The organism is Sphingobium sp. (assembly GCF_032153725.1).
GTDB lineage: Bacteria > Pseudomonadota > Alphaproteobacteria > Sphingomonadales > Sphingomonadaceae > Sphingobium.
This window is the reverse complement of record NZ_JALDYQ010000005.1, coordinates 1-55797: the sequence shown is the minus strand read 5'-3', so window position 1 is coordinate 55797 and position 55797 is coordinate 1. Positions and strand designations below refer to the sequence as shown.

Sequence of the window (55797 nt, the reverse complement as noted above, 5' to 3'; positions counted from 1 at the left end):
TGCGTCCGCGTGGCAGCGCCGATCATCATGCACTGTTCATGATCGAAACGCCCGAGCACATGAAGGGGTTGGAGCATTTCGCCTTCCACGTGCAGGGGCCAACGGCGCTGATGCTTGCCGGATCGCGGTTCCGGCAGAAGGGCTATGAATCCTTCTGGGGGCCGGGGCGGCACAATTTCGGTTCAAACTGGTTCTGGTACTTCAAGTCGCCGCTGGGCGCCGCCATCGAATATGATGCGGACATGGATCGGCTCGACGAGGCCTGGGAACCGCGCATCTCGCCACCGCATCCGGATAATTCGCAGATCTTCCTGCTGCGCAATATCGATAAATGGGCGCCCGGCGGCGGTCCGCCGCCGAGCAGGGACTGAGCGAGGGCAGCCAGCGCTTCGCCGGTGTCATGCCGAGCATCGGCAGGCGCAGCCGGACAGGGTTGCGGCAATCAATCACGAATCAAGCAAAAGGAAATCCGCATGTTCGAACCGTTTCCCGGTAATTACATCTGGAATCTCGCCACCAACCTTGCCCTGTGCTGCGGCGGCAATCACGGCGAAATCGATGAGGCGAACCGACCGATCCGGGAAGCCGCAAAGGCCGGTTCCGACGCCGGCTCCGCGCAGATGTTCGATAGCTGGGTGCGCGTCGCCAATCAGGTCGCCGCCAACGGGGCAGTGGACGAGGCGGCCGGACGGCTACTGTCCGCGGGGACCAAATATCTGCGCGCGGCAGGCTATTTCCTGGCGGCAGAGCGCATGCAGAGCCGTGACCATCCGCTGCGCAAGGCGGCCTATGACCGTGGTTTGGAACTTTACCACAAGGGCGCGAAATTGCGCGGTCACTTCGCGGACTATGTGGAAATTCCCTATGGCGACACATCCTTTCCCGGCATTTTCATCCACGACGGGTCCGGTACGCCGCGCCCCACGCTCGTCGCGGTCAATGGCCTCGATTCGATGAAGGAGCAGGCCGCCCTGTCCGGCATGGGACTCGTCCATCTGGAGCGGGGCATGAATACGTTCATCATCGATCAACCCGGAACCGGTGAAGCGATCAGGCGGCGCGGCATGCCCGCAATCTTCGATTCCGAACAATGGGGCAGCGCCGCCTATGATTATCTGCTGACCCGCAGCGACGTGGTGCATTCCAAGGTCGGGGTCTACGGCCCCTCCTTCGGTGGCTATCACGCCCCACGCGTCGTGGCCAACGACCCGCGTTACGCCCTGTGCGCCGTGCTGGGGGCCAATCATGTCTGGGGCGAACGCCAGCGTCAGCGCGTTGCCAACGAGGGTGAAAATCCCGTGCCCCATTATTGGGACCATGTCATGTGGGTGTTCGGTTTCGACGACCGGGATGCCTTTCTCGCATATGCCGATCAGATCACGCTGGATGGACAAGTGGAAAAGATCACCGCGCCCTTCCTGATCACGCATGGCGAGAATGACCGCCAGATACCGGTGGCCAATGCCCACCGCAGCTATGAACAGGCCACGGCCAGCGCCAAGCGGACCCTTCGCATTTTCACGCAGGCCGATTTCGAGGTCGAGCATTGCGGCGCCGACAATGGAACGGTGATGCGGGACTATGTCGCTGACTGGTGCGCGGAAACCTTCGCCGAATTGGGCTGAAAGATCCATCCTTGCCGATCCGGGGGCGCCTTCCACGACGCAGGATGTCTGATGCATATTGAACTGAACGCGACGCATGATCCCCATCGCAAAAGCTGGGTGGACAGCGCCAATGTCGCCAATGGCGACTTCCCCATCCAGAATCTGCCCTTCGGCCTGTTTCATGAAGCAGGACGAACGCGGTGCGGCGTGGCGCTCGGCGATCAGATCATCGATCTGGCGTCGATGCATCAGGCAGGCATTCTCTCCGGCGGCGGCAGAGATGCGGTCGCCGCCGCATCTGGCGAAACGCTCGCTCCATTACTTGCCATGTCGCCCTACGCAGTGAGTGCGCTGCGCATGGCGCTGTCGAACCTGTTTCGCGCGGATGGCGCACAGGACCGGGACCGCCTGGCGTCCTGCCTGGTGCCGATGCGCTCGGCGCAAATGCTGCTGCCGCTGCGCCCCACCGCCTTCACCGACTTCTGCACCTCCATCGATCATATCCGGCGTCTGGTCGGCACCGCGCCGCTGGCGGCAATGTCCCTGCCGATCGGCTATAACGGCCGGGTCAGTTCCGTGCGGGCGAGCGGCACGGCGGTGGTCCGTCCCTGCGGCCAGTTCCAGACCTCTCCAGGAAGCGACGATATCCACTTCGGGCCGGAACCGTCGCTCGATTTCGAAGCTGAGCTGGGCGTCTGGCTTCGCACGGGAAACAGATTGGGCGAGCCATGGCCGGTCGCGCGCGCCGGCGAGGCGATGTTCGGATGTTGTCTGGTCAATGACTGGTCGGCCCGCGCCATCCAGCAATTCGAATCGATGCTCGGACCTTATCTGAGCAAGAGCTTCCTCACCTCCGTCAGTCCGTGGATCGTGACCATGGAAGCGCTCGCCCCCTTCCGCGTCGCGGCCAGAGGACGCGACAAGGGCGAGCCAGCGATCATGCCTCATCTGCTCGATCTGAGCGACCGTGCCGGCGGCGCGCTGAACATAGAGGTGACGGCTGATCTGAGTACCGCCCATGGCGGCCGGATTCAGATCACCCGGACGAACACGCGCCACCTCTTCTGGACCCTGGCCCAGATGATCGCGCATCAGGCGTCGAATGGCGCCCCGCTGGAATCGGGCGATCTTGTCGCCTCAGGCACGCTTTCCGGACCTGCCGATGACTCTCGCGCCTGCCTTGCGGAATTTCCGTTGCAGGCCGGGCGCCGCATCATCTTGTCCGACGGTTCCGGCAGATCGATGCTGGAGGATGGCGACACCGTGATTCTGCGCGGTCGCGCAATCGCCGAGGGATTTGTTTCCATCGGTTTTGGCCATTGCGAGGGCACGATTCATCCTGCGCCCGCGTGCGGCGATGCCCGCTCCGCGCCCGCATCATGAAGGATTAGGGTTGCGTTAGCGTCACAATATAGTACGGTACGTATCGTATCATTTATATCGCACTATTCAGATTGGAGGCGGATGTGGAAGGCAAATGGAGCAGCGTGTCCTGGATCTGCTGGCTATCCGCCGTGGCAACGCTGGGCTTTTCGACGATGGGCACATATTTGTTCGGCTGGAACGCCCTCTTCATGTTCCTCGCGTCTTTTCCTCTCGCGCTGACCCTCGCCATTCGGCGATACGGGTGGCGGAGCGCGCTTATATTCTGGGTGATTTCAATCACGATTTCCAATGTGATCGAGAATTTGAGCATCCACACGGGCGTTCCCTTCGGTCACTACCATTATACCGGGCCGGGCAAGGTCTTCGAGGTGCCCTTCATGATCGGCCCCATCTATGCGAGTCTGGGCTATATCAGCTGGACTGTGGCGAACCATCTGCTGGGTGAGGTGGATCGCAGGCTGCGGCGATCCACCAACCTTTTCATCCTTCCCCTGATCGCCGGCGCGATCATGACCATGTGGGATCTGGTGACGGACCCACAGGCCTCGACGATCGGCAAATTCTGGATCTGGGAAGAAGGTGGAAATCTTTTCGGCGTGCCGGAGAGCAATTTTCTGGGCTGGTGGTTCACCACCTATTTGTTCTTCCAAATCTTCGCTCTTTATCTTGCAAGATCAGACAAGCCTGTCGCCAGCGACGTGTCCTACACTGGCGCGGTCGCGCCCATATTGGCCTATTTCAGCATGGGGCTTTCCGTAATCATCGATTGGCTGGCATTTTCCGACCGACTGGCGACAGACGCCACGGGTATTGTGTGGCATGAGAAGAACATCGTCGGCTCGATGGCGACAGTCACCGTCTTTACCATGTTCTTCGTCGCGATCCTCACGCTTCATCGCGTTCTTGAGGAAAGAAGGCGGCGCTTTTCCGCAGGGCAATGAAGACGGCGAGAAAGCCGTCTTGCCGCCGATCATTTCCATTCGACGCCGAGATTGATGAAGCCACGCACCATGACGTGCTTCACCCTCTCGGCATTGGCGGTGTCGAGATCAAAGTCGCCCATCACCGGCAAAAGGACCTGCAACATCTCGCGCAGCATCGCTCGCGCAACCTGCGTACCCGCGCATACATGCGGACCAAGGCCGAAACCGAAATGACGGACCCGCTTGCGTTCGATGTCGAAACGGTCCGGTTCGGGAATGCTCCGTTCGTCCCGGTTGGCTGACGCGAAAAGGACCAGTGCGCGCGAACCGGCGGGAATGCGTTGGCCGGCGATTTCCACATCCTGCATGACGTGCCGGGCAAAAGACTGGGTCGAGGTGTCCCAGCGCACCGATTCCTCGATTGCCGCGAGGATGCGCGAAGGGTCCTCCCTGACCAGCCGTCGCTGATCCGGGTGAAGCCAGAGCGCGTGCATCAAATTGGGAAAGAAATGTCCGATGGATGCGTTGCCCGCCATGAGCACGGTCGAAAGATTGGCGACGATTTCCTGATCGTTGAGCGGCGCGCCATTCGCCTGGGCTTCCAGAAGCACGGAAATAAGATCGTCGCCTTTCTCCACCGTGCGTTTCGACATCTCTTCGCCCAGAAAGGCGAAGATCGCCTGAAAGTCTTCCGGTTGCAGGACGCTGCCGAGCAAGCCGTCATCCTGATGAAAAAGGCCCGCCGTCAATTCCGTCGCCTTGCTTGCCCCAACAGCATCAAGCCCGAGCATGCGGCCCAGCGCGCCGAACAATATGGGGCGCCCGATATCGGCCACCAGATCGCAACGGCGATTGTCGGCGAATGCGGCGAGCCGCGCCCTTGTTTCTTCGCGCACGAACGGCAGGATCGCCTCTATCCGCGCAGGCGCCAGGCTGCGCTGGATGATCCGGCGCAGTTCGTCGTGGCGTGGCGGGTCCATCGAACCCAGGGTCTTGCCGACCCGGGTTGGTGAATCGATGACCACATTCCCCCGCGATGACGAAAAGGTTGCATGGTCCGTCGCGGCCCGCTCCACGTCAGTGAAGCGGGAGATGAACCACAGACCGCTTTCCTCGTGATGATAGGCAGGCGCCTCGTCCCGCAGACGGCGGTAGAATGGGTAGGGATTCTGGACGAAATCCATGTCTCTCGCGTCAAAACCGATGCTCGACATATATTCTCTTTCAATCCTGACGTGGCGTCTGGAGCGCGTGATAATTGACCGCTCGGCGCGCCTCATCGAGACGTACGCCGTCCCGAACCGCTGCGCGGATTCGATCTTCCGCCGCCTCGATTTCCAGCGCGATGCCAAGGACCTCGCCAACGCGGTCGGCGGGTATGGAAACCACGCCGTCGGCATCGCCAACCAGCCAGTCGCCCGGCGCAATACGCACGCCGGCAATCTGTATCGGCACGTTATAGGCGTCGGCGGTCGTGCGGTCCTTGCCGGTGCGCATCGTGTTGGCCCGTGCAAAAACGGGGTAAGACAGTTCGACACAGCGATCGCTGTCGCGACACACGCCGTCGATCACCGTGCCCGCAAGCCCTTTGGAATGGGCCACAAAGGTCAGGATATCACCCCAAACGGTCTGGTTGAGAATGCCGTCATTATCGATGACCACGACAGCGCCCGGCGGCACCTCATCGATATAGTCGCCGACCACTCCGCCGGTGAGCCCGACGGGAAGCATCCGGATCGTGAAGGCGGGGCCGGCAAAGCGCATCGTCCGCACCACCGGCATGATCCCCACGGCCTGGCCATCGATGCCCAGCCGATCGAGCGCATCCGACAATGCAGTCACGCCGACCTGCTTGAGTTCCTCGACCAGATTTTCGTCAGTCATTCTTATTCTCCGCTCGTTCGAGCATATCCTCGTAGCTCGCGCCCATGACGTCGCCGATCGCGACGCCTGCATCGATGTCCCGCGCCATCAGCATCTCGCGCGCGAGGATGTCGTTGGCCACGCCAATCACCTCTTCCAATCGCGCGGCGGGAATGAACACCACGCCGCTGCCGTCCGCGACGAGCCAATCGCCCGGCATCACGGCAAGGCCCGCTATCGTGATCGGGCAATTGAAATCATGCTCGGCAACGCGGCCGCGCGCGGTTACGGGAACCGGCGGACAGGCGAAGATCGGCAGGCCAAGCTCGCGCGCTTCGTCGATGTCCCGGAAGGAGCCATCGACGATCACCGCCGCAACCCCCTTCCTGATCGCGCCGCGGCTGAGCAACCCGCCCCATCCAGAGACATCCGTTCGCCCCCGATGCTCCACGACGATGATGTCGCCGCTTTGCGCCGCCATGATGGCTCCCGCCCCCAGGTGCCGTTTGGGCAATCCCTCCATCGGCGCGCCAAGCTTCACCGTCACGGCCCGGCCTGCGATCCGGCGACCCGGCAGGGTCTGCGGCGCAAGGCCGCAAACCGCGCCCCTGATCCCAAGCTTGTCCAGCGCATCGGAAATGATGCAGCTGTCGAAGCGAAGCAGTTGTTGGGTAATGGCGGCGTCAGCCATGGTCGGTCACCATCGCGATCGCATCGCACTGCACCAGCATATTGGCGGGCAGGTGCTCATAAGTCAGCGTGTGGCGAGCCGGGCGCGAGGCCGCGTCGGGAAAGATGCGCAGCCACTGCTCATTGACGAAGGGCCGAGCGGCCGGATCCTTCACATAGACCGTCATGCGCACGACATCGTCAAAGCCGCCACCGGCCTTTGCCAGTATCCGCTGGAGTTGCCCGAACATCAGACGGACCTGCTCGCCGACATCATCCGGAAGCGTTCCGGTTTCCGGGTCGAGCCCATATACGCCACCAGTCACGACCAGGGGACCCTTTCGGCTCGCCGCGGGGATTGGTTGCCCCGCATGGTCGAACCCCTCTATCTCGATGCTTCGTCTTGCATCCGGCACGATCATCTCCATCAATTGCTCCAGCAGGCGAAGGCGACACCAATGCCGGTGCCGGCCGGCGTCCGCCGGATGGGTTCATATTCGGTCCAGGCAAGCGGTAGATGGTCGACAGCGCCCGTTGCCATGATCCAGTTCAAAATCTCCGAAGACCCTGAATTCAGGGCGCCCGGGCCGATGGCCGTCAGCTTGTCCGATGCCCCGGGCCGCAACCCGGCAAGCACCTGGCGGTCCAGTTCCTCATCCACGATGAAATGACTGAGCCCCCCGGAGGCAATGACCGCCACCCGCGCACCGCTCGCGCTTTCTTCGATTGCGGCCCGAATGGCGGCTCCGATGTGGAACGCGCGGGCCGACGTCATGACATTGGGCGGGAAATAGGTATTGAGGAGCACCGGCAGCATCGGAATGGCCCTGTCGCGGAACAGCCGTTCGGCGATGAATCCGAAGGCGTGGCCAAAGCCTGCCTTGACCGGGTCCTCGACATGCGATGCGGCACCGACATCGACATGATGGCGGACCAGCCCTGCGATGAGGTCAAGGCCGAGTTCCGGCGCTCCTGGAAGCCGGTGCACCTGATCCATCAGATAGCCCCTGGCCATCTCGTTCATCCAGCCCGGCTTGTCGTCCCGCCCCCAGACATCGTTGGTCGCGATCTCATCGCCATAATAGACCGAGAGCATGGGCGTGTTCGAACGCGGGAACAATTCGCCCTGATCGTCTCCTATGACGAGGACGATATCCGGCGCCGCCTCGGCCAAGGCATCGGCCAGCCGGTCCAGACCGGCCTGGCAGCGCTGTTCGGCTTCCCGGAATTGCTCGGCGGTGGCAATGGTGGCGTAAGGCTCGCCCACTTCGCGCACCAGTTCCGCATAGCTCACGAAGCGGCCGTCCGACAGGTTGAGCCGCTCATTGGCATAGTCGGCTTCGGCCCGGCGTTGCCATTCCTGCCAGTCCAGTGTCAGCAGCGGACTGTGCGAGGCTGCCAGGCCCAGTACGATCTGCGCCATGATCAGACAGGCAGGCCATGGAAGAGCCGGCGGGCATTGCCCTCGAATATCTTGTGCCGGTCCCCATCGCTCAGGAACGGCATGGCCTCTATATCGGGCTTCATGTCGTCATAGGATCGGCCTGTCTGCGGATTGATCTGCGACCCGCTGCCGATCCGCTCCGTACCGAAGCACACGCAGTCCGGGCTGACCACCTTGATGAGAAGCTCCACCGATTCCGGCGCATGCAGGCAGGTGTCGAAGTGGAAGGCGCGAAGCGCATCGTCGAACGTCCCGCCGGCCTCGTTCATCTTGCCCGTGAGGCTGCCCTTGCCCAAATCCGGGAAGGCGCCGCGCTCGGCGCGCCAGCGGCCAACCTGATAGGGCACCGATCCGCCGCCATGGGCGACGATGATCTTGAGATCGGGATAGCGCTGCATCACCCCCGCCTTGATCATCGACAGGAGCGCGATCGAATGTTCGGTGATGAAATGATTGGCATAGGTTTCCCGGCCGTTGCAGCAGGATGCGGCATGGATCAGCGCCGGGACGTCATATTCGCACATTTTTTCATAGAGGGGATACCAATAGGGATCGCCCATGGCCGGCATGTTGCCGGTGCCCTCGGTCGGGTCCGGATTGATCAGGATCGAGTTGAAACCCAATTCCCCAAGGCATCGGTCCATTTCCGGGAAGACCCGTTCAATGGGCTCGCCCGGCACCTGCGGCAGGCCCGCCATGCCCTTGAAGCGATCGGGCGCCAGGCGGACCTGCTGGGCAATCGCGTTATTGGTCCAGCGCGTCCAGACATCGACCAGTCTGGCGCCGCGGGAATGGAGCATGGTGAAGGGGCGCGGCGACACCATCTGGAAACTGGTCCCCACAAGGTCGAGCGCACGAAACAGCGTCTGCAGATGATCAAGATATCGGTCATCGGAGATTTGCGGCTCCATGCCCGAATAATGCCCATCGCTGCCGACGAGGTTCAATCCCATGGCGTTGAGTTCGGGCGGTGCCCAGAGATGGGAGTGGACATCAATGATCATGGCAAAGCTCCGATTTTAGAGATTGTAGACGTCGAGGGTCAGCGCTCCGGCGCGGACCTGCTCAAGGATCGATGCTTCCCTGCTGTCCCGATCGCGCCCTGCGGGGATGACCCATTCGGCTTCCTCCGGCGTCAGGACCAGCACGCCGTCGGCGTCGCCGACGATAAGATCACCCTTGCGGATATGGGCGGCGCCGACGCGCACAGGCTCACCGACGGCGCCGTTGCCCGCGGGATCCTTGCCCGTGCCCTGGATGCAGATGCGGCCCGCGAAAGTCGGCAGGCCAAGGTCGATCAGCGCCAGGCTATCGCGAACACCGCCGGTGATGACAAGCCCCGCGACGCCACGGGCGACCGCGGCGGTCGCCATGATTTCACCCCAATAGCCGAACTCGTCGCCGGGTCCGCACGCGACCACCAGCACATCGCCCGGCGCCGCCTCCGCCAGCGCCCGGTGAATCCACAGATTGTCGCCGGGAGGACATCGCACGGGCAGCGCCGGCCCCACCACCCGCATGCCGCTGTCGATCGGCTTTATGGCTGAAGGCAGCGCTCCCCTGCGACCAACCGCTTCATGAAGGGTCGCTGTGGATGGAATGTCCCGAAAGGCAGCCTTCGCAACAGAAGTTTTGATCATGATGGCTGCACCCCTCCCCTCGTCGGCTCGACGATAAATTATAGGAGTGGAGTATCATGTCTATTTTAATTGTCCATATGGAATATTTTAATTGGACAGGGAGAGGCGATGCCCAGCCTATTGCGCCTTGCTACGCGGCGGACGTTTCATGGCCTTCCCAGCTTCGGGAGCCTTGAAAAACAGATCGAGACACGCCGCCACATGCCTGTCGATGAAGCCTGGATCGAAAGGCGATTCGCCCATCACGCGATTGACTTCCGGCGACTGCATGAAGATTCGCGTGGCGGCGCCAATGAAGAGATAGTGGAGGTGGTTCGGATCACCAGCGACGAAGGCGCCCTTCACCTGCGCGGCCTTGATGAGCCGGGCGATCATTTTGAAATAGGAGCCGAGATATTCGGCCATCATCCGCTCGAGTTGCGGACTTGCCTCGCTGGCGGCATGCGACATGAGTTTATGCAATCGGGGATCGCGCGCGCTATAACGGACGAATTCCTCGAGCAGCAGGCGTAGCTGGACGACTTCGTCAACGCCACGCAAGCCCTCCAGCCGTTCCTGCTGCTGCGTAGTGAACGACCGCACCACCCGATCCATGACCGCATACCACAGCCCTTCCTTGCCTTCGAAATGGTAGGTGACCAGCGTGTGACGAGTGCCCGCATTGATCGAGACAGATCGCGTGGAAACACCCTCGAAACCATGGCGCGCAAATTCCTCGATCGCCGCATCGATGATCCGTTCGCGTGTCTCGATGGCGCGCTGCTGCTCTTTCCGGACACGTTGCGCCCCTTTGCGGTCGGTGGCGGGTGCTTCCATGGACAATATTCCTTCGATCCCGATCGACGGCATGCTGCCGCCCTACATAAGCCTCACGATCAATAGCGTAGCACCATCCGGCCAACCGCTACATATATTTACGGGATGGATTATTTTAAAAGCGTTGCGCATCCAATTGGAAAATTATTTGACCAGGGGCGAACGGCAAAAGCCTGCCCCCGATCCGGCTCTGAACCCCCTGTTGCCGCCGTTCCAAATGTCATCGAGGAGCGGAAACCGGAACGCGGCGGGAATGGCGGAACGAGCTTCAGCGCCCGTCATTCAATTTTCTATCTGGACAACACAAGATAGAATAATTATCCACATTGACAAATTACAGGCCCTGCTTCGAAACCTGCCCCTCGCTTTTCCGTCCTTCGCCGCATGCGCTGCACGCGAGCGTCCGGGATCTGGGACCAGATCGATCGCAAAGAGGACAAGCTGCGGAATCACGCGGACCAAAATACAAAAGGGGAGGCTATGATGAGGAAATCATTCGCGACACTCATGACGGGTACGGCATTGTGCGTCGCCCATCCCGCGCTTGCCGGAGACGGCTTGCCTGGCGATGCGGCAACACCCTCCAACGACGATATCATCGTCACCGCGCGCAAGACGAGCGAAGCGATCAGCACGGTGCCCATGTCGATTTCGGCGGCGAGAGGCGAAACCCTGGAAAAGCGCGGCATTGCCAGTGTCGAAGATCTCGGCAAGATCGTGCCGACCCTTTCGACCCAGGTCGGCCTTTATGGCAACCAGAACTATAATATCCGCGGCATCGGCAATCTGTCGGATTCGATCGCGTCCTCGCCGACCGTCGCGATCTATGTCGATCAGGCCCCGCTTGCCTATTCGAACCAGGCGCAGGGCCTGACCTATGATCTTGAACGCGTCGAGGTTCTGAAGGGGCCGCAGGGCACGCTTTTTGGTCAGAACGCTACCGGCGGCCTTGTCAACTTCGTGCCGAACAGTCCCAAGCCGGCGTTTGGCGCCGGGCTGCGCGCCACCTATGCCAATTACAACACGCTCAATTTCGACGGTTTCGTCAATATTCCGCTGACCGACACCTTCGCCATCCGCGTTGCCGGCACTGTGGAATCGGGCGACGGCTGGCAAAAGAGCATCTCCCGCCCCGATGATCGCCTGGGCAAGCGCGACTTCTGGGCGGGACGCATCATGGCCAAATGGGACCCCTCGGATTCTCTGCACTTCCTGCTCAACGTGAACGGCTATTCGAACAAGAGTGAATCGCAGGCGCCGCAATATCTCGGCTTCTTTCCTGCGAGCGCAACCGGCGCGGCGCGCGTCAGGCCCAGTTTCGTTGCCGCCGACGCGCTTTATGCATCAGTCAACACGAAGAATGATCGCCTCGCCGATTGGGTTGCTGGCGTCGACTATGGCGGCAACACCCATCAATATCAGATATCGCTCAAGACCGAAGCCAATCTGAGTGACAGGATCACGCTGAACGCCATTACGAACTACGTCAAATATCATCAGTACATGATGATCGATACCCAGGGCGTTCCCTTCGTGTCCCAGCTTCAGCGGTTGCCCGGCGACATCAAGACCTTTTCCCAGGAACTTCGCCTGTCCGGCGAAGCCACCGATCGTCTGAAGTGGATGGTCGGCGCAAGTTACCAGAAGGACATTGTGACCAGCGGCAGCAACGCGACGGCCAACTTCTCCAATAACAGGGTGCCATTTTTCACGCCGCAGAGCTATTATGGGAACATCAATGCCGGACTGCCGCCGCAGCCGCTTGGCTTCTCCGATGTCTGGACGACCGATCCCGGTTACGTCACCTTCTCAACATATGAACATCACAATGTCAGGACCATGGGCCTTTTCGGCAGTCTGGACTATAAGGTCATGGACAGGCTGAGCTTTCAGGCCTCCGCCCGGTACACAGATTCGCGGAACAACTGGTCGGGATGTTTCAAGGATGCTGGCGACGGACGGCTGGCAAGGTTCGTCTCAGGCTTGCCGAACTTCCCGAACAATGCTGTGGTCGGAGGTTGCATCACCGCACTCGACAACGGTGTTTCGGGTATCGGCAATATTGCCAACTTCGTCCCCGCCACGGTTGGACTGGCGCAGATACAGCTGAAGGAAGACAATTTCTCCTGGCGTGCCGGCTTTGACTGGAAACCGGCGCCGGGCACGCTGGTCTATGCGAACGTCACCCGCGGCTACAAGGCGGGCACCTTCCCCCGCGTTCCCGCGCTCACCGTCGAACAATTGCAGCCAAGCCCGCAGGAGCAACTGACTGCTTATGAAGTGGGCGCGAAGAAAGAGTTCGGACGCACGCTGCAACTCGACGCCGCCGTCTTCTACTATGACTATAAAAACAAGCAGACGGTTGGAAACTTCCAGAGCGCTTTCGCCGGCAATCTCCCCGCGGCGGTGAGCGTGCCCAAGTCGCGCGCCATTGGCGTCGAAGGGAATGTCGTCCTGCGCCCGTTCCAGGGTTTCACCGCATCGGTCGGAGGCGCCTATGTCGACACCAAAATTCTCAGCCACGAGTTGAACAGCCCGAACGGCGGCACGCAGGCGGCGAGCGATCCATTGTCGGGCACGACTTTCGATCTGCGCGGCGTCGAATTCCCGACGACCTCGAAATGGTCATTGACCGGGGACTTCGAATATCGCTTCCCGATCAACGGCGCGACCCAGGCCTATATCGGCGCGAGCCCGCGCTATCGCAGCTCCTATATCACCGTCCTTTCCATCGATCCGCGTGTCCGGGTGCCGGGTTATGCGCTGCTCGATGTCCGGGCCGGCGTGGAATTCGCCAACGGCCGCTGGAAGGTGGAAGCCTGGGGCCGTAATGTCACCGACAAATTCTACATCGTGAACATCTCGCGCACCGGCGACGGTTTGAGCCGCATCACGGGACGGCCCGCCACTTATGGCGCGACCATTTCCTTCCGTTACTGATTGAGCCGCCACATGACCCATTCCCCGCCGCCGATCTGTTCGTCGTCGGTGGGGAATAATCCATGAACCAGGGAAGAATATTCGTGGCTACAACTGATGCCTTCATAGTCGGACTCTACGAACATCCGACCCGGCGCGCGGACGGATTGTCCCGCGCGCGCCTTCATGCCGACGTCGCGCATGGGGCGCTTGCCGATGCGGGCCTTACCATTCATGATGTCGACGGTTATTTTTGTGCCGCCGATGCCCCCGGCGTCGGCGCGCTCTCCATGGCCGAGCATCTCGGGCTCAGCAATGTCCGCTATGCCGACAGCACCGAAACCGGCGGCTCCTCCTATCTCTTCCATGTCCAGCATGCGATCGACGCGATCCGCGCCGGACGTTGCAATGTCGCCCTGATCACGATGGCCGACAACCAATTGGGGGACAAACGCGCCTTCGGACTGAGCGGGGTCGATATGCTGTCGGCCCCGGACATTCGCTTCGCCAGTTTCCCGCCGGCGCCGCTCTATGCGATGGTGGCCGCCCGCCATATGCACGAATATGGCACCACGAGCGAACAGCTTGCATGGATAAAGGTGGCGGCTTCGCATCACGCGCAGCACAATCCCCATGCGCTGCTGCGCGATATCGTCACGGTCGAGGAGGTGCTTGCCTCCCCCCTGGTCGCCGATCCCCTTCATCGCCTCGACTGCTGCGTGATGACGGACGGTGGTGGCGCGCTGGTGATCGCCCGCGAGGAAATCGCGCGGTCCACGGGCAAGCCGCTGGTCCGCATTGCCGGCTCGGGCTGTGCCATCGGCCACGCCAATGGCGGCCTGATCGATCTCACCCGCACTGCCGGCGTTCGTTCGGCAGCCGATGCTTTCGCGGAAGCCGGGATCGAACGCAGCGACATCAAATATGCGTCCCTCTATGACAGTTTCACGATCACCGTGCTCGTCCAGATCGAGGACATCGGCTTCTGCGAAAAGGGCACAGGCGGCGCTTTCGTCGCGGACGGCAATCTCATCTCCGGCGTCGGCAGGCTGCCGTTCAACACCGATGGCGGGGGGTTGTGCAGCAATCATCCGGGCAACCGCGGCGGTATGACCAAGCTGCTCGAAGCGGCGCGGCAGGCACGTGGCAGCGCGCACCCGGCAGTCCAGGTTCCCAATTGCGACCTGGCCCTGGCCCACGGCACGGGCGGCGTCATTGCCGGTCATCACGGCTCCTCCACCATCATTCTTGAACGGATCTGATCCATGGTTCCTGCGCCAGATGTCGAAGAACGCAAGGCTTATGACGAAGCGCTGATGGAAGGGCGCCTGCTCGTCCGCCACTGCAATGCCTGCGATGCGCATCACCATTATCCACGCAGTTACTGCCCGTTCTGCGGCAGCGGCGACACCGATTGGACGGTCGCGGCTGGAACCGGACATGTCTACACGCTCACCCGCTGGCGCCAGCGCGACAAGGTCGTCGTCGCCGCCTATGTCACTCTGCCCGAAGGACCCAGCGTCCTCTCCCTGATCGTCGGTGACGATGCGCAGGGGCTGACCATCGGTGACGAAGTCAGACTCGCAGCCACCCAAGGCAGTGGCTCGATGCCCAGCTTTGCCTGCACGAATGGGGAACAGGACCGCCTATCATGACCGACATGAGCGACAGCCTGCCTCCCGCGAGAGAATATGCCGGAGCGGCGGAGGCTCTGGCCTGGACCATCGATAACGTTGCGCCGGACGCATTGCCGGCCGATATCGGCCATGTCTGCGTGATCGGCGGCGGGCAGATGGGCTGCGGCATCGCAACCGCTCTGCTTGATGCCGGGCTTCAGGTCACGCTGATGGAAACCGAAACGGCGAACCTTGAGAGGGCCGCCGCCCGCATCCGCGCGAACTGGGCCAATCGCGTCAGGCGCGGACAGATGAGCGAAGCGGAGGTGGATGAACGAATGGAACGCCTGTCGGGCGTCACCGACCTTGCGTCAGCCCCACCGTCACAACTGTTCATCGAGGCGGTCTGGGAGAATATGGCGCTCAAGAAGCAGATATTCGCGCGCCTCGCGGAAATCGCACCGGCAGGGGCCGTGCTTGCGACCAACAGCTCGACGCTCGATATCGATGCAATCGCCGCCGTCACCAATCGCCCCGAAGATGTGATCGGCCTCCATTTCTTCAGCCCCGCTCATGTCATGCGCCTGCTGGAAGTGGTGCGCGGCGAAAAAACCTCTGGCCGCTGCCTTGCCACTGCGCTGGACCTTGCGCGGGCGCTGAACAAGGTGCCGGTCGTTGTCGGCGTCTGCTTCGGTTTCGTGGGCAATCGCATCTTTGCCGCGCGCGACCAACAGGCGTCGGTCATGCTGCTCGAAGGCGCCAGTCCCGCCCAGATCGACGATGCGATGACGCAATTCGGCTTTCCGATGGGACCGTTCGTGTTGCAGGACATGTCCGGCGGCATAGAACTGACCTGGCGACTGCGGCAGGAGACTGGCGAAACGGACGCGATCGGCGATGCGCTTTACGCGGCCGGTCGCCTCGGCCAGCGAGCGGGGAAAGGCTATTATTGCTATGAACCGGGCAATCGCGCACCCCTTTCCGATCCCGAAGTCGATGCGATCATTGCCCGCATCCGGGATCGGGCAGGCATTGAGCCGCGCGCGCTGACACAGCAGGAAATCATCGACCGGATGATCCTGCCGATGATCAATGAGGCGGCAAGAATATTGGACGAAGGCATCGCCCAGCGCGCCTCCGACATCGATGTGGTGTGGAATACCGGCTATGGCTGGCCACTCGACAAGGGCGGGATCACGTGGTTCGCAGACAGCATGGGCCTGCCGATGGTGGTCAGGCGTTTGCGCGACCTTGAGAGCAGGCATGGCGGCCATTTCACGCCAGCACCGCTGCTGGAACGACTGGCGGATCGGGGAGCCCGGCTCACCGAACTCCCGCAGGTTCGGCGCTGACCCGCCATGACCTCCGCAACCCGCTTTGACCGCTGGTGCGTCCAGCAACTCCTGGGCAGCCTGGTGGCAGGCGGCGCCATGAGCGCGCTCACTTTCCGCCTGACCTTCGGCGATATCGCAAGCGTTCCCGTCTGGGGCTGGCGAAATCTCGCCTTCGACGCCTTGCCCCAGAGCTTCATGGGCGCCGTCATGGGGGTTCTCGTGCCGGCGCTGGTCGCACGGCGCACCTTCGCGGGACGCCCTGCATCTTCAAGCGGCGCACCACCGATTCAGCTCCACCGCGTCAATCATATCATCGCGCGAGCGCTGCTTGCTGGCATCGCGGCCCTGCCGGTCGGCTATGGGATATGGGCGGGGGGCCTGTGGTTCGCAACGGTATCCGGCCTGCCCTTTGACCACGCGCTTTTGCTCAAGACCGCTTATGGCGGCGTGTTGAGCATGCTGTTCACCGGCTGTCTGTTGCGCGATCTGCGCCGCTCATTCCCCACCTAAGATCGCGGTGAAGCACCTCAGGAGAAGACATGGATTATCAAGTGACGAAAGCCGACCGCGCGCCCGTCCCTGCCGGTTATCACACCGAACCTCGCTATCTTGGGTATCGCGATGCCGATTATGCCAGGCCTTATGCGCATTATTTCAAGGAGCGGTTGATCCCGGTTCAGCCGCACATCAAAGAGGCGCTGACCAGCGGCCCCGTCTCCGGCGCCTATGGATCGCGCATTTCCACCGTCGCCGACGAGATGTCGAAACCGGGTTATCTGCACATGGAAACGGGCTATACCATTAACGACGATGGCCATCTGGTCATCGCCATTTTCACTGACATGCCGGGCGTGACCGCCGAAATGTGGGACTGGTGGATGTGGTGGCACGCGGTGGAGGCTGCGCGCTACAAGCTCTGGCATCCCGAGGCGCATCTCCTCGCCATGTATACCGAGGATCGCAGCCAGACCAAGGGGTTGACCGACCGTCAACGGTGGCAAGGCAATAGCTGCCACATTGACGAATATATCGGCGAGACGCGGTCATTCCTTCGCGCGGGCTTCCAGGATCCCGCAAAGATCGGCTTCGACCTCAGGCCCGGCGAAACCGTCATCACCGCTCGCGGCGGGCTGTCCACTGCGCCGCTTGGGGTTGCGTGGATGATCCATCATGTGCGGCCGACATCAAATGGTTGCGAAATGCGCAGCCGTTTCATTGCCAATGATTTGCGCATGCTGGCGCTGCCGATGCACTCGATGACATCGACCACCGGCAAGTTCCTGACATTGCCCGGCGTGCGTCAGCTGGCCGAATCCATCGTTCGAAACGTCAAGCCACCCCATAAACTGCATGAAATCTGCCCGTCGATGCTGTTCCACTGCGGAGCGGAGATGAACCATCTGGCGTCGTTCCTGCCACAACTCTACGCCGAATTTGCCGATCCCAACCGATAAATGGAGCGAATGCCTAGCCATCATGATGGCGGGCGGGTCTGCGCACCAGCCCGGCCAGCACACCGGATATCAGCAGCGGCACGGCATAGCAGAGGAAGACGAACAGCAGGCTGTGCCCCTGGCTGAGCAGATAGCCGCCAATCAATGGTCCAAAAACGGCCCCGAAGCGGCCCCACCCCGTCGCCCAGCCGATTCCCGAGCTGCGGATTGCAGTGGGGTACAGCATCGCCGAAAGTGAATAAAAGGCGCTGAACCCGCCTTGCAGGGCGAAGCCGATCAACATCGCGAGGACCAGCGCAAGCGGCAGTGACGTGCCCGGGAGGCTGAAGATGATCATGAACACCGTCGATGCCGTCAGGAAGGCGCAGATCAGCCAGCCGACCGGCAGGCGACGGGCCATCCAGCCGAGCGTCAGGCTGCCCGCGAAGCCGCCCAGATTGAGCAACGTGCCGGCGTAGAGCGCATCCTCCGGGGCCAGCCCGGCCTCGACGGCCAGCTTCGGTATCCAGCTGAGCACGAAATAGAGCACGCCGACGCCGAGGAAAGTCGAGGTCCAGAGTTGAAGCGTCGGTTTCCACATGCCGCGCTCGAAGAAGCGGCTGAACCGCACCTTGCGCGCCGCGGCTTCGATGGACGGCAGGCATTCGAACGGGGCCAGCCTCATCTGCGCCCTGATCCGGTTGAGCCGGGGCAGCGCGTTCGCCGGTTGCCGCCGCTCGAGATAGTCCGGTGATTCCGGCAACAGCGCGAAGACCACCGGCAATAACAGGCCGCTGATCACGCCCGCCGCTATCAGCGTAGCCTGCCATCCATAATGCGGGATTGCCCAGATCGCGGCGAAACCCGTCGCGACCGCGCCGAACGGATAGCCCCCCTGGAAAATGCCGATCGCGAAGGTCCGGTGGTCAGGCGGCGCGAACTCGCTCGTCATCGCGGCGACGCTCGCGAGCAGCGTTCCGATGCCGAGGCCCGCAATCACGCGCGTCAGCGCGAACGCCACAGGTGTCGCGACCAGCCCGGATGCAATCATCGCGACGGTGATGAGGATCAGTCCGACGAGGATCATCGGACGTCGTCCGAAGATATCGGCGAGGGGGGCAAGCAGCATGCTGCCCGCCATCATCCCCGCCAGCCCCGCGCTGAAGATGATTCCCAGCCCCTCCATGCTCACTGACCAGTCCCTGGCCAGCGAGGGCGCGATGAAGGAGACGATCAGCACGTCCATCCCGTCAAGCGCGTTGATGATCGAACAGATCAGCACGACCGACAGCTGCAAGCGGGTCCATTCGCTGCCGGGCGCCCGGGGTTCGCCCGCTACCGTTGAAACCATGCCGTCGCCTCCCCCCAAGCTCGCCTATTTCGGCGCCATGAGTTCCGGCACCATCGTTTTCGTCGCGTCGAAGACATAGCGCGGCTCGGTGACGCCGTGCAAATCGTCGAGCGTCGGCCACAGACCGGTCAGGTCCTCGTCGACCGGCTCGACGATCGCGCCTTCGACGATCATGGTCCGTCGCAGCCGTCCGGCGCCCGCGGCCAGGATCGCGCCGCCCCGTTTGCACGCCTCGCTACACAGATAACCCACGACCCACGCGATCCTGGCGGGCGACATCAGCTCGGCATGATCCGCCGGAATCGCCTTCTCCGACATCTGCGTGCGCGCATAGGGCGAAATGGCGTTGATCCGGATATCCGCCGGACGCGTCTCGCACTGGACGCCGCGCATCAGCCCGATCAGCGCCATCTTCGACGCGGCATAGATCGACAGGTTGGCCTGTCCGTAAAGGCCGGCCGCCGATGTGGTGACGACGATGCGGCCATAGCCGGCGTCGAGCATCGCGGGCAACGCGGCGCGGATGCCGTGGAACGTCCCCCAGAAATTGATGTCCATCATCCGCCGGGCTTCCTCCATTGGAATCTCCTGCACGGGCAAGCGCACCGTCGGGTTGATCGAGGCGTTGCACACCAGCGCGTCGACCCGATCGAAGGCGTCGAGCGCAGTCCGCACCATCGCGGCATTGCCCTCCGCCGTATCGATCGAATGCTCGTCCGGGATCGCACTGCCGCCATTCGCGCGGATTTCAGCCGCCACCGCTTCGGCGGCGGACGGCACGCCCGCATGGCGCCGGTTGTTCACCACGACGCTTGCGCCATGCGCGGCGAACCATAAGGCATAGGCACGCCCTATGCCACGCCCCGCTCCGGTGACGAGGACGACCCGGCCTCCAAAGTCCAGCCTCTCCGTTCTGCTCATGCATCGTTCCTGCTGCTATAGTTCATTTGCCCCGGTTTTCCAGCCGCGCCCAGGCATCGTCGGGCATCGCCGCGCGCCGGTCGACCAGATCGCGGACGAGATCGGCCTTGATCGCCTGCAGGCTCTCCACGTCCCATCCCGACGGTCGGGTGAAGGATCGCTCGACCTCGGGCGCGGACCAGAGGCCGATCTCCCCGCCGCCGGCTTGCAGGACCTGACCGTTCAGTGCGTCGAGCCCGTCGCCGCACAGAAAGGCGACCATCGCGGCGACTTCGTCGGGCTCGGGAAAGATCGTGTGCGCGAAGGGATGGGCGCCGAAGAAGGGCAGGCCGAAATCCGCCTCGAAGGCCTGGAACGCCGCATGGCTGTCCGGCCCGGTCATCCGCGTGCGGCAGGCGCGCGGCCGGATGGCGACGCAGCGTACGCCATAGCGACCGAGTTCGAAGGCTACCGCGCGGGTGAAGCCGACCACACCCTCCTTGGCGGCGGCATAGTTGGACAGTGCGAAGATGCCGAGCCCCGCATCGGAACTCGTGTTGACGATCACCCCGCTCCGCTGGGCGCGCAGGATCGGGGCGGCGTGGCGTACCGTGGTGAAACATCCTTTCAGGTTCACCGCGACGGTCAGGTCCCAGTCCTTCTCGCTCATCTCCGTGATCGGCGCGCGCCGCCCGGCGCCGGCGTTGTTCACGAGGATGTCGAGCCGGCCGAACCGGGCGATCGCAGTCTCGACGATCGCCTTGCCCCCTTCCATCGTCGCGACCGAATGGACGTCGGCGACCGCCTCCCCACCGAAATCACATATCTCGTCGGCCACCCGCTGCGCCCGATCGGGATCGCCAAGGCCCAGATCATTGACCACGACCCGCGCGCCGAGCCGCGCGAGCTGGATCGCTTCTGCCCGGCCAATGCCGCTGCCCGCCCCGGTGACGATGGCGACCTTGCCGTCGAGAGATATGCTGTCGTTCGTTTGCATCTGGTGTTCCGCCGCGGCCCGCCGTGATCGATAAGTCCATCGATGGTCGAGATCGCCCGCCAACGCCAAGACGCAGCAGACGCGGTTTTGATCCGCAACCATATGAAACAGGACGGAAGAATGGCTTATATTCGAGGGAGGATATTGCTTGGCCGATGATCGCGTCATGGCCGGCGTCGGGACATCGCGAGCCGCTGCCCGCCAAACCGGCACCGGATGCGGCATAAGGGAAGAACGTGGTTCATCTGTGAGCGGTGTGCTCGATAACAAGTCGACCCGGCTGCACGCTGCAATCCGGCTTCTCTTGGCCACCGGCTTATCGGCCGGACCAAGCTGAGCCCGCTACGGTTCAGCCGTGCGGGTTGGTTGGTCTTGGTGAAATTCGCCTATCATGGCGGGTAGGCGGATCGCCGTTTCGATCAGGATTTCCCGTGACTGATCGCCTTCAAGAAAGCCCACGCCTTGGCATCATGACACCGCCTACTGGCCATTTTCCGGACAACAGGTAATGTCCGTTTGGGTGCCTCTGGACCGAGCCACACCTGCGACGGGCGTTGTCACCTACGTCAAGGGATCCCATCAGTGGAATGCTTTCTATCCGATCGAGAATTGGTCGGACAATGAAAAGGACTGGTTGTCGAACGAGGGGCTGGGAGAAGAGAATCCCGGCGCTGGCGCCAGTTCAAGGCAGTTGCGTACAATAGCCGATATTCGCGACCATCCTGAAAATTATGAGTTTTGCACTTGGGACGTCGATCCAGGGGACGTCCTTATCCATCAAAAGGACACGATCCACGGAGCTCCGGGAAATCTTTCGCGGAACCAACGGCGACGAGCGATTGCCTTCCGCTTCCTCGGCGATGACGCCCGGTGGGATGAAAGCCGCGCGCAGATTTTTGGAGCTCTCAGGAACGTGCCGAACTTTCCGTATCCTGACCATAAGACCGGGGATCGGATCACGGCCCCCATATTCCCCCTACTCTGGCCGCGATAGGCCGTTGATTGCCCAGGCTATGGCTTTCAAATGGCCGGCAAAAGGGGCCGCCTGTCGGCATTGAACAGCGGCCTTATTTCGAGATTGTCCGAACTGACTTTGATGAGCGCTGTGCGTGCGGTGCAGGTCGGACCTGCCCGGCGGAAGGCGCGCAGCGCAAGTCTGTTCGAGCGACAGATGAGACTGGTCGCAGCGGTTCGCGCCAATTCGCTGCAAAAGTGCGGACCAAGGCCGGGACCGACCCAGTATCCGTCCATTAAGTTATTGAAAAATGTAAATAAATGGCGGAGCGGGAGGGATTCGAACCCTCGATACGCTTTTGACGTATACTCACTTTCCAGGCGAGCGCCTTCGACCACTCGGCCACCGCTCCGCATTGCACTGGAAGGCGGCTCCTATCGTGCGTTGCGGCGCTAGGCAAGGGGATGCTTTACATTCCTTTTGCTTCGGCGCTTGATCGGCCGATGCCGATCCGCTTGCCGACCCCGTTGACCGCTCTTTTGCTCGCATGCCGGCGCGGCGGGGGCCCTGAGGTTCTTTTTGGCGATCACGGGAAAAAGGCCGGAGCGATGATTATCTAGAGGTCGTTCCCGCAAGGATGGAGAAGATGGTCATGATCGTAGGCACCGTCAGGGAGATCAAGAACCATGAATATCGCGTCGGCCTGACTCCGGAGAGCGTGCATGAGTTGACCGCGCATGGCCATCGGGTGCTCGTGGAAAGCGGCGCGGGCGACGGAATCGGCGCTCATGACAGCCTCTATGCCCGCGCCGGAGCGGAGATAATGAACGATCCGGCCCAAATCTTCGCGGCGGCGGAGATGATCGTGAAGGTCAAGGAACCGCAGGCCGAAGAACGCGCCCTGTTGCGGCCTGACCAGATTCTATACACCTATCTGCATCTGGCGCCCGACCCCGACCAAGCGCGGGAGCTGATGGCGTCAGGCACGACCTGCATCGCCTATGAGACTGTGACGGATGCCAATGGCGGGCTGCCCCTGCTCAAGCCCATGAGCCAGGTGGCCGGACGCATGGCGATCCAGGCCGGCGCGACCGCGCTGGAGAAAGCGCATGGCGGGCGCGGCGTGCTGTTGGGCGGGGTGCCCGGCGTGCTGCCCGCCAAGGTCGCGGTGATCGGCGGCGGCGTCGTCGGCTTCAATGCGGCTCAGATGGCGGCGGGGCTGGGCGCGGACGTCACCATCCTCGACCGCAGCCCTGAAGTGCTGGAACGATTGGGCATTTATTTCGAGGCGCGGGCGAAGACGCGCTTTTCCAACCGCGCGAATGTGGCGGAATGCGTGGCGGAAGCGGATCTGGTGATCGGCGCGGTGCTGATCCCCGGCGCCGCCGCGCCCAAGCTGGTGTCCGCGGACATGCTCAGGACCATGAAGAAGGGCGCGGTGCTGGTCGATGTCGCGATCGACCAGGGCGGCTGTTTCGAAACCAGTCATCCGACCACCCATGACGACCCCACCTATATCGTCGACGGGATCGTTCATTATTGCGTCGCCAACATGCCGGGCGCCGTGGCGCGCACGAGTACCTATGCGCTCAATAATGTGACATTGCCCCACGCGTTGAAGATGGCCGATCTGGGATGGAAGGAAGCGCTGCGCGCGGACCCGCATTTGCTGGACGGCCTCAATGTCTGGAACGGGCAGATCACTTATCGGGCGGTGGCGGAGGAATTGGACCTGCCCTATGCCCCGGCGGAGCAGGCCCTGGGATAGGATGATTGCAGCATTCCGGCCATTCCAGGGCATTTCCCGTCCCGCCATCGTGATCACCACAATAATCATCCCCGCCTTTGCGGGTTCTCCATGCTCATTCGTCTGGCGGAATGTGGGGGCTGCTGATCCGCCCTGCCACGTACATTCCGCCGGAGAGAGGCATGGTTCCCGTCATGGTCGATCACACAGCTTCCGCCGCCTCGATCCGTAGAGGCATTTCCCGCAACAACGCCGCCGGGGCAGCATCGGCAGGGGGGCGGCGCTGATGCAGGGCGACATGATGAGTTGGCTGGTGCCGCTGGTCGCGATGCTGGCCGCGGGGCTGTTCGCCGGTTTTGCCGCCGGCATTTTCGGGATCGGCGGCGGCTTCGTGGTCGTGCCGGCGCTGTTCGTCGTGCTGCCGCTGCTGGGCGGCACGCATGATGCCGTCGCCCATGTCGCCATCGGCACGTCGGCGGCAACGATCATCGTGACGTCGATCCGCTCCCTCCTCGCCCACGCCAAGCGCGGCGCGGTCGAGTTCGAGGTGCTCAAGGCATGGGCGCCATGGATCATTCTGGGCGACGGCATCGGCGTCTTGCTGGCGGGTCATGTCGACGGCCGCATCCTGACCATGATCTTCGCGGTCGGCGTGTTCCTGATGTCGCTCAATTTCCTGCTGCCCAAAGTGGGCGGCAAGGTGATCAGCGACGAAATGCCCTCCGGCATCGCGCGTGTCGGCATTGCGGGGGGGCTTGGCACCTTTTCCGCGCTGCTGGGCATTGGCGGGGGCACCATCGCCATCATGGTGATGACGCTCTGCGGCCGCTCGATCCATCGCGCCATCGCCACCGCATCGGGCATCGGCACGCTGATCGCCATCCCCAGCGCCATCGGCTTCGCGCTGATCGGCCTGAAGGAAAGCGGTCTGCCCTGGGGGTCGCTGGGCTATGTCAACGTGCCCGCGACGCTCGCCATCGCCTCCATGTCGATCCTCACCGCGCCGCTGGGCGTGGCGGCGGCGCACAGCCTGCCCGCCGCGTTGCTGAAGCGCGTGTTCGGCGTCTATCTCGTCATCATCGCTTTCGTGATGCTCCGCAACGCTATCAAGATGCCTTAATCCGCATCGGGATCGCGGAAATTGAGTCGGCGGGTGACCGTGTAATCCAGCACGCCGACCAGAAAATAGCTGATCCATTGCTTGATCAGGGTGGGCAGGCTGCGCTGGGCGCGATGCGTTTCCAGCGTGACCTGTCGGCTTTCCCCCGCGCGCTGGTCGATGAAGGCGCGCATCGCCCGCGCAAAGCCCGCATTCTCCACCCGCAGCATGATCTCCAGATTGAGGAACAGGCTGCGCATGTCGAAATTGGCCGATCCAATATAGACGGCGTCATCCACTACGATCAGCTTCATGTGCAGCTTGCAGGGCTGATATTCCCAAATCTCCACCCCCCGCTTGAGCAGCGGGCCATAGAGCAGCCGCGCCGCCGCGACGGTCGCGCCATTATCGGATTTCGAAGGCAGGATCAGGCGCGACCCCTTGCGCCGCGCGGCATAGGCAAGACGCTTCAGCATGCCCCTCCCCGGCGAGAAATAGGCCTCCACCATGTCGAGCCGGCGCGCGCGCTCCAGATCGTGCTTCACCAGTTGCGCCCAGGGGCTGAGGCGGCGGGTCGGGCCCCCGATCACCCAGCGCATCGGCTGGCCCTCGTCATGGGAGCCGTGCCAGTGGCGGACCATGCGCCGCAGCGTGCGGAAGCGCTGCTTGCGGGTCGACACCCAGCGCCAGAGCTGGCTGTACCAGCTGGTCATCGCCTGCACCTGCGGCCCTTCGACCAACAGGCCAAGGTCATGCCAGCAATCCTCGGCCGGAATGCCGAAATAGCCATCCTCGACGTTGAAGCCACCCATCAGCAGCCGCCGATCATCGGCAATCGCCAGCTTCTGGTGGTTGCGGATGAGATAGCGCATGGAGCGCCGCGCGCCGAAGCGGCCGAAATGCCCGCCAGCAGCCACCAGCGGATCGAAAAAGGCCAGCGGCGTGGCGCCCGAACCGAAGGCGTCGATCATCAACGTGACCGCCACCCCCCGCGCCCGCGCCGCGATCAGCCGGTCGAGGATCAATCGCCCGCTGCCATCGGCGGCAAAGATATAATAATAAAGTTTCAGGCTTTCCTGCGCGCCGTCGATCAGGTTCACCAGCGCCTGCCGCAGCGCCGGTCCCGTCTCGATCACGCGCAGCCGGTTGGCGTGCAGCGACAGGCTGATCTGCCCCTCGCCCCGCCCCGGCTCTGCCTGCCTGATGCCCGCCATGTTCCGTTCATGCCTGCATTCGGGGCGGCTGACCATGACTTTCATGGGCTTTTCATTGACTCGCGGTGCCAGCGCTGTTAGGCGCCCATTTCACGATTTTTCACTGGTTGTTCAGGAGCGCCCGCTTGGCACGCGTTACCGTCGAAGATTGCGTCGACAAGGTTACCAACCGTTTTGACCTCGTTCTGCTTGCCGCGCAGCGCGCCCGTGAGATTTCGGGCGGCGCCGAGCTGACTCTGGACCGCGACCGCGATAAAAATCCGGTCGTCGCCCTGCGCGAGATCGCGGAAGAAACCGTCCTGCCGGTGGATCTGCATGATTCGCTCGTCGCTTCGCTGCAAAAGGTGCAGATCGACGACGACGACACGCCGGACGAAATCGGTTCGATCGCCCAGTCGGCGGAGGCCCTGCGCCTGACCGCCGCCGCGCCGCCGCGCAACCAGAATATCGGCGGCGACTACGACGGCTGATCCGTTCACCGGTTTGGAGAGGGAATGAGGCCCGGGCTGCACAAGCGGTACCGGGCCTCGATCTGTTCGGGCGATTGGAATTCAGCCCAGGATTGTGGTTGGCCAAAACCGGCCACTCCTTCGACCCACTTCCCACCCCGGCGAAATCCCGTTAAGCCCCGGCAATGGCTTGCAGTCCCGTGCCGATAGCGCGTTCGCTTTTCGTCTTTTCAATCTTTTACGGCGGCATGGTCTGCATTGCGGGCGTGCTGGGGAACAAGCAGATCCCGCTGGGGCCGCTGTCCGCGATCGGCCCGGCTTTCGGCCTTGGACCGTTGGCGGTGGAGGCCGGGATATTCGCCTTCCTGCTGCTGGTGGCGATGTCCAGCGCCGTCGCGGAACTGCATGGCCGCGCCGTGGCCAATCGGCTGGTGCAGGTCGGTTTCCTGCCGCTGATCGCCTCCATATTGCTGTCGATCGTCGTGCTGTCCGTCCCGGCGGCGAGCGACATGGACCCGGCGCGACGCGATGCCTTTGCGCTGATGATGGGCGGCACGCCCCGCATCTGGCTGGGCGGGATCATCGCCTACGGCATTTCGCAGACGTTGAACGTGACCCTGTTCGCTGCGCTCAAGGGACGGGAGGGGAACCGCCTGCTCTGGCTGCGCTCGGCGGCAGCCAGCACCCTGTCGCAGATCGCGGATACCTTGCTCTTTGTTTCCATTGCCTTTTACGGTGTCTTCCCGATCGGGGAGCTGCTGTTGGGACAGATGCTGGCGAAGGTCACGCTGTCGGCCATTCTCGTGCCGCCGGTCATCTATGCGCTGGTGGCCCTGGGGCGGCGGCTGGACCGCTAACTTGCGGCGGCGCGCATAGTGGCTTATGCGCCCGCGCATGAACAGCAAGCACGCCCCCGATCCGGCGCTCCTCGCCAAGGCCGAAACCCTCGTGGAGGCGCTGCCCTATATGCAGCGATATGCGGGCAAGACCTTCGTGGTGAAATATGGCGGCCACGCCATGGGCGATCCCGAGGCGGCGCGCGATTTCGCGGAAGACGTGGTTCTCATGAAGGCGGTCGGCATCAATGTCGTCGTCGTCCATGGCGGCGGGCCGCAGATCGGCGCGATGCTGAAGAAGCTGGGGGTCGAATCGCAATTCATCGGCGGCCTGCGCGTCACTGACAAGGAAACCGCGCAGATCGCGGAAATGGTCCTCGCCGGATCGATCAACAAGGAGATCGTCGGCTGGATCACCGGCGCAGGCGGCCGCGCGGTCGGCATTTCCGGCAAGGATGGCGGCCTTGTCCTGTGCGAAAAGGTGCTGGGCAAGCGCGAGGCCGACCCCAATTCGGGGATCGAGCGCAATGTGGACCTGGGTTTTGTCGGCGATCCGGTGAAGGTCGATCGCCGCATCCTCGACACGCTGTCGCAGGACGGAATCATCCCCGTGGTCGCGCCGGTGGGCATTGGCGCGGACGGACATACCTATAATGTCAACGCCGACACCATGGCGGGGGCGATCGCCGCGGAACTGGGCGCGTCGCGCTTCTTCCTGCTGACCGATGTGGCGGGCGTGCTGGACAAGCAGGGGCAGCTGATGACCGACCTCAATCCCGAGACGATCCGGGGACTGGAGGCCGACGGGACGATCAGCGGCGGCATGATCCCGAAGCTGGAAACCTGCGTCCGAGCGGTCGAAGGCGGTGTGGATGCCGCCGTCATCCTGGACGGACGGGTGCCGCATGCGATGCTGCTGGAAATCTTCACTGATCGCGGTGCGGGCACTTTAGTGCGCCGGTAGGGACACTGCGCGGTTTTGGGCCATAATGGGGCATCGATAAGATCCTTCCCCACCCATCCTTGCCGCTACTCCATTCAAATCTCTTGCTATGGCTTGTCCCGCGCTGCCGCCCTCGGCTAGAGCGAAGGCCCATCAAATCGGAGACTGCATGGCCTACGCCCTCTATCAGATCATCGTCATCCTGCTCGATGTGCTGTGGTGGATCATCATCATCCAGGCCATCATGAGCTGGCTGATCGCCTTCAATGTCGTCAATCTTTCCAATGATTTCGTCCGTACGGTGATGGTGGCGCTGGATCGCATGACGGCGCCGATCTACAATCCGATCCGCCGGGTTCTGCCTGATCTGGGGGCGCTGGACCTGTCGCCCATGGTCGTGCTGCTGGGCATTCTCATCATCCGCCAGGCCATATTGCCACCGCTGTTCGGGCTGGTGTGACGGCCTGGGTCCGGGATGGCGACGATCTGCTGCTTTCCGTCCGGCTGACGCCGGGCGCGGCGAGGGAGGAGATCGGCGGCGTGTGGACGGATGAAAAAGGCGCGGCATGGCTGAGCGCGCGGGTGCGGGCGGTGCCGGAAAAGGGGAAGGCCAATGCGGCGCTGATCGCACTACTGGCGAAGCGGCTGGATTGGCCGCGCAGCGCGATTTCGCTGGAATCGGGCGACACCAACCGGCTAAAGCGGCTGCGGATCAAGGGCGGGGGCGAAGCGTTGGCTTTTTTGCGGCTTTCCGCCATTATCAGGGAACGGGGTGAAGCATCATGACCATCGGCAAGATCATTGACGGCAAGGCCTTCGCCGAGACGCTGCGCGGCAAGGTGGCGGATGGGGTGAGCGCTTTCATCGCGAAGACCGGGCGCAAGCCGGGCCTGGCCGTGGTGCTGGTGGGCGAAGACCCGGCCAGCGCCGTCTATGTCCGCAATAAAGGCAAGATGACCGTCGCCGTGGGCATGGAAAGCATGGAGTTCAAGCTGCCGGCTTCCATCGGTGAGGAAGAACTGCTCGATCTGGTCGAGGAGCTGAATGCGGATGAGCGGGTGGACGGCATCCTCGTCCAGCTGCCATTGCCCGCGCATATCAACGAAGCCGCGGTGATCGGCACGATCGATCCCGCCAAGGATGTGGACGGCTTCCATGTCGTCAATTCGGGCCTGCTGGCGACCGGGCAAGAGGCGCTGGTGCCCTGCACGCCGCTGGGTTGCATCATGCTGCTGAAGGATGAGCTGGGCGATCTTGCCGGCATGGAAGCGGTCGTCGTCGGGCGCTCCAACATTGTCGGCAAGCCGATGGCGCAGCTGCTGCTGGCGGAAAATTGCACCGTCACCATCGCGCACAGCCGCACCCGTGACATCGCCTCGGTCGTGCATCGCGCCGACATCGTGATCGCGGCGGTGGGTCGGGCCGAGATGGTGAAGGGCGAATGGATCAAGCCGGGCGCGACCGTGATCGACGTCGGCATCAACCGCGTCACCGATACAGAGGACGGCAAGAGCCGGATCGTCGGCGACGTCGCCACGGCGGAGGCCTTGGCCCATGTGCGCGCGATCACCCCGGTTCCGGGCGGGGTCGGACCGATGACCATCGCGGTGCTGCTGCGCAACACGCTAGTGGCGGCGCATGCGCGGGCCGGGATGGCGAAGCCGGAGGGGCTGTGAAGGCGCGCGCCGCGTTTCTTGTCCTGACGTTTCTGGCCCTGGCCTTTCCTTCATCGGCGGCGGCTCGCCCGCCGATGCGCTATCAGCCTGATCCCAGTTCCGTTTTCGCCGCCGAGATCGCCTTCAACCGGCTGGTGCGGCAGAAGGGGCAATGGACCGCGTTCCGCGAGACGGCGGCGGAAGAGGCGGTGATGTTCGTGCCGCAGCGCGTGCTGGCGAAACAGTGGCTGAAGGGCCGTGCCGATCCGCCCGCTTCGGTGAGCTGGGCGCCTTCCACCATCTACGTGTCCTGCGACGGCAATCTGGCGGCCAGCACCGGCGGCTGGAAACGGCAGGACGGCTCCGTCGGCTATTTCACGACCATCTGGCAGCGGGACAAGAAAGGGGGCTGGAAGTGGATCATGGACCATGGCGATAAACTCGCCGTCGCCCGTGAAGCGCCGGAGTTCCTGGTCGGCAAGGTCGCGACCTGCAAGCGGCGCGGACCGGACGGGGAAGCGCCTCCGCCGGGTGGCAAGCCGGGAAAGGGCGACATGCCGCCCGCGCCGAAGGATGACAGCCTGAGCTGGACCGCCGATGTCGCCACGGACGGCAGCCGCCGCGTGACCGTGCGCATGTGGAACGGCGCGGACTATGAAACCGTGATCGACGACAAGGTGGCGGCCGGGGGATGACGGAGCTGTTCATCTCCGCCTTCGTCACTTTGTTCGTGGTGATCGATCCGCCGGGCTGCGCGCCGATCTATGCCAGCCTGACCACTGGCGCGACCATGGCGCAGCGGCGCGGCATGGCGATCCGCGCGGTCGGCATCGCGGCGGGCATTCTTTTGCTCTTTGCGCTCTGGGGCAAGCAACTGCTCGGCCTGTTGGGGATCGAACTGCACAGCTTTCGCATTGCGGGCGGGATCATGCTGTTCATCATCGCCATGGACATGGTGTTCGAAAAGCGTACCCAGCGGCGCGAGGACCGGGCGCAGAAGATAGCCGAAACGCCGGAAGTCGAGGATGTGTCGGTCTTTCCCATGGCGATGCCGATGATCGCCGGGCCGGGATCGATCGCCACGGTCATGCTGCTGATGTCGCGGGCCGAGGGGCTTTCCGAACGGTTGGTGGTGATCGGCGCGGTGGTGGTGACGCTGCTGCTGATGCTCGGATCGCTGCTGGCGGCGGGGCCGATCATGGCGCTGCTCGGCGCCAAAATAGAGGCGGTGATCACCCGGCTGTTGGGCGTGTTGCTGGCGGCATTGGCCGCGCAGTTCGTGATCGACGGGCTGAAGGCGAGTTTTTAGGGCCACATGAAATCCTCCCCATCTCATCGATGGGGAGGATTGGGAACGTTCTCAGCTCCGCACGTCCTGTTCGGTCACCGGCGCGATCTTGATTTCGACGCGGCGGTTGGAGGCCTTGCCTTCCGCCGTCGCGTTGGAGGCGATCGGCTGGGTTTCGCCAAAACCGCGCGTCGCTATGCGGGCCGACTGGACGCCGTGGCCGGTCAGATAATCGCCCACCGCCTGGGCGCGCCGTTCGGACAGCGCCTGATTATAGGTGTCGGTGCCGTCGCTATCGGTATGACCGTACACGTCGATATAGGTTTTGGGATATTGCGCCAGAACCGAGGAGACATCGTTCAGCGTCGGCTGGAACTGCGGCTGGACCGCGGAACTGTCGGTGGCAAAGGTAATGCCCGAGGGCATGCGCAGCACCAGATTGTCGCCGTCGCGGATCACGTCTACGCCGCTGCCCGCGGTTTCCTCCCGCAGCTTGCGTTCCTGCGCGTCCATATAGGCGCCAATGCCCGCGCCCGCGACCGCGCCGATGCCCGCGCCCAATATCTTTTCGGTGCGGTCATGCCGCCCACCGACCAGATCGCCCAGCAGATAGCCGCCCAGCGCGCCGCCGATGCCGCCGATCGCGGCCTTGGAGATGGTGCGGTTGCCGGTGTTGGGATCGGTGGTGCAGGCCGTGGTGGCCAGCATCGCGGCCAGGCTGGCCGCGCCGATGATGCGATGAAAATTCCGCATGGATGATATGTCCCTTTCTCGTGCGCCCCAACGGAGCGGATGTGGTCCCAATGGTCGACGTCAGGCCTTTGTTCCACGAGCGAACTGAACTGCGGATGATGGGATGGTTGTGAAATTGTAAGAATCAAGGTTATAGGTGGCCGCTGACCACCATGGCCACTATCCCCCCGCACGCTCCGACGCCCTTCCCCTGGGTCGACCTCGTCATCATATTGGCGCTTGTCGCGCTGAACGGCGTCTTCGCCATGTCGGAGCTGGCGATCGTCTCCGCCCGCAGGCCGCGGCTTCAGGCGATGGAAAAGGCGGGACGGCGCGGCGCGCGGTCGGCGCTGGCGGCGGCGGCCGATCCCGGCAAGTTCCTGTCCACCGTGCAGATCGGCATCACCCTGATCGGCATTATCGCGGGCGCCTATTCGGGCGCCAGTCTGGGCGGGCCGACCGGGGAGCGGCTGGAAATGCTGGGCCTGTCGCCCAATGCCGCGGAACATGTCGGTTTCGCGCTGGTGATCGGGCTGACCACCTATGCCTCTTTGATCATCGGTGAACTGGTGCCCAAGCAGTTCGCCCTGCGCGCGCCTGAGCCGATCGCCGTCCTGGTGGCGGGGCCGATGCTGTGGCTGGCCAGGATCACGGCGCCCATCGTCTGGGTGCTGGACGGGTCGAGCGCCCTGATCTTCCGCCTGCTGGGCCTGACGCGCGAATCGGATAGCCATGTCACCGCGGAGGAATTGCACCTGATCGTGGCCGAGGCGAGCAGGTCCGGCGTGATCGAGGAAAGCGAGCGCGCCATTATTTCAGGCGTGGTGCGTCTGGCCGATCGCCCGGTGCGCGAGGTGATGACCCAGCGGATGGATGTCGACTGGATCGATATCCATGCGGACGAGGACGCGATTCGCGCCAAGCTGCTCGATACGCCGCACACCCGGCTGCCGGTGGGCCGGGGCACGGTGGAGGATATTATCGGCGTCGTGCAGGCGCGGGATATCATGACCGCGCTGTTCCGGGGCGAGGGGCTGAATCTGGAGGCGCTGATGCGCCGGGTCGATGTCGTGCCCGATCAGGTCGACGCAATGGATGCGCTGGAAGTGCTGCGCCGTGCCGAGGTGCCGATGGTCATGGTCCATGACGAATATGGCCATTTCGAGGGCATTGCGACGCCCGCCGATCTGCTGTCCGCCATTGCGGGGCATTTCGTATCCGATCTCGACAGCGAGGATGAGCCCGATCTGGTCGAGCGGGAGGACGGCAGCCTGCTGGTATCCGGCCAGATGCCGGTCGACCTGCTGGCAGAGCGGATCGGCATCGACCTGCCGGAGGACCGCGACTATGCGACGGTTGCCGGCCATGCGCTGTGGCTGCTCAAGCGGCTGCCCGAAGTGGGCGATTTCATCGACGACCAGGGCTGGCGTTTCGAGATTGTCGACATGGATGGACGCAAGATCGACAAGCTGCTGATCGCGGCGCGATAGGGATGCCGGGCGGCGATGCGCTGGACGCGGTCGATGGACTGGTGCGGCGGGCTTTGGCGGAGCGCGGCGAGCGGTTGCTGGTCGTCGGCCTCTGCGGGGCGCAGGGCAGCGGCAAGTCGACCCTGGCTGAAGGATTGCGGCAGCGGCTGGAGCGCGCCGGGGTTCCGGTGGCGATTCTCTCGATCGACGATCTCTATTTGACGCGGGCGGAGCGGGAGGCGCTGGCTATCGCCGTGCACCCCTTGTTGCGCACGCGCGGGGTGCCGGGGACGCATGATGTGTCGCTGGGCTTGCGGGTGATCGAGGCGCTGGAGCGGGGCGAGGCGGCTCCGCTGCCCCGTTTCGGCAAGGCGATGGACGATCGCCTGCCGGAGGCGCGTTGGGCGCGCGCGGCGGCGGGGACGAGGCTGCTGCTGCTGGAGGGATGGTGCGTGGGCGCGCAGCCGCAGGACGCGGCGGCGCTCGCTGTTCCGGTCAATGCCCTGGAGCGGAAAGAGGATGCGCAGGGCATCTGGCGCGGCTTTGTGAACCATGCGCTGGCAGGGGATTATCAGGCCTTGTTCGCGCGGCTGGACAGGCTGGTGATGCTGGCCGCGCCGGGATTTGGCGTCGTCCGGCGCTGGCGGACGCAGCAGGAACAGGAACTGCGTCAGGCGGCGGGCGCGGCGGCAGGCATGCCGGATGCCGAGGTCGCGCGCTTCATCCAGCATTTTGAGCGGCTGACCCGGCATATGCTGGATGAAATGCCGGGGCGGGCGGATATGGTGATCGCGCTGGATGCGGCGCGGCGCGTGACAGGGATCATGGGCGCGCAGGACAGGACGACCTGAGTGCCACATGAAAAATCCTCCCCATGACCGCATGGGGAGGATTTTCAGGCCGTTAGATGTTCGGCCTGTCGGATGCTTAGTGGGCCGCGGGGGCTTCGGCGGCGTTGGATGCCGCATTGGCGCCTTCGGCCGGGGCTGCATTGTCGCCAGCGGCGGCAGGCGCGGCATCGGCGGCGGGCAGTGGCAGGTTCGAACCCTGCTTATTGAGCCAGGCGATCAGATTCGCGCGATCGGCCGGATTGCCAAGGCCCGCGAAGGTCATCTTGGTGCCTGGCGCGAATTCACGCGGGCTCGTCAGCCAATGATCAAGACTCTCGAACGTCCAGTTGCCGCCCTTGCCCTTGAGCGCTTCGGAGAAGGCGAAGCCGCCCTTGCCCTGGCCGATTCCCTCACCGACCGTGGCATAGAGATTGGGACCGATGCCGTTGGCGCCACCCTGATTGACGGTGTGGCAGGCCGCGCACTTGGCGAACACCTTCTCGCCCGCCGCGACATCCGCGCTGGCGAGCAGGGTGTTGAGGCCGGGACCAGCGGCAGCACCGCCCGCGCCTTCCGCCTCGACGCCTTCGATCGCGTAGCCCATTTTCTCGGGCCGCTCTTCATGAAAGAATTTCGAACTGACGATGGCACCGCCCAGCGCGATGATGCCCGCGAACAAAGCCCAACCGGCAGCGGTGTTGAAACGATCGCCCATTCGCTCGGATTCCCCTGGATTTCTACTCTGGCCGCTTGTTTTCGCGTCCCCTCTAGCGCGCTGCCATAATGGCGCAAGTGCGAACGTGCAAGCGTGGTTGAAAGGGTTCGTGCGCGCTTTTCATGGCTTTGCGTTTCCAGAGGATGCTTGCGCCTGTGCGATGGAGTGAATAAGCGCGCTTTTCGACCATGGAAAATTACCCCGCCCCCGCTCGCGTTCTCGTCGCGGAAATGGCCGCGAAGGCTGCGGCCGACCCGGCCCGTGCCGTCGCCTTCCAGGGCGCGCCCGGCGCCAATTCGCACCTTGCCGCATTGGGATATTCGCCCGAATGCCAGCCCTTGCCCTGCTTCGCGTTCGAGGATGCGATCGATGCCGTGCGCAATGGCGATGCCGCGCGGGCGATCATTCCGATCGAGAACAGCCTGCATGGGCGGGTTGCGGACATGCATTTCCTGCTGCCCGAATCCGGGCTGCACATCATCGACGAATATTTTCTGCGCATCCGCCATTGCCTGATGGCGTCCGACACCGCGCCGGTGAAAAGCGCGATCAGCCATCCGCAGGCATTGGGTCAGTGCCGCCATTATCTGCGCGAGCGGAGCATTCAGCCGGTCAGCTATGCCGACACGGCGGGCGCGGCGGCGCTGGTCGCGGAAACGAAGGCGGCGGGCGAGGGAGCGATCGCGCCCTATCTGGCGGCGGAAATCTATGGCCTGCGGCTGGTGGCGGAGAATATAGAGGATAGCGACGACAATATGACGCGCTTCCTGGTCCTTTCGCGCGAGCCGAAAATGCCGGCGGCGGACGTGGGGCCGGTGATGACCACCTTCCTGTTCGAGGTGAAGAATATTCCCGCCGCGCTCTACAAGGCGATGGGCGGCTTTGCGACCAACGGCGTCAACATGACCAAGCTGGAAAGCTACCAGCGGGGCGCCAGCTTTGCCGCAACCGAATTTTTTTGCGATATCGAAGGGATGCCGGGCGATCCGGCGGTCGATCGGGCGCTGGCGGAGCTGGAGTTCCACACCAAATGGGTCCGCATGCTCGGCAGCTATCGGCAGGCGCGTCCCCGCACGTGACGCAGGGCGGGGGGCTGCTATAGTCCGCCCATGGTCGCCGCCGTCATCCTGTCCGCTCTTGCCATGAGCATCATCGTGGGCGTGCGTTATCTGCTGGCAAGCGGCGGTTTTGCGCTGGCGACGCGATGGCGCAAGCCGGGCCTCTATGCCGGGCTGGATCGCCAGATTCGCACGGAGATCGGCTGGTCGCTGGCGTCGGCGCTGATCTATGGCATTCCGGCGGGCGTGGTCGCCTGGGGATGGCAGGCGCGGGGCTGGACCCGGGTTTACAGGGATTTTCACGCCTTTCCGCTCTGGTATCTGCCGCTGTCGGTGCTGCTCTATCTCGCCGCGCATGATGCCTGGTTCTACTGGACGCATCGTTACATGCATCGGCCCCGGCCGTTCCGCATCGCCCATGCGGTCCATCATGCCAGCCGTCCGCCGACGGCCTGGGCGGCGATGAGCTTCCACCCCTGGGAGGCGTTGACCGGCGCGGTCGTCATTCCGGCGCTGGCGTTTCTGATTCCGATCCATGTGGCGGCGCTGGGCGCGGTTCTGACGATCATGACCGTCATGGGCGTCAGCAATCATATGGGGTGGGAGATGTTTCCGCGATGGCTGGTTGAGGGCCCGGCCGGGCGCTGGCTGATCACGGCCAGCCATCATCAGCGGCATCATGAGGATTTTGCCTGCAATTATGGGCTTTATTTCCGCCTTTGGGACCGATTGTGCGGGACGGATCGGGGCCTGGGCAGGTTGAAGGAGGCGGCGTGAGGGCTGGGTTTCTGTTTTTGGCGTCGGCCATGGCGACGGGAGTTCCCCCGGCCGATCAGGGACAGGCTGATAAGAGACAGGCGCTCAGCATGGATGTGCAGGGCTTGCGGTCGGCCAAGGGCAATTTTCTGATCTGCGTGACCCGACAGGCCGCCCATTTCCCCGATTGCCGCCACGATCCCGAGGGGCTGCATTTCACTGTGCCGGTGACGTCGGGCGTGGTCGCGCTCGGGCGGATGGCGCCGGGACGCTATGCCATCGCCATCATTCATGACGAGAATGGCAATGGGAAGCTGGACAGTTTTGCCGGCATTCCGCGCGAGGGTGTGGGCTTTTCCCGCAATCCGGCGATCCGTTTCGGCGCGCCCAGCTTTCGTTCAGCGCAGTTCGCCCTGGCGGATGCCCCGGTACGGCAGGACATAAAGGTCAGATATTTCCTCTGAAATGATGCGGCCGGAACGACTGCGGCGCGAAAATATCCGCCGGGGCCGGTGGGCGATGTCCGGTTCCACCGTTCCAGTCGCGGGAATGGCAGGGGCCGGCGGCTTCGCCTTCTGATTTCCCTTGTTCCTATGGGGTGACGCCCCACATAAGGCGCTGTATGAGGGCGGCGAGTAACCGCGTTTGCAGCAGGAGATCATGTAGTGGCGACCCTTGGCATGAGCGAGGCCGACAAGGCATCGGTGGAGGCGTTCCGCCGCGATGTGGTGGAGCCGTCGCGCACCAGCCTCGTGATCGTCGATTTCTGGGCCGAATGGTGTGGCCCCTGCAAGCAGCTGACGCCGGTGATCGAGAAGGTCTGCGCCGACTATGCGGCCAAGGGCGTGAAGCTGGTCAAGATCAACGTCGATGAGGACAAGTTCATCGCCGCCCAGTTCCGGGTCCAGTCGATCCCGACCGTCTATGCCGTGTTCCAGGGGCAGCCGGTCGCGGACCTCAGCCAGGCGCGCACCGAGGGGCAGCTCAAGCAATATCTTGACCAGTTGCTCTCGCAGCTTCCCATCGAATCCGACGAAAAGGCGCAATTGCAGGAAATCGCGCCGCTGATCGCCATGGGCGAGGAGGTGCTGGCGAGCGGCGATGCCGCGCGGGCCTTGTCCGTGTTCCGGCAGATTGCCGAGACGGCGCCGGACAATGCCGAGGTCGCTTCGGGTCAGGCGCGGGCGCTGGTGGCGCTGGGGCAGCTGGATGAGGCGGAGGCCGTTCTGGCGGCCCTGCCCACCGATGTGGCGAAGGATCAGGCGGTGGAGCGAGCCCGCGCGGCCATCGCCCTTGCGCGCGATGCCAGGCCGGTGGCCGATCTTTCCGCCATCAGGGCGAAGGTCGCCGCCGATCCCGACGATCATGAGGCGCGGTTCGAACTGGCCAACGGCCTGATGGCTAACGGCGATCGCGACCAGGCGGCGGAGGAACTGCTGGAAAGCGTGCGGCGCGACCGGACCTGGAACGATGGGGCGGCCCGCGCGCAATTGGTGAAGCTGTTCGAAGCGACGGGTCTGGAAGACCCCTGGGTTGCGGCGCAGCGGCGCAAGCTATCCCAGATCCTCTTTTCCTGATCGCGCGGGCGTCATGGCGCGCGTCTCGATCTTTCCCCTGTCCGGCGCGCTGCTGCTGCCCGGCATGGAGTTGCCGCTGCATATTTTCGAGCCGCGCTATCAGGCGATGATCCATGACGCCATGGCGCGCGACCGGCGCATCGGCATGATCCAACCCCGCGAGGAGGGCGTGAAGCCCGCGTTGTTCGACGTCGGATGCCTGGGCCATATCACCCAGATCGAGGCGCTGGAGGGCGGACGGTATAATATCATCCTGAGAGGGCTGGCGCGCTTTCGGGTGGTCCGGGAACTGGACGTGCCGACTGCCTTTCGTCAGATCGAGGCGGATGTGGAACCGATCCGGGAAGAGGATGAATTCCTGTCCGCCATCGAACGGGCGTCGCTGGAGCAGGAGTCGCGGCGCTTTGCCGATGCGCTGGGCTATGTGGTGGACTGGACGGCGGTGTCGCAGCTGGATGACATGGCGCTGGTCAACGGGATCGCGCAGGTCGTGCCTTTCGATCCGGCGGCCAAGCAGATCTTGCTGGAGGCGGACAGCCTGAGCGAACGGGCCGATCGCATCATCCAGCTGATGCAGATCGTGGGCCGGATCGAGCGTGACGATGGAACGACCATGCAATGAGCGCGGGGATTGACCCTGTATTGCTGGCCAAGCTGGTGTGCCCGGTGACGCGCACGCCGCTGCATTGGGATGCGGAGCGAAGCGAACTGGTTTCCGAGACGGCGGGGCTGGCCTTTCCGGTGCGGGATGGCGTGCCGGTGCTGGTGGTGCGAGAGGCACGGGCAGTGGAAGGCGGATAGCCGCGGTGAATGACCGGATTGGATAGAGAGCGGACGGTCGGCTTAGCTGAGCATTCCTTAATAGGCGCCGTGTTCCTGCGCAGGCATTCGAACGAGACGAGTGGCTCGTGAGAACCCAGTCCCGCCCTCACTTCGTCCTGGCAACATCCGAACTGGGCTCCTGCCTTCGCAGGAGCACGTTACGCTTAATGACCGATAATGGTCAATTGCCGACATTTGCGCCTCCCTTCCTCCCTGGAAGGGAGGAACAGCAGTGGGCCTGCGCCGCCGCGTCTTCGTCGCTGCGCTGCCCGGACCGCCACCCACCAGCTTTTGCAGATCGATCATCGCTCTGGACATGGAAATGCCGCGCGGACCGGCAATGAAGCGCGGTTCCCATCGCGGCGCATATTTGTCCTTATAAGCCCGCAGCCCTTCAAAGCCATAGAAGCTCTCGCCATGGCGGAAGAAGAAGGCGCCCGCCTTCGCCCAGAGCGGAGACAGGCGCCGCGCCTCTATGCCCGACAAGGGCGCAAGGCCAAGCGTGAACCAGTCATAGCCTTGGCTCCGCCCCCACAGCATCAGGCGGATGAACAGGAAATCCATCGTTCCATAGGGCGCGTCGCCCACATGGCGCATCAGGTCGACCGACAATTCGCGACGGTTGGCGGTCGCCCAGATATTCGCGAAGGCGACGATGCGCCCATGTTGACGAACGATGGCGCAGTCGCAGGCGGCCATATAGGCGGGGTCGAAACGACCGACGCTGAATGCCTTTTCGCCATGCCCCTTGGCCATGAGCCATGCATCGGAAATCGTCTCCAATTCCTCCAGCAGCAGCGGAACGGCATCCGCCGGGACGATCTCAAAGGTCGCGCCTTCCCGCACCGCGCGGCGCTCCGCATAGCGCAGCGGCTTGGCATCCGCCCCCTCCAGCGTGAAATGATGCAGGTCTACACGCGCCTCCTCGCCATATTTGACGATGACGAAGCCCAGGTCGATCGCCAGCGGCAAGGCGTCGAGGCTCAGTTGATAGAGCAGCAGGCGGCCCTGCTCGGCGTCCGCCATCTCCCGCAATTGCCAGAGCAGGTCGGGCCATTCCGCCCGGTCCCCCACCGGATCGCCCATGACGATCCAGCTATGGCCCTGCACCTGATACATGACGAAGGCGCGGCCCGTGTCGGACGTCAGGAACAGCTTGTCCCCGGTGGTGGCCAGAAAAGCGTCCGTGCGCTCGGCCAGCGCCAGCGCCTCGCTGCTGGCGGTGAAGGACGGCCGGTCGGTCAGCCGCGGCGCCGTCGCCGGGCGGAACATGCGCCAGAATGCGGCGCCGACCGCCAGCACGGCGCTGGCCAGCCCGGCGCGCAGGAAGCGGGCGGCATTGGCGTGCGGGCCGAAATGCCACCACATGTCATTCTGATAATCGACATGCTTATAGGCGAAGAAACCGATCCAGATCGAAAGACCGACCGCCACCGCCAGCGTCGCGATCCACGCCGGGGTCAGCGCTTCGGCGGTGAAGCTGGTGCGGCGGTAGAAGGCGCCGCGCGTCCATTGCAACAGCGCCGCGATGATGAGGAGCGCGCTCGCTTCCTCATAGTCCAGCCCCTTGATCAGCGAGAAGACAGCGCCCGCCAACAGCAGGCCCCGCGTCATCCAGAAAGCCGCGTCCAACCTGCGATAAAGACCGGAAGCCAGCAGGATCAGCAGCGTGCCGATGACGCTCGCGGCGAAATGGGACGCCTCCACGAAGGTCAGCGGCAGAGTCCCGGTGACGATGTGCATGCGATGCTGGATCGCGGGCAGCGCGCCCGAAATCAGCAGGATCACGCCGCCGACCGCCACCAGCAGCGACAGCATGACCGGCGCCATGCCGGATGCCGCCGCCTGCGCCCCATCCAGCACCCGGCTGACGGGGTGACGCCAGCCATTGCCCTCATGCAGCGCTATGGCGATCACGCCCAGCATCAGGGGGAGGAGATAATAGATCAGGCGATAGGCGATCAAGGCGGCCAACAAAGCCGGCTTGTCGACATCCGGCAGGGTCGCGACGATCACCGCCTCGAATATGCCAAGGCCGCCGGGCACATGGCTGATCAGCGTGACGATGATCGCCAGCGCATAGGCCAGGAACAGCGTCGGATAAAGCGAGGGCGCAATTCCCGGCACCAGAATGAACAGCGCGGCGCTGGCTGCGGCCAGATCGATGCAGGCGACGCCGATCTGCGCCAGCGCCTGCGCCCGGCTCGGCAGGGCCAACCTCCACCCGAACAGGCGCGGCGCGCTGCCGGAGCGGCCCAGGGCGAACAACGCCGCCAACGTCAGCGCCATGACTACCCCGCCCGCCAGCCTTTGCCCCAGTCTTTCCCAGGGCATGCCAAGCGCGAATCCCATGACGCTGATGGCCGCGGGATGAACCAGCATCAGCATGCCCGCCAATACGAACACCCCGCCCCAGAAGGACAGGCCGGTCGAAGCGATGACGCGCGCGATATCGCCCCCTTCCAGCCCGGCGGCGGTATAGATGCGATAGCGCGCCGACCCACCGGTCAACAGCGACAGTCCCAGATTATGGCTGAGCGTATAGCTGCAAAAGGACGCCAGAGCGGCGGTGCGCCATGGCAGCGGCCGCCCGACGATCCGCAGCGCGACATGGTCGTAGAAGGTAAGCGCGACATAGCTCGCCGCAGTCAGCGCCAGAGCCGCTGCAAGCCGCCATCCGGCGATCATGTGCACGGCGTGGCGAATGTCCTTCAGCCGCACCTCCGCCAGCAGGCCATGCAGCGCCGCGAGCCCCAGCGCCGCCACCGCCAGCATGGCGGCAACGGTCAGCGGCCCCTTCCAGGCCCTGATCCGGTCGGCCAGGATCATATCGTCAACCCTTTCAGCATATGATTCACCAGGAGCGGCGCGTTCCGGTCGAAATGATGGCCGCCGGGCACGACCACCATCTCCGCCAGCCCGTGGGGAATAGAGGGACAGGCGCTGTCATTCTCCAATGTTCCACGCACGCAGAGCATGGGCAGTCCCCGCAGCCGCGCTATGGCGGGAATGGTCGGATATTGGCGGTTCGAATCCAGGTTGAGCCAACTGCTCATGTGAAACTGGAAATCGGCATGGGGGCTGAGGCCCAGCAACGAGAGCCGCCGCACCTGCGCGCGCTGTGGCGGGGGCAGGCCACCGACGATATAAGGCAGCACATCAGCGCCGAAACTATAGCCGATCAGCAGGATGCGGGGCCGCCGCCAGTGGCGCGAATAGCCGCGGATGATAGCGCTCAGGTCAAGGGCGGCGCTCTGGGGCGTGCGCTGGCTCCAGAAATAGGACAGGCTGTCGACGCCCACCACCGATATGCCGGCATGGGCGAGCTGACCCGCCACATCCTTGTCCAGCCCGACCCAGCCACCGTCGCCCGAATAGATCACCGCCATCATGTCGGTTTGGGGCGCCGCCGGATCGGTGACGATATTGAGCGGTAGTCCCGTCGGCAAGGCGGCATCGCTGCTGACCGGCGGCGCGGCGAGGAAGGGTCGGACCTGACCGAGAAGAGCCTCGTCCCTCTGCGCCTTCGACGCGATGACCAGCCTGCCGCTGCCGGTGCGGCCGACGAAGCGCACCAGGGCGGGACGCCGGGAGCCGGACAGCACGATCCACGGCGAAGGCAGATGGCGGCTGGGCGCGAAGGCGAAGCCGCGATAGGGCCGAGTGATGGCGGCGGGCTTCAGGCTGCCCGACCGGCACCAGGACCGTCCACCGCCGAGCACCGGCGCGAAATCCGCCGATATCACCGCCTTGTAGGCACCGTCGGGACCGGAGGCGAGGGTGGCATAGGCCAGCGCCGCGCCCTCCCCGCGCCCGACGAGGATCGGCTTGTCGTACATCGGCAGCCGCCAGCGATGTTGCAGGTCGCGGGCAAGCGCGATGATCCCGAAATTGGGATTGACGCAGCGGCGGGAGGCCTGGAGCGACTGGAGGAAATCGGGCGTGGAGATGCCCGCCACCAGCGCGCCGCCCATGGCCAGCGCGCGGGCGGTATCGGCGCTGGGCCGATCCCAGCCGTTCCGGCCGGACAGCATGAGGACGACGCCGCTGGGCAGGCCTTGCGGGCGATAGACGGCGACCCTGCCCACGGGTGCCAGCTTGTAGCCGCTTTCGCTGACCGTGCGGGCGGCAATGCCGGGAGCCGGGTCGGCCGCCGCCCGGGCCGGGTTCATCGCGTTGAAGGCCGGCAACAATAGACCTGCCCCCGCCAGCAGGCCGGGAATCAGCCAGAAACGGGCGTGTCCGGGCCGCATCATGATTGCCCCGGCACCCGCTCGATCCGGGTCCAGAGCTGCGACTTGCAGATCAGGCCGCCCAATATGCAACCCTTGACCCGCAACTGGCCTGCGGAAATCTGGCTGATCTGCGAACTGAACCGGCGTCCCATGTCGGGAACGAAGATGGTGCCGCGCCATTGGCCCTTGCCCTCCGCGCGGTAATCTTCCAGCAATTCGGTGCCGATCAGCCGAGGGGTGCCGCCGTCGCGCGCGTCCGCCTGCGCTTCCCGGTCGGCCCAGACGATCCAGCCGCACAGCCGGTCGCCGCAGGCCCCGGTGCGCACGGCGACATTATCATGCGGACCCAGCCACAATCCTTCAGGCGGCGACGCCGGAACGGTCGCGGCGAAGCCAGACGCTGTCGACGCCAGAAGCGCGATCGCCGCCCCCAACCCTGCCCAGTGCCTCCCCTTCGCCATATGATCCATCCTTTCCGGGAACGATCCTTGTTTCTAGGCCCGTCCAGATTGCGGGAGGCTCTGCATTGTCTGAATTTTTGGCAATGTTCGGCGGCGCGACGGGCAGGGCGCCGAGCAGGGTCGCCGCCACCCGCGCGGAATCATCGCGCAGGAAATGGCCACCGGGCAAGCCAATGACGCGAACATTGCGCTGGCGCCAGCCGGGACAGAGGCTGCCGCTTTCCTCCAGCCCGTGGATGCACAGCACGGGAACCCAGTCGAGCGCATGGGCGGCGGGCGCGGCCGGGCCGTCATTGCCGAAGTCGAACACCCCGCCCGGCGTCGCGCGGAACAGCATGCTGTCGGCAGGCACGATCAGCGCGACCATGACCACCCGTCCCCGCAACGATGGCGACAGGCGCTCCAGCCCCGCCAGCAGCATGTTGGCGCCGAAGGATTGCCCGACCAGCACTAGCCTGCGCGCGCCGGGCAGGGCCAGGGCGCGCCGTGCCGCCTGCTCCACCAGCGCGGCGCTTTCCTCCAGCGACCGCCTTTGCGCGAAGGCCGTCAGCGAATTGACGCCCAGCACCGGCAGTCCGCCCTGCGCCATATGCCCGGCGATCACCGGCCCCATCCCCGCATTGAACCCCAGATCGCCGGAAAGGAAGACCGCGACGGTCCCGTCCCGCCGGGGCGCGGCGGCCGGAACAAGGGTGAAGACCCGCCCATGGGGATAGCCAAGATAGCGGCCATAGGCGGCCAGCCCCGCCAACAGGGCCACCACCACGATCAGGCCGATCCCGCGGCCTCTTCTGGAGCGTGCGGACAAGAACATCCCCCCAGCGTTAACGGTTTTTCGCTGAACGCCAAGCTCCGGGGGAATAGAGCCGCCCTGGCGCGCGTATAGAGCGCATGAACCATGCCGCCGACCTTCGCCTTGCCGCCTCGCGTCTGCCCGCGTCCCATGCCGCCTTAACGGCGGCGCTGCGCCGCCCGCTGCGGGTCGCGCTGTTTTCCGGCAATTATGATTGCGTGCGCGACGGCGCCAATCAGGCGCTCAACCGGCTGGTCGCCTATCTGCTGCATCGCGTCCACGCGGAGGTGCGGATCTATTCCCCCACCGCGCCGCGCAAGGCATTCGATTCGGTCGGCGACATACGCTCCGTCCGCTCGATCAGCATTCCCGGCCGCCCGGAATATCGGGTCGCACTCGGCTTTCCCCAAGCCACCCAGCAGGATTTCGAGGATTTCGCGCCCGACATCGTCCATCTCTCGGCGCCCGACCTGCTTGGCCGTCAGGCACAGAAACATGCCCGCGCCCGCGGGATTCCCGTGGTCGCCAGCCTGCACACCCGCTTCGAAACCTATCTCGATTATTACCGCCTCTCCTTCCTGCGCATGCCGGTGCAGCGCTATCTGGACCGCTTCTATGGCGATTGCGTCCGAATCCTCTGCCCCACCCGGCCGATCGCGCGGGAGATGGGCGCACGCTTCGGGCCGGAACGCATCGCCATTTGGGGACGGGGAATCGATCCCGCCTGTTTCCGGCCGGCGCTGCGCGATCAGGACTTCAGGGCCAGCCTCGGCTACTCCACGGACGATGTCGTGCCGCTGTTCTTCGGACGGCTGGTGCGGGAAAAGGGGCTTGGCATCTTTGCCGCAACCATCAACGCCATCCGCGCGCAGGGACTGGCGATCCGCCCCCTGATCATCGGCGACGGTCCGGCCAGGGGCTGGCTGGCGGAGCGGCTGCCCAACGCCACCTTCATGGGGCACCTGTCTGGCGAGGCGCTGGGCCGCGCGGTCGCCAGCGCCGACATCCTCATCAACCCCTCGGTCACCGAGGCGTTCGGCAATGTCAATCTGGAGGCGATGGCATCGGGCCTCGCCATCGTCTCCGCCAATGTGCCCAGCGCGTCGGCCCTGATCGCCGAAGGGCGTACCGGCCTGCTGGTGCCGCCAAGGGCGGTCGGAGCCTATGCGACGGCGGTGGCGGGCCTCCTCCGCCAGCCCCATCGCCGCGCCGCGCTGGGCACTGCGGCGGCCGAGGCGGCAGCCCGCTTCACCTGGGACGATGTGCTGGAGGATGTGGCGCGCAGCTATGCCCATGTCCTGAACGTCCCGCTTGCCATGCCCGCCGCGCGGGCGGCATGAAACCGCCATGGTGGACGAAAGCCCAATCCCCCCGCCCGTTTCCGGGCAAAGCTCCGGACCAGTCGCCGGGCCCGGCATCAGGGACGATCTGGCCGCGATGCGGCGTTATGCCCGTTCGCTGACGCGCGACGATCAGGATGCCGACGACGTCGTGCAGGATGCGCTGCTGCGCGCCATCGAGCGGCAGGAAACGTTCCAGCCCGACCGCAGCCGCCGCCGCTGGCTGCTGGCGATCGTCCACAATGTCTTCTTTTCCGCAAAGCGGCGCGAAGCGTCGGAGGCGCGGCGCAACAGCCGCTTTGCCGAAACGCTGGTCGACCGGCTGGAACCGGAGCAGGAGGAGCATGCCCGGCTGGTCCAGATCGCGCGGGAATTCGCGGCCTTGCCCGAACATCATCGCGCGGTGCTGCACCTGACCGCGATCGAGGGGCTGAGTTATCAACAGGCGGCGGACATTCTGGGCGTGCCGGTGGGCACAGTCATGTCGCGGCTGGCACGGGCGCGCGCCGCCTTGCGGGAGCGGGAACAGGGGCAGCAGGGGACCGGCGGCCTCCGGCTGATAGGAGGAAGCGATGACTGATCGTCCGACGGATCTGGAAATTGACGCCTATATTGACGGCGAGTTGGATGTGGAGCGGCGTTTCGTCGTTGAAACCCATTTGTCGCGCCAACCCGATCTTGCCGCGCGGGTCATGGGCGATCTCGGCATCCGCAGCGCGCTTCGCATGCTGGCTCACGACCGGCGGCCGGTTCCCGGCGACATGGCCGCCATGGCGGACCGGCTGGCCTTGCCGCAGAAAAGCCGCTGGCGCCGCCTGATGCCAGTGGGGCTGATGTCCGGCGGATTGGCGGCCGCGCTCGCCATCTGGATCGTGGGGATCGAACGGCCGCCTGCCTATGTCAGCTATGCGGTGGCTTCGCACCGGATCGCGATGCTGCGCGCGGACATGCAGTCGCAGATCGAGGCGCCTCGCTTCGACGCGCGGGAAGTCGCGCTCAATACGCGCATCGCCATGCCGCAACTGCCCGACGACTGGCACGTCACGGACGTCCAGCTGTTCCCGACCGACAAGGCCCCCGCGCTCTTGATGGCGGTGCGCACGGACGAAGGCGAAAGGATGACGATCTTCGCCGTGCACGAGAAGACCGGCGCGCCCGAACATCCCGATGCCGTGCGGGAGGGCGACCAGTCCGTCGCCTATTGGCGGCGCGGCGACATGTCCTATGCCCTGACCGGCGATCAGGAGCCGAGAATGATGGACGCCACCGCCGAGGCGCTGGCGCGCATCTGAAGGACGGGAGGCCCCCGGCTTATCCCGCGAAATTGCCGGCGGTGGCGAATTCCGCGATGTCCTTGCGGCCGCTCGGCGCCTCGCGCGCCTGGAGCGCCTCGGGCAGGATCGCCTTGTCGGCAATGCGGCCGATCGCCACGGCGGCTTCGATGCGGAAACGTTCCGGAACGCCCAGTTCCGCCCGCGCCTTGTCGAACTCGACGCCCGTCATGGCATGGCTGTGATAGCCAAGCCGCGTCGCTTGCAACGCCAGCAGCGCCCAGGCCGCGCCCGCATCGAAACTATGACTGTGCGACGGCTTGAAATCTTCCGATCCGGGCGCCGCGATCAGCGTGTCGGACAGGATGAAGACCAGCGCCGATGCATTCTGCACCCAGCTCTGGTTGAAGGGCAGCAGCACGCCCAGAAAGCGGGTCCAGTCGGCACTGTCGCGGGCCGCATAGAGGAAACGCCAGGGCTGATAGTTGAAGGCCGATGGCGCCCAGCGGGCGGCGTCGAAAATGGTGTCCAGATCCTCTTGCGGGATCGACGAGGTATCGAAGGCGCGTGGCGACCAGCGGTCAAGGAAAAGCGGTTCGACGGCACGTGTCACCGGACGGGCAGCTGCTGACATGATATCTCCAGTGTAAAGAAGCGATCGCGATATCGGGAGCGGGGTCGGGAACGACAAGTCCCTCCCGCATCTTCATCGCAGATCGAGCGATGGCTCGACCGCTGGCCTGTCCCTGGACTGCGCCGGCGCGTCAGGCCCGCGATCGATCAGGACCCGATCCGGATCGCGCAGCAGTTCGCGCTTCATGGCATCGCTCCAGCGGCCCCAATGCCGGCCGATCGTCGAGCGCCATTCCATATATCCTCTCCCTGCCGAATCGAGACGGCTTATCTAGTTTGCAAGTAGAGATTTGTCTTTCAAGCTTTGCTCGTCGGTTGGTTAGAAAAGCTTGATCGGGCGTGGCGTGGTCCATGCCGCCCGCTTCTCGCCGAGCATCGATCATGACCAATATTTCATGAACGGCCCATCGGCCCGGCAAGGCAGGTTGCGTACAGCCAGGCCCTCAAACAGGGCAGCGCGCGACATCATGAGCAGACCGATTTTCTTCGATCCCACCGGCCGCAGGGGCCTTTGGGCGCGGCGCCTGCTGGCGGGCGGATTGTTGTCGATCCTGCTCGCCGCCATCGCCTTCGCCACCACGCTGGTCGCCGTGCCTTCCGAACGCGATCTGGCCCTCCCCCTGCCCCAACCCCATGCCGCGCGCCTGTCGGGCATCTCCACCCTGCGCCGCGACATCGCGAAATGGCTGCCGCATTGGGGCAAGGCCCATATCCGGGCCAGGCCGCTCAATGTCGGCTTCTACCTGCCGGGCGATGAAAGCAGCATCGCCTCGCTTCGCCGCCATGTGGGGCAACTGGACTGGGTGGTCCCGGCGCTCGTCAACGTGCCCGGCTCCGGCAAGCCGCTCCGCTTCGCCGCCGATCCCGTATTCGACCGCATGATCGCCGCCATGCCCCGTCCGCCCAAGGTGCTGCCGATGGTGCAAAATCTGGGGCAGGACAGCTGGGATGGCGCGGGCGCGGCGCGGCTGCTGCGCGATCCCGCCGCTTCGCAGGCACTGGCACGCCAGCTCGGCGCCTATGTCGTCCGACGCCACGAGGCAGGGCTGGTCATGGACTTCGAATCGTTGCCCGGCAGCGCCATGCCCGCCTATCTGCGTTTCCTCCACATGCTGCGCGCCGCCCTGCCCCATGGCGCCAAGGTCGCGCTGACCGTGCCCGCGGGCGAGGAGGACTGGCCGCTCGCCCGCTTCGCAGCCATCACGGATCGCGTGATCCTGATGGATTATGACCAGCATTGGCAGGGCGGCCAGCCGGGGCCCATCGCCGCGCAGGGCTGGTTCGCGCGGCAGGCCGAAACCGCGCTGCGCGAGATCGGCGCCAATCATATCATCGTCGCGTTGGGCAGTTATGCCTATGACTGGCATGGTCCGACCAAGGGCATGAGCGCGGAGGCGCTGTCGCTGGACGAGGCCTGGCTTGCCGCGCATGACAGCGATGCGCGCCCGCTCTACGACGCCGCCAGCGGCAATGCGGGCTTCGCCTATGACGAGGCGGGACAGCGCCACCAGATCTGGATGCTGGATGCCGCGGCCAGCTGGAACGAATTGCTGATCCTGAAGCGGCTGGGCATTCAGAGCGTTGCGCTGTGGCGGCTGGGCAGCGAGGACCCCGGCATTTGGGCGGACCTGACCGCCTGGCGCAATGGCGGCCGCCCCAATCTGTCCACCATCGCCAGCACGCTCAACACGGACGTCGAAGGGACGGGCGAGATATTGCGCATCACCGCCACCCCGACGGAAGGGCGCCGCGCCATCGGCTTCGGGCCGCAGGGAACGATCGAGCATGAACGCTACGCCACCCTCCCCACCCCCTATCAGGTACAGCGCGCCGGCGGGCAGGACCCGAAAATGCTGGCGCTGACCTTTGACGACGGGCCGGACCCGGACTGGACGCCCAAAATCCTGAAGGTGCTGGAGCAGACACATACGCCCGCGACCTTCTTCGTGATCGGGGAAAACGCTCTGGAACATCCGGGCTTGCTGCAACGGATCGTCGCGGACGGGGATGAGATCGGCAACCACACTTATGACCATCCCAACCTCGCCACCTGGGGCGACGAGCCGACGCGCCTTCAGCTCAACGCCACCCAGCGGCTGGTGCAGGCCTATACGGGACACAGCATGCGGCTGTTCCGCGCGCCCTATTTCGGGGATGCCGAGCCGACGACGGCGGACGAACTGGAACCGGCGCTGGCGGCGCAGAAGCTGGGCTATACGGTCGTCGGCCTGCACGTCGACCCCAATGACTGGCAGCGCCCCGGCGCCGATGCGATCGTGCGGCAGGTGGTGGATCAGGTCCACTCCGCCGATGCCGACCGGTCGGAAAACGTCATATTGCTGCATGATGGCGGCGGCGAGCGGTCGCAGACGGTCGAGGCGCTGCCCCGCATCATCGCGCGGCTCCGGGCGGAGGGCTATCGCTTCGTTCCGGTGTCGCAGCTCGCCGGGCTTCCCACCCGGGCCGCCATGCCGCCGGTCAAGGCCGGCGACCTGCTGGCGGTGCGCGTCGATGTCGCCGTGTTCATCGTGCTGGCGGCGCTCTCGGCCCTGCTCGGCTGGATCTTCTATGTCGCGATCTCGCTGGGGCTGGCCCGCGCCGTACTGATGACGCTGCTCGCCTGGTTCCAGGCGGGCCGGCGGCGCCCCATGCCGCCGGAACACCAGCCGACGGTATCGGTCATCATCCCCGCCTATAATGAAGCCCGCGTCATCGAATCCTCGATCCGTCGCGTGCTGGCCAGCGACTATCCGGGCCTGCAACTGATCGTCGCCGACGACGGGTCGAAGGACGCGACCAGCGCCATCGTCGCGCAGGCCTTTGCCGACGATCCGCGCGTGATGCTGCTGACGCTGCGGAATGGCGGCAAGGCTTCGGCTCTCAATCGGGCGCTGGCGCAGGCGGAGGGCGAGATCATCATCGCGCTGGACGCCGACACCCAGTTCGAGCCGCAGACGATCCGCCGCCTCGCCCGCTGGTTCGCTGACCCGGCCGTCGGCGCGGTCGCGGGCGACGCGCGGGTGGGCAATCGCGTGAACCTCGTCACCCGCTGGCAGGCGGTCGAATATATCACCGCGCAGAATCTGGAACGCCGCGCACTGGCCGGGTTCGACGCCATGACGGTGGTGCCGGGCGCGGTCGGCGCCTGGCGGCGGGCCGCGCTGGACGCGGTGGGCGGCTATCCCGAAGACACTCTGGCGGAGGATCAGGATCTGACCATCGCGATCCAGCGCGCGGGCTGGCGCGTCACTTACGATCCCGAAGCCGTCGCCTGGACCGAGGCGCCCGAAAGCTTCAAGGCGCTCGCCAAGCAGCGTTATCGCTGGGCGTTCGGCACGCTGCAATGCCTGTGGAAGCATGGCGGCATATTGCGCAGCCGGCGGCCCACCGGGCTGGCCCTGGTCGGCATGCCGCAGGCCTGGCTGTTCCAGATCCTGTTCGCGGCGATTTCCCCGCTGATCGACCTGGCGCTCGTCACCTCGATCATCGGCACCGCCATCCGGGTCCGCCAGCATGGCTGGGCGCAGACCAGCCATGACGTGTGGATGATGGGAATTTACTGGCTGGTCTTCACCGCCATCGACATCGCCTGCGGCTGGGCAGCCTACCGCCTGGACAATCGCGACGTGCGCTATCCGCCGCATTTGCTGGTGGCGCAGCGCTTCGTCTATCGCCAGGTCATGTATTGGGTGGTGGTGCGGGCCATCGCATCGGCCATCGGCGGCTGGGTCGTGGGCTGGGGCAAGCTGGAGCGGACGGGGCGGGTCGCCGTCGCGCCCATTCCGTCCGGGGCATGAACAAAGCTTAACATGACTTGGCCCCCCATGCGGATCATCTTTCGCCCGGCGGCAGAAAGTCAGACCTCGCGCCGCCGGCAAGTGAAGGAGATGATCCATGAAAATCCTGGTCTTCCCTCTCGTCGCTCTGGGGCTCGCCACCGCGGCCATGGCCCAGCCGCCTCAATCCAGCCCGCCCAAATCCTACCCGCCCTGTTCCAAAAGCGTGACCGACGAATGCATGAGCCCGTCGCACGGTGCCGCGCGCCATGCCGCGTCGCGTCCCGCGCATCATCGCAAGCTGGCGGCGCGCCATGCGCACCGTCACATGGCCCATGCCGCCAACCATGGCATGAAGGCGAAATCATCCTGATCCTTCCGGGGAAGGATGCGCTCCCAGCGTCCTTCCCCGGCGCGGGAGAGTGAGGCGAATGGCCAAGCGCTCGATCGACAGGAACGCAACCGGGCTGCTGCTCGCCGCGCTTGCCCTGTGCGCGCTGGTGATGAGCAGCGCCTTCTTCCTGCATCTTCGCCGGGCCACGGACGGCCATTTCGAAGCCGCCGCGGCCAAGGCCCGGGCACTGCCCGGCATCACGCTCACCGACAGCAACCTGCCCGGCGGCAATCCGGGCGTCATCGTCACCAGCATGGAAACCGACGGTCAGGCCGCGCGGTTGGGCATCAGCGTCGGCGACGGCGTCGTCAGCCTGAACGGCACGCCGATAAGCTCGCTGGATCAGGCCAGCAGCTATCTGTTACACCATCCCCAGCCGAAAATTGCGCTGGGGCTGAAACATGCGGATCAGACGCGCGTGGTGATGCTCGACCGGCCGGAAAGGGGACAATGAGCCACAAGATATTGGTGGTGGAAGACGATGCGGCCACGGCTGCCTATGTCGCCAAGGGCATGGGCGAGGCCGGCTTCACCGTCGATCAGGCGGACAATGGCCGCGACGGCCTGTTCCTGGCGAGCGACGGCAGCTATGGCGCGATCATTCTGGACCGGATGATGCCTGCCATGGACGGCATGGCGATGCTCAGGGCCCTGCGCGCGGCGGGAATCGAAACGCCGGTCATCATCCTGTCCGCCCTGGGCACCCCGGAGGACCGGGTGGAGGGCCTGACCAACGGCGCCGACGATTATCTGGTGAAACCCTTCGCCTTTGCCGAACTGCTCGCCCGCGTGCAGCTCCTGCTGCGCCGGGGCGGCAGCGGCAGCGCGGTCGTCACCCATCTGCGCCATGAGGATCTGGAGATGGACCTGCTCTCCCGCCGGGTGAAGCGGGGACCGCGAACCATCGACCTGCAACCGCGCGAATTCCGCCTGCTGGAATTCTTCCTGCGCCATCCCGATCAGGTTGTGACACGCACCATGCTGCTTGAGGGGGTGTGGGATTATCATTTCGACCCCGGCACCAATGTCATCGACGTCCATGTCAGCCGCCTGCGCCGCAAGCTCGATGAAGGCGGGGACGGGGCCGGCTCCCGGCCGCTTCTGCATACGGTGCGCGGCATGGGGTATCGGCTTGGCCCGGAGAACTGACGGATTTCGCCGCCGGTTCGGCTTTGCCCGCTCGACCATCGGACGGTTCGTCGGCCTTGCCTTTCTCTGCCAGTTTCTCGTGACGGGCGGCGTGCTGCTGTTCGTCCAGCAGGCAAGCCAGCGCACCGTCGTCGCCGCCGACCAACAGGCGGTCGAGGATGCGCGCGACGATCTTCTGGCGATCCATCGAAGCGGCGGCGCGGGCGCGCTGCGAACCGAGATCGCCCGACGCTTCCGCAGCGTCGAGGGCGAACGCGCCGTGCTGCTGCTCGCCGATGCGGCAGGACGCCCGATCAGCGGCAATCTGGGCGCCTGGCCCGCCGGGCTTTCCGCCGACGGGCGCTGGCAGATCATGTCGCTTTACCGCGTCGGCCGGGACGACCCGGAACCGATCGGCGTCATTCCGGTCAGGCTGAAAGGCGGCGGCCAGCTGCTGACGGGCATGGTCATTTCCAACAGCCTGCAACTGGCGCGAATCTATGAGGAGGCGTTGAGTGTCGCCTTCATCATCAGCCTGGTATTGGCGCTGGGCATCGCCATCATGCTGGGCCGTATATTGGCGCGGCAGGTGTCGGACATCGCCCAGACGGCCAATGATGTCGCGGTCGGCGCGCTCGACCGGCGGGTGCCGACAGACGGCAGCGGCGATGCCTTCGACCGGCTTGGGGCATCGATCAATGCGATGCTGGAGCGGATCGACGCGCTGGTGACGCAGTTGCGGATGATGACCGACGGCCTCGCCCATGACCTGAAATCCCCGGTGACGCGCCTGATTTCGGTCGTCGAGCAGGCCAGCGCCCAGACGCGCGACGACGACGCGCTCGATGCGCTGGAAAAAGTGCATCAGGAAGCGCAGACACTGCGTTCCATGCTGACCACCGCCTTGCTGATCAGCCGGACCGAGGCGGGCTTCGGCAGCGACCTGCTGCACGACACCGACATTGGCGACCTGCTGCGCGACGTGGTAGAGGTCTATGGCCCACTGGTCGAAGACAGCGGCTTTGCCCTCGACATGGAAGCGCCCGAATCGCTGGTCTTCCCGCTCCACCGCGAACTGGTGAGCCAATCGCTCGCCAATCTGATCGAAAATGCGCTTTATTATGCGGATGGCGGCGACCTCATCACGCTCAGCGCCACGCTGGAGGAGGAGCATCTGCTGATCGGCGTGGCCGACAACGGCCCCGGCATTCCCGCCGAGCGCCACGCCGCCGCGCTCCGGCGCTTCGGCCGGCTCGACCCGGCGCGCGGCAAGCCGGGATCGGGGCTTGGCCTGTCCCTGGTGGAAGCGGTGGCGCGGCTGCATCATGGCGCGGTGACGCTGGCGGATAATGGCCCCGGCCTGCGGGTCCTGCTGATGCTGCGAAGGCCCTGAAGAGAAGCATCCCGGGCGGGAGCCTGATGCGTGCAGTTCATCCGACCGCCGCCCGGGATGCCAGCCGTTGCCTTGCTTGGAGAGTATGACAACGTTGTCCTAAATCCCTAGCGCGGTACGGCGGATCGATCAAGAGGGATTTCGTGCGTTGATCGCGGGATGCGAGGAACCGGCGAGATAATCATGCGGGTAAACGTTGTTCCCTCCCGCAATCGTCCGTGGCAAGTACCACCCATGACCCCTGCTTTCTCCCTTTGCCGCGCCTGATGCCCAGCATTCACGACGTCGCCGCCCTCGCCCGCGTATCGATCAAGACCGTGTCGCGCGTGGTCAACCGGGCGCCCAATGTCAGCGATGAACTGCGCGAGCGTGTGACGGCGGCGATCCGCCAGCTCGATTATCGCCCCAACCAGTCGGCGCGGCGGCTGGCCGGTGGGCGATCCTTCATGATCGCCTTCCTCTACAACAACCCCGCTTTCTCCTATAATAGCGGCATCCAGTCGGGCGCGGCGAGCCGATGCCGGGACCTGGGCTATCATCTGGTGGTCGAACCGATGCCGCTGGCGGGGGAAGAACGGCTGGAGATACTCGACCGGCTGGTTGCCACGCTGCGGCCTGACGGCGTCTTCCTGGTGCCGCCGCTGTCCGATGATGCGCAATTGCTCCAGCGCCTGTCCGAACTGAAACTGCCCTGCGCCCGCATCGCCGGATCGGTGATGGCGGAGAGCTTCAACATCCCGACCCCTGAACGCGCAGCCGGACGGATGGTCGCGGATCATCTGATCGGCTTGGGACATCGCCGCATCGCCGTCATCACGCCACCGGCCAGCCACAAGGCCGCCGTGCAGCGCGTCGCGGGCTTTCGCGACGGTCTGGCGGCCGCGAATCTGCCGCTCGAAGACTCGCTGTTCGTGGAGGGCGCGTTCGATTTCGAGTCAGGGATAGCGGCGGGCGGGCGATTGCTGACCCAGGCCCGGCGGCCGACCGCGATCTTCGCCACCAATGACGACATGGCGCTCGGCACACTGACCGTCGCCCACCGCCTGAAGCTGCGCGTACCGGAGCATCTGTCCGTGGTCGGCTTCGACGACACGCCCGCCGGACTCACCGCCTGGCCGCCGCTCACCACCGTCAGCCAACCGCTGGAAGCGATGGGCGCCGCCGTGAGCGACGCGCTGGCGGGAGGCGCCACCGACATGCCGCAATTCAGCTTCAAACTGATCCAGCGCGACAGCTCCGGACCCGCGCCGGTTCAGGGTGCGGTCACTGCCTGAATGGCTAGTCACCTGAATCTAAAGTTCGCCACATAAAGTTTGTTCGGTTTTTTGGC

Annotated in this window: 57 protein-coding genes, 1 tRNA gene and 1 pseudogene (1 of these 59 only partly in view); 38 read left to right on the top strand and 21 right to left on the bottom strand. The window is 64.5% G+C overall.

Annotation, left to right across the window (positions count from 1 at the left end; all coding sequences use genetic code 11):
- The 4 genes from RUH75_RS03390 to RUH75_RS03375 form a co-directional block, all read left to right on the top strand.
- A protein-coding gene (locus RUH75_RS03390) for a VOC family protein (RefSeq protein WP_313802180.1) crosses the window boundary here: on the top strand, nt 1-371 show its end. The gene continues 562 nt to the left of window position 1, outside the view; 371 of the gene's 933 nt are visible here — the last part of the coding sequence; the start codon falls outside the window, past its left edge; the stop codon is at nt 369-371.
- A 102-nt stretch (nt 372-473) separates the two neighbouring features.
- The gene (locus RUH75_RS03385) at nt 474-1625 is read left to right on the top strand and encodes an alpha/beta hydrolase (RefSeq protein ID WP_313802178.1); all 1152 of its coding nucleotides are present in this window, start codon (nt 474-476) and stop codon (nt 1623-1625) included.
- 51 nt (nt 1626-1676) lie between these two features.
- Nucleotides 1677-2990, top strand: a complete 1314-nt coding sequence (locus tag RUH75_RS03380) for a fumarylacetoacetate hydrolase family protein (protein WP_313802176.1) — start codon at nt 1677-1679, stop codon at nt 2988-2990.
- An 83-nt stretch (nt 2991-3073) separates the two neighbouring features.
- Nucleotides 3074-3934, top strand: a complete 861-nt coding sequence (locus RUH75_RS03375; protein ID WP_313802174.1) for a carotenoid biosynthesis protein — start codon at nt 3074-3076, stop codon at nt 3932-3934.
- Between the two features lie 29 nt (nt 3935-3963).
- On the opposite strand, the gene RUH75_RS03370 is transcribed toward RUH75_RS03375, so the two are convergent.
- The 8 genes from RUH75_RS03370 to RUH75_RS03335 all read right to left on the bottom strand — a co-directional run bounded on the left by RUH75_RS03370 (nt 3964) and on the right by RUH75_RS03335 (nt 10348).
- Nucleotides 3964-5130 carry a cytochrome P450 gene (locus tag RUH75_RS03370; protein ID WP_313802173.1) on the bottom strand — a complete coding sequence of 389 codons (1167 nt, stop codon included), beginning with the start codon at nt 5128-5130 and terminating at the stop codon, nt 3964-3966.
- Between the two features lie 10 nt (nt 5131-5140).
- Nucleotides 5141-5800: an RraA family protein gene (locus RUH75_RS03365; protein WP_313802171.1), complete on the bottom strand. Its 660-nt coding sequence runs from the start codon at nt 5798-5800 to the stop codon at nt 5141-5143.
- On the bottom strand, nt 5793-6470 hold the full coding sequence (locus RUH75_RS03360; RefSeq protein WP_313802169.1) for an RraA family protein: 678 nt from the start codon (nt 6468-6470) through the stop codon (nt 5793-5795). Before RUH75_RS03360 ends, RUH75_RS03365 begins: the two co-directional genes overlap by 8 nt.
- On the bottom strand, nt 6463-6876 hold the full coding sequence (locus RUH75_RS03355; RefSeq protein WP_313802167.1) for a RidA family protein: 414 nt from the start codon (nt 6874-6876) through the stop codon (nt 6463-6465). The genes RUH75_RS03360 and RUH75_RS03355 overlap by 8 nt, the downstream gene beginning before the upstream one ends.
- Nucleotides 6876-7871, bottom strand: coding sequence for a hypothetical protein (locus tag RUH75_RS03350; protein ID WP_313802166.1), 996 nt, complete (start codon nt 7869-7871; stop codon nt 6876-6878). Before RUH75_RS03350 ends, RUH75_RS03355 begins: the two co-directional genes overlap by 1 nt.
- A 2-nt stretch (nt 7872-7873) precedes the next feature.
- Entirely contained in the window at nt 7874-8896 is a 1023-nt protein-coding gene (locus RUH75_RS03345; protein WP_313802164.1) for an amidohydrolase family protein, read from the bottom strand.
- A 15-nt stretch (nt 8897-8911) separates the two neighbouring features.
- Nucleotides 8912-9532, bottom strand: coding sequence for a 4-hydroxy-4-methyl-2-oxoglutarate aldolase (locus RUH75_RS03340; RefSeq protein ID WP_313802163.1), 621 nt, complete (start codon nt 9530-9532; stop codon nt 8912-8914).
- 117 nt (nt 9533-9649) lie between these two features.
- Nucleotides 9650-10348 carry a TetR/AcrR family transcriptional regulator gene (locus tag RUH75_RS03335; protein ID WP_313802162.1) on the bottom strand — a complete coding sequence of 233 codons (699 nt, stop codon included), beginning with the start codon at nt 10346-10348 and terminating at the stop codon, nt 9650-9652.
- Nucleotides 10349-10831: 483 nt separating this feature from the next.
- On the opposite strand from RUH75_RS03335, the gene RUH75_RS03330 reads away from it, so the two are divergent.
- The 6 genes from RUH75_RS03330 (at nt 10832) to RUH75_RS03305 (ending at nt 17671) form a co-directional block, all read left to right on the top strand.
- Nucleotides 10832-13288, top strand: coding sequence for a TonB-dependent receptor domain-containing protein (locus RUH75_RS03330; protein WP_313802161.1), 2457 nt, complete (start codon nt 10832-10834; stop codon nt 13286-13288).
- Between the two features lie 83 nt (nt 13289-13371).
- Nucleotides 13372-14529 (top strand): thiolase domain-containing protein, encoded by a 1158-nt coding sequence (locus RUH75_RS03325; RefSeq protein ID WP_313802160.1) that lies wholly within the window; start codon nt 13372-13374, stop codon nt 14527-14529.
- A 3-nt stretch (nt 14530-14532) separates the two neighbouring features.
- A complete protein-coding gene (locus tag RUH75_RS03320) occupies nt 14533-14922 on the top strand; it encodes a Zn-ribbon domain-containing OB-fold protein (protein WP_313802159.1) in 390 nt (129 codons plus the stop codon).
- Nucleotides 14919-16235 (top strand): 3-hydroxyacyl-CoA dehydrogenase NAD-binding domain-containing protein, encoded by a 1317-nt coding sequence (locus RUH75_RS03315; RefSeq protein WP_313802158.1) that lies wholly within the window; start codon nt 14919-14921, stop codon nt 16233-16235. Before RUH75_RS03320 ends, RUH75_RS03315 begins: the two co-directional genes overlap by 4 nt.
- A 6-nt stretch (nt 16236-16241) precedes the next feature.
- The gene (locus tag RUH75_RS03310; protein ID WP_313802157.1) at nt 16242-16727 is read left to right on the top strand and encodes a hypothetical protein; all 486 of its coding nucleotides are present in this window, start codon (nt 16242-16244) and stop codon (nt 16725-16727) included.
- 29 nt (nt 16728-16756) lie between these two features.
- Complete coding sequence (locus tag RUH75_RS03305) at nt 16757-17671, top strand: DAPG hydrolase family protein (protein ID WP_313802155.1); 915 nt, start codon at nt 16757-16759, stop codon at nt 17669-17671.
- A gap of 13 nt (nt 17672-17684) precedes the next feature.
- Here RUH75_RS03305 and RUH75_RS03300 read toward each other — a convergent pair whose 3' ends face one another.
- The 3 genes from RUH75_RS03300 to RUH75_RS03290 are packed head-to-tail and all read right to left on the bottom strand — an operon-like array spanning nt 17685 to nt 20898.
- Nucleotides 17685-19001, bottom strand: a complete 1317-nt coding sequence (locus RUH75_RS03300) for an MFS transporter (protein WP_313802154.1) — start codon at nt 18999-19001, stop codon at nt 17685-17687.
- 24 nt (nt 19002-19025) lie between these two features.
- Nucleotides 19026-19922 (bottom strand): SDR family NAD(P)-dependent oxidoreductase, encoded by an 897-nt coding sequence (locus tag RUH75_RS03295; protein ID WP_313802153.1) that lies wholly within the window; start codon nt 19920-19922, stop codon nt 19026-19028.
- A 22-nt stretch (nt 19923-19944) separates the two neighbouring features.
- The gene (locus RUH75_RS03290; protein ID WP_313802152.1) at nt 19945-20898 is read right to left on the bottom strand and encodes an SDR family NAD(P)-dependent oxidoreductase; all 954 of its coding nucleotides are present in this window, start codon (nt 20896-20898) and stop codon (nt 19945-19947) included.
- Nucleotides 20899-21364: 466 nt separating this feature from the next.
- Between RUH75_RS03290 and RUH75_RS03285 the strand changes: the two are divergent.
- Nucleotides 21365-21892: pseudogene (locus RUH75_RS03285) on the top strand (phytanoyl-CoA dioxygenase family protein); the annotation flags it as partial.
- A 282-nt stretch (nt 21893-22174) separates the two neighbouring features.
- Here RUH75_RS03285 and RUH75_RS03280 read toward each other — a convergent pair.
- Nucleotides 22175-22265 (bottom strand) — tRNA-Ser (locus RUH75_RS03280).
- A 240-nt stretch (nt 22266-22505) separates the two neighbouring features.
- Between RUH75_RS03280 and ald the strand changes: the two genes are divergently transcribed.
- Together ald and RUH75_RS03270 are read left to right on the top strand one after the other, a co-directional pair.
- Nucleotides 22506-23621 (top strand): alanine dehydrogenase, encoded by a 1116-nt coding sequence (gene ald, locus RUH75_RS03275; protein WP_313802242.1) that lies wholly within the window; start codon nt 22506-22508, stop codon nt 23619-23621.
- A 265-nt stretch (nt 23622-23886) separates the two neighbouring features.
- A complete protein-coding gene (locus tag RUH75_RS03270) occupies nt 23887-24720 on the top strand; it encodes a sulfite exporter TauE/SafE family protein (RefSeq protein ID WP_313802151.1) in 834 nt (277 codons plus the stop codon).
- Here the strand turns inward: RUH75_RS03270 and RUH75_RS03265 are convergent.
- Nucleotides 24717-25913: a cardiolipin synthase B gene (locus RUH75_RS03265; protein WP_313802149.1), complete on the bottom strand. Its 1197-nt coding sequence runs from the start codon at nt 25911-25913 to the stop codon at nt 24717-24719. The two genes, RUH75_RS03270 and RUH75_RS03265, sit on opposite strands and share 4 nt — an antisense overlap.
- Before the next feature lie 125 nt (nt 25914-26038).
- Here RUH75_RS03265 and rpoZ point away from each other — a divergent pair, with 125 nt between their 5' ends.
- The 8 genes from rpoZ (at nt 26039) to RUH75_RS03225 (ending at nt 31105) form a co-directional block, all read left to right on the top strand.
- Nucleotides 26039-26383 (top strand): DNA-directed RNA polymerase subunit omega, encoded by a 345-nt coding sequence (gene rpoZ, locus RUH75_RS03260; protein ID WP_007688625.1) that lies wholly within the window; start codon nt 26039-26041, stop codon nt 26381-26383.
- 164 nt (nt 26384-26547) lie between these two features.
- A complete protein-coding gene (locus RUH75_RS03255) occupies nt 26548-27219 on the top strand; it encodes a queuosine precursor transporter (RefSeq protein WP_313802142.1) in 672 nt (223 codons plus the stop codon).
- Between the two features lie 25 nt (nt 27220-27244).
- Nucleotides 27245-28162: an acetylglutamate kinase gene (gene argB / locus RUH75_RS03250; protein WP_313802141.1), complete on the top strand. Its 918-nt coding sequence runs from the start codon at nt 27245-27247 to the stop codon at nt 28160-28162.
- 148 nt (nt 28163-28310) lie between these two features.
- Nucleotides 28311-28601, top strand: coding sequence for a YggT family protein (locus RUH75_RS03245; RefSeq protein WP_007688568.1), 291 nt, complete (start codon nt 28311-28313; stop codon nt 28599-28601).
- Complete coding sequence (locus RUH75_RS03240; RefSeq protein WP_313802138.1) at nt 28598-28927, top strand: DUF167 family protein; 330 nt, start codon at nt 28598-28600, stop codon at nt 28925-28927. The genes RUH75_RS03245 and RUH75_RS03240 overlap by 4 nt, the downstream gene beginning before the upstream one ends.
- Entirely contained in the window at nt 28924-29817 is an 894-nt protein-coding gene (gene folD / locus RUH75_RS03235) for a bifunctional methylenetetrahydrofolate dehydrogenase/methenyltetrahydrofolate cyclohydrolase FolD (RefSeq protein ID WP_313802136.1), read from the top strand. Before RUH75_RS03240 ends, folD begins: the two co-directional genes overlap by 4 nt.
- Nucleotides 29814-30491 carry a hypothetical protein gene (locus RUH75_RS03230; RefSeq protein WP_313802134.1) on the top strand — a complete coding sequence of 226 codons (678 nt, stop codon included), beginning with the start codon at nt 29814-29816 and terminating at the stop codon, nt 30489-30491. The genes folD and RUH75_RS03230 overlap by 4 nt, the downstream gene beginning before the upstream one ends.
- A complete protein-coding gene (locus RUH75_RS03225) occupies nt 30488-31105 on the top strand; it encodes a MarC family protein (protein WP_313802132.1) in 618 nt (205 codons plus the stop codon). The genes RUH75_RS03230 and RUH75_RS03225 overlap by 4 nt, the downstream gene beginning before the upstream one ends.
- Before the next feature lie 51 nt (nt 31106-31156).
- On the opposite strand, the gene RUH75_RS03220 is transcribed toward RUH75_RS03225, so the two are convergent.
- A complete protein-coding gene (locus RUH75_RS03220) occupies nt 31157-31837 on the bottom strand; it encodes an OmpA family protein (RefSeq protein WP_313802130.1) in 681 nt (226 codons plus the stop codon).
- Between the two features lie 152 nt (nt 31838-31989).
- Between RUH75_RS03220 and RUH75_RS03215 the strand changes: the two genes are divergently transcribed.
- Both RUH75_RS03215 and RUH75_RS03210 read left to right on the top strand, forming a co-directional pair.
- Entirely contained in the window at nt 31990-33306 is a 1317-nt protein-coding gene (locus tag RUH75_RS03215) for a hemolysin family protein (RefSeq protein WP_313802129.1), read from the top strand.
- Between the two features lie 2 nt (nt 33307-33308).
- Nucleotides 33309-34136 carry a kinase gene (locus RUH75_RS03210; protein WP_313802128.1) on the top strand — a complete coding sequence of 276 codons (828 nt, stop codon included), beginning with the start codon at nt 33309-33311 and terminating at the stop codon, nt 34134-34136.
- A 76-nt stretch (nt 34137-34212) separates the two neighbouring features.
- Here RUH75_RS03210 and RUH75_RS03205 read toward each other — a convergent pair whose 3' ends face one another.
- Nucleotides 34213-34830, bottom strand: coding sequence for a cytochrome c family protein (locus tag RUH75_RS03205; protein ID WP_313802127.1), 618 nt, complete (start codon nt 34828-34830; stop codon nt 34213-34215).
- 188 nt (nt 34831-35018) lie between these two features.
- On the opposite strand from RUH75_RS03205, the gene RUH75_RS03200 reads away from it, so the two are divergent.
- The 6 genes from RUH75_RS03200 (at nt 35019) to RUH75_RS03175 (ending at nt 39022) form a co-directional block, all read left to right on the top strand.
- Nucleotides 35019-35909, top strand: a complete 891-nt coding sequence (locus RUH75_RS03200) for a prephenate dehydratase (protein WP_313802126.1) — start codon at nt 35019-35021, stop codon at nt 35907-35909.
- Nucleotides 35910-35939: 30 nt separating this feature from the next.
- On the top strand, nt 35940-36665 hold the full coding sequence (locus RUH75_RS03195) for a sterol desaturase family protein (protein WP_313802124.1): 726 nt from the start codon (nt 35940-35942) through the stop codon (nt 36663-36665).
- A gap of 29 nt (nt 36666-36694) precedes the next feature.
- Nucleotides 36695-37108: a DUF2141 domain-containing protein gene (locus RUH75_RS03190; RefSeq protein WP_313802240.1), complete on the top strand. Its 414-nt coding sequence runs from the start codon at nt 36695-36697 to the stop codon at nt 37106-37108.
- 201 nt (nt 37109-37309) lie between these two features.
- Nucleotides 37310-38221 carry a tetratricopeptide repeat protein gene (locus RUH75_RS03185; protein ID WP_313802122.1) on the top strand — a complete coding sequence of 304 codons (912 nt, stop codon included), beginning with the start codon at nt 37310-37312 and terminating at the stop codon, nt 38219-38221.
- Between the two features lie 13 nt (nt 38222-38234).
- Nucleotides 38235-38843 (top strand): LON peptidase substrate-binding domain-containing protein, encoded by a 609-nt coding sequence (locus RUH75_RS03180; protein ID WP_313802120.1) that lies wholly within the window; start codon nt 38235-38237, stop codon nt 38841-38843.
- A complete protein-coding gene (locus tag RUH75_RS03175; RefSeq protein ID WP_313802118.1) occupies nt 38840-39022 on the top strand; it encodes a Trm112 family protein in 183 nt (60 codons plus the stop codon). Before RUH75_RS03180 ends, RUH75_RS03175 begins: the two co-directional genes overlap by 4 nt.
- Before the next feature lie 57 nt (nt 39023-39079).
- Here RUH75_RS03175 and mprF read toward each other — a convergent pair whose 3' ends face one another.
- The 4 genes from mprF to RUH75_RS03155 are packed head-to-tail and all read right to left on the bottom strand — an operon-like array spanning nt 39080 to nt 44553.
- Nucleotides 39080-41872 carry a bifunctional lysylphosphatidylglycerol flippase/synthetase MprF gene (gene mprF / locus RUH75_RS03170; protein WP_313802116.1) on the bottom strand — a complete coding sequence of 931 codons (2793 nt, stop codon included), beginning with the start codon at nt 41870-41872 and terminating at the stop codon, nt 39080-39082.
- Nucleotides 41869-43299 carry an AcvB/VirJ family lysyl-phosphatidylglycerol hydrolase gene (locus tag RUH75_RS03165; protein ID WP_313802114.1) on the bottom strand — a complete coding sequence of 477 codons (1431 nt, stop codon included), beginning with the start codon at nt 43297-43299 and terminating at the stop codon, nt 41869-41871. The genes mprF and RUH75_RS03165 overlap by 4 nt, the downstream gene beginning before the upstream one ends.
- Nucleotides 43296-43634, bottom strand: coding sequence for a DUF2147 domain-containing protein (locus RUH75_RS03160; protein ID WP_313802112.1), 339 nt, complete (start codon nt 43632-43634; stop codon nt 43296-43298). The genes RUH75_RS03165 and RUH75_RS03160 overlap by 4 nt, the downstream gene beginning before the upstream one ends.
- Before the next feature lie 4 nt (nt 43635-43638).
- Nucleotides 43639-44553 carry an AcvB/VirJ family lysyl-phosphatidylglycerol hydrolase gene (locus RUH75_RS03155; protein WP_313802110.1) on the bottom strand — a complete coding sequence of 305 codons (915 nt, stop codon included), beginning with the start codon at nt 44551-44553 and terminating at the stop codon, nt 43639-43641.
- A 77-nt stretch (nt 44554-44630) separates the two neighbouring features.
- Between RUH75_RS03155 and RUH75_RS03150 the strand changes: the two genes are divergently transcribed.
- Genes RUH75_RS03150 through RUH75_RS03140 form a run of 3 tightly spaced genes read left to right on the top strand, consistent with a single transcriptional unit; the run spans nt 44631 to nt 47164 of the window.
- Complete coding sequence (locus RUH75_RS03150; protein ID WP_313802108.1) at nt 44631-45872, top strand: glycosyltransferase family 1 protein; 1242 nt, start codon at nt 44631-44633, stop codon at nt 45870-45872.
- Between the two features lie 7 nt (nt 45873-45879).
- The gene (locus RUH75_RS03145; RefSeq protein WP_313802106.1) at nt 45880-46452 is read left to right on the top strand and encodes a sigma-70 family RNA polymerase sigma factor; all 573 of its coding nucleotides are present in this window, start codon (nt 45880-45882) and stop codon (nt 46450-46452) included.
- Nucleotides 46445-47164 (top strand): anti-sigma factor, encoded by a 720-nt coding sequence (locus RUH75_RS03140; RefSeq protein ID WP_313802105.1) that lies wholly within the window; start codon nt 46445-46447, stop codon nt 47162-47164. The genes RUH75_RS03145 and RUH75_RS03140 overlap by 8 nt, the downstream gene beginning before the upstream one ends.
- Before the next feature lie 19 nt (nt 47165-47183).
- Here RUH75_RS03140 and RUH75_RS03135 read toward each other — a convergent pair whose 3' ends face one another.
- Entirely contained in the window at nt 47184-47777 is a 594-nt protein-coding gene (locus RUH75_RS03135) for a nitroreductase family protein (RefSeq protein WP_313802103.1), read from the bottom strand.
- Nucleotides 47778-47849: 72 nt separating this feature from the next.
- On the bottom strand, nt 47850-48014 hold the full coding sequence (locus RUH75_RS03130; protein WP_313802101.1) for a hypothetical protein: 165 nt from the start codon (nt 48012-48014) through the stop codon (nt 47850-47852).
- A 229-nt stretch (nt 48015-48243) separates the two neighbouring features.
- Here RUH75_RS03130 and RUH75_RS03125 point away from each other — a divergent pair, with 229 nt between their 5' ends.
- The 6 genes from RUH75_RS03125 to RUH75_RS03100 all read left to right on the top strand — a co-directional run bounded on the left by RUH75_RS03125 (nt 48244) and on the right by RUH75_RS03100 (nt 55741).
- A complete protein-coding gene (locus RUH75_RS03125; RefSeq protein WP_313802099.1) occupies nt 48244-51573 on the top strand; it encodes a glycosyltransferase in 3330 nt (1109 codons plus the stop codon).
- Nucleotides 51574-51670: 97 nt separating this feature from the next.
- Nucleotides 51671-51925, top strand: a complete 255-nt coding sequence (locus RUH75_RS03120; RefSeq protein WP_313802097.1) for a hypothetical protein — start codon at nt 51671-51673, stop codon at nt 51923-51925.
- Between the two features lie 58 nt (nt 51926-51983).
- On the top strand, nt 51984-52400 hold the full coding sequence (locus RUH75_RS03115; protein WP_313802095.1) for a PDZ domain-containing protein: 417 nt from the start codon (nt 51984-51986) through the stop codon (nt 52398-52400).
- A complete protein-coding gene (locus RUH75_RS03110) occupies nt 52397-53095 on the top strand; it encodes a response regulator transcription factor (RefSeq protein ID WP_313802093.1) in 699 nt (232 codons plus the stop codon). Before RUH75_RS03115 ends, RUH75_RS03110 begins: the two co-directional genes overlap by 4 nt.
- 79 nt (nt 53096-53174) lie before the next feature.
- On the top strand, nt 53175-54467 hold the full coding sequence (locus tag RUH75_RS03105) for a HAMP domain-containing sensor histidine kinase (protein ID WP_313802238.1): 1293 nt from the start codon (nt 53175-53177) through the stop codon (nt 54465-54467).
- Between the two features lie 266 nt (nt 54468-54733).
- Nucleotides 54734-55741 carry a LacI family DNA-binding transcriptional regulator gene (locus RUH75_RS03100; RefSeq protein WP_313802091.1) on the top strand — a complete coding sequence of 336 codons (1008 nt, stop codon included), beginning with the start codon at nt 54734-54736 and terminating at the stop codon, nt 55739-55741.
- Nucleotides 55742-55797 lie beyond the last annotated feature (56 nt).

Bases quoted from the DNA above. Each gene is read 5' to 3' on its own strand.
- RUH75_RS03155 (WP_313802110.1), bottom strand. From the start codon at position 44,553: ATGTTCTTGTCCGCACGCTCCAGAAGAGGCCGCGGGATCGGCCTGATC.
- RUH75_RS03120 (WP_313802097.1), top strand. From the start codon at position 51,671: ATGAAAATCCTGGTCTTCCCTCTCGTCGCTCTGGGGCTCGCCACCGCG.
- RUH75_RS03140 (WP_313802105.1), top strand. From the start codon at position 46,445: ATGACTGATCGTCCGACGGATCTGGAAATTGACGCCTATATTGACGGC.
- RUH75_RS03300 (WP_313802154.1), bottom strand. From the start codon at position 19,001: ATGGTTTCAACGGTAGCGGGCGAACCCCGGGCGCCCGGCAGCGAATGG.
- RUH75_RS03255 (WP_313802142.1), top strand. From the start codon at position 26,548: ATGGCTTGCAGTCCCGTGCCGATAGCGCGTTCGCTTTTCGTCTTTTCA.
- RUH75_RS03175 (WP_313802118.1), top strand. From the start codon at position 38,840: ATGAGCGCGGGGATTGACCCTGTATTGCTGGCCAAGCTGGTGTGCCCG.
- RUH75_RS03330 (WP_313802161.1), top strand. From the start codon at position 10,832: ATGAGGAAATCATTCGCGACACTCATGACGGGTACGGCATTGTGCGTC.
- RUH75_RS03350 (WP_313802166.1), bottom strand. From the start codon at position 7,871: ATGGCGCAGATCGTACTGGGCCTGGCAGCCTCGCACAGTCCGCTGCTG.
- RUH75_RS03380 (WP_313802176.1), top strand. From the start codon at position 1,677: ATGCATATTGAACTGAACGCGACGCATGATCCCCATCGCAAAAGCTGG.
- argB (WP_313802141.1), top strand. From the start codon at position 27,245: ATGCGCCCGCGCATGAACAGCAAGCACGCCCCCGATCCGGCGCTCCTC.
- folD (WP_313802136.1), top strand. From the start codon at position 28,924: ATGACCATCGGCAAGATCATTGACGGCAAGGCCTTCGCCGAGACGCTG.
- RUH75_RS03145 (WP_313802106.1), top strand. From the start codon at position 45,880: ATGGTGGACGAAAGCCCAATCCCCCCGCCCGTTTCCGGGCAAAGCTCC.
- RUH75_RS03265 (WP_313802149.1), bottom strand. From the start codon at position 25,913: ATGGCGGGCATCAGGCAGGCAGAGCCGGGGCGGGGCGAGGGGCAGATC.
- RUH75_RS03110 (WP_313802093.1), top strand. From the start codon at position 52,397: ATGAGCCACAAGATATTGGTGGTGGAAGACGATGCGGCCACGGCTGCC.
- mprF (WP_313802116.1), bottom strand. From the start codon at position 41,872: ATGATCCTGGCCGACCGGATCAGGGCCTGGAAGGGGCCGCTGACCGTT.
- RUH75_RS03215 (WP_313802129.1), top strand. From the start codon at position 31,990: ATGGCCACTATCCCCCCGCACGCTCCGACGCCCTTCCCCTGGGTCGAC.
- RUH75_RS03335 (WP_313802162.1), bottom strand. From the start codon at position 10,348: ATGGAAGCACCCGCCACCGACCGCAAAGGGGCGCAACGTGTCCGGAAA.
- RUH75_RS03135 (WP_313802103.1), bottom strand. From the start codon at position 47,777: ATGTCAGCAGCTGCCCGTCCGGTGACACGTGCCGTCGAACCGCTTTTC.
- RUH75_RS03385 (WP_313802178.1), top strand. From the start codon at position 474: ATGTTCGAACCGTTTCCCGGTAATTACATCTGGAATCTCGCCACCAAC.
- RUH75_RS03195 (WP_313802124.1), top strand. From the start codon at position 35,940: ATGGTCGCCGCCGTCATCCTGTCCGCTCTTGCCATGAGCATCATCGTG.
- RUH75_RS03100 (WP_313802091.1), top strand. From the start codon at position 54,734: ATGCCCAGCATTCACGACGTCGCCGCCCTCGCCCGCGTATCGATCAAG.
- RUH75_RS03295 (WP_313802153.1), bottom strand. From the start codon at position 19,922: ATGAGCAGAACGGAGAGGCTGGACTTTGGAGGCCGGGTCGTCCTCGTC.
- RUH75_RS03305 (WP_313802155.1), top strand. From the start codon at position 16,757: ATGGATTATCAAGTGACGAAAGCCGACCGCGCGCCCGTCCCTGCCGGT.
- RUH75_RS03370 (WP_313802173.1), bottom strand. From the start codon at position 5,130: ATGTCGAGCATCGGTTTTGACGCGAGAGACATGGATTTCGTCCAGAAT.
- RUH75_RS03355 (WP_313802167.1), bottom strand. From the start codon at position 6,876: ATGGAGATGATCGTGCCGGATGCAAGACGAAGCATCGAGATAGAGGGG.
- RUH75_RS03340 (WP_313802163.1), bottom strand. From the start codon at position 9,532: ATGATCAAAACTTCTGTTGCGAAGGCTGCCTTTCGGGACATTCCATCC.
- RUH75_RS03200 (WP_313802126.1), top strand. From the start codon at position 35,019: ATGGAAAATTACCCCGCCCCCGCTCGCGTTCTCGTCGCGGAAATGGCC.
- RUH75_RS03270 (WP_313802151.1), top strand. From the start codon at position 23,887: ATGCAGGGCGACATGATGAGTTGGCTGGTGCCGCTGGTCGCGATGCTG.
- RUH75_RS03360 (WP_313802169.1), bottom strand. From the start codon at position 6,470: ATGGCTGACGCCGCCATTACCCAACAACTGCTTCGCTTCGACAGCTGC.
- RUH75_RS03220 (WP_313802130.1), bottom strand. From the start codon at position 31,837: ATGCGGAATTTTCATCGCATCATCGGCGCGGCCAGCCTGGCCGCGATG.
- RUH75_RS03115 (WP_313802095.1), top strand. From the start codon at position 51,984: ATGGCCAAGCGCTCGATCGACAGGAACGCAACCGGGCTGCTGCTCGCC.
- RUH75_RS03210 (WP_313802128.1), top strand. From the start codon at position 33,309: ATGCCGGGCGGCGATGCGCTGGACGCGGTCGATGGACTGGTGCGGCGG.
- RUH75_RS03165 (WP_313802114.1), bottom strand. From the start codon at position 43,299: ATGATGCGGCCCGGACACGCCCGTTTCTGGCTGATTCCCGGCCTGCTG.
- RUH75_RS03365 (WP_313802171.1), bottom strand. From the start codon at position 5,800: ATGACTGACGAAAATCTGGTCGAGGAACTCAAGCAGGTCGGCGTGACT.
- RUH75_RS03345 (WP_313802164.1), bottom strand. From the start codon at position 8,896: ATGATCATTGATGTCCACTCCCATCTCTGGGCACCGCCCGAACTCAAC.
- RUH75_RS03320 (WP_313802159.1), top strand. From the start codon at position 14,533: ATGGTTCCTGCGCCAGATGTCGAAGAACGCAAGGCTTATGACGAAGCG.
- RUH75_RS03310 (WP_313802157.1), top strand. From the start codon at position 16,242: ATGACCTCCGCAACCCGCTTTGACCGCTGGTGCGTCCAGCAACTCCTG.
- RUH75_RS03180 (WP_313802120.1), top strand. From the start codon at position 38,235: ATGGCGCGCGTCTCGATCTTTCCCCTGTCCGGCGCGCTGCTGCTGCCC.
- RUH75_RS03290 (WP_313802152.1), bottom strand. From the start codon at position 20,898: ATGCAAACGAACGACAGCATATCTCTCGACGGCAAGGTCGCCATCGTC.
- RUH75_RS03225 (WP_313802132.1), top strand. From the start codon at position 30,488: ATGACGGAGCTGTTCATCTCCGCCTTCGTCACTTTGTTCGTGGTGATC.
- RUH75_RS03245 (WP_007688568.1), top strand. From the start codon at position 28,311: ATGGCCTACGCCCTCTATCAGATCATCGTCATCCTGCTCGATGTGCTG.
- ald (WP_313802242.1), top strand. From the start codon at position 22,506: ATGATCGTAGGCACCGTCAGGGAGATCAAGAACCATGAATATCGCGTC.
- RUH75_RS03315 (WP_313802158.1), top strand. From the start codon at position 14,919: ATGACCGACATGAGCGACAGCCTGCCTCCCGCGAGAGAATATGCCGGA.
- RUH75_RS03190 (WP_313802240.1), top strand. From the start codon at position 36,695: ATGGCGACGGGAGTTCCCCCGGCCGATCAGGGACAGGCTGATAAGAGA.
- RUH75_RS03205 (WP_313802127.1), bottom strand. From the start codon at position 34,830: ATGGGCGATCGTTTCAACACCGCTGCCGGTTGGGCTTTGTTCGCGGGC.
- RUH75_RS03125 (WP_313802099.1), top strand. From the start codon at position 48,244: ATGAGCAGACCGATTTTCTTCGATCCCACCGGCCGCAGGGGCCTTTGG.
- RUH75_RS03150 (WP_313802108.1), top strand. From the start codon at position 44,631: ATGAACCATGCCGCCGACCTTCGCCTTGCCGCCTCGCGTCTGCCCGCG.
- RUH75_RS03130 (WP_313802101.1), bottom strand. From the start codon at position 48,014: ATGGAATGGCGCTCGACGATCGGCCGGCATTGGGGCCGCTGGAGCGAT.